We start from the raw sequence: 57,671 nt of genomic DNA on the forward strand, positions 1-57,671 counted from the left end.
GAATAGTGAGGTACTCGTCGGTAATCCTCATGCGAGTTCGATGGTAAAAATATGAGCTGCGCGCCAGTCGCAACTGAGCAAGCAGATCGGAGAGTTGATAAAGATCTTTTAGGGCGTCAACCAACAGCGTTTTCTCCCGACTCCTAAGAAGTTGCAGATCGACGCCCAGGTCTTTTTTTAGAATTTCATTCGCTTTCTTCAAAAGGTCGTGCTCGAGCTGCAGTTTCAGAATATCGTGCTGCAGTGTTTCGAGCTGGCGCTCTAATTCTTTACGCTCTGGCACTGGCGGTGAGTTGTTCTTGCGTTTCATGATTGCGGGAGCCTTCGGACCAAGTAACTGGTTTTTCCAATTATACAGTGTCGGCCTGCATACGCCGAGCTTTTCGGCCAAAGCCTGTGCACTTTCTTGCCGATTATAAAGTCCGACGACGCCAGCCTTTTTTCAGCGCATCAGGGTATCGTGGACGTCCGGTTCTTCCAGTGACAGCTTTGCTCGCTTCGGGAAACACCTCCCGAACCCATGCTGTCAACGTTGCACGACCGGGATAGCCCAAGGCGCGCATCGTTGCAGAAACACAACCACCATGCATGCGGTAGTGCTCAACAGCCGCTTTCTTCTGCGCCTGTGTGAACTTAGGCGCTCGGGGCGCAAATCCTAAACGCAGATCGAGATGGTGCTCATATTCCAGGTACCAGCCCTTCAAAGCGTTCTTGCTTGGATAGCCCAACTGGCGAATAGTCGCTTTCGGGCGCTTGCCCAGCTTGATATAAAGCGTAACGGCTCGCATTCGGTCTTCGTAGGAATACATGAACTATCTCCATGATAGTCCAAGTTTTCGTCCGCACCCCCAGGTCCACCAACGATTATTGCGCTTTACACTGCCTCCTGATCTGACGACGGTTCCCCCGATTGTGCCAGCCAGCCAAGGTCGAATGAGTGCATTCAGAATGACACAGGCTATAAGCGGAACCAGAACTGCAAGTGAGCTATAGGATGGTCGATATTTTTAAAAAGCTGGTGGTGGCATAATCTCGGAGTTTTGCGGAAACGTGAAAGCTGGATTCTGATTAGCGTTTGGTATCTGCCCATGGAGTAAAACATTCGAGGACTTTGCCCGGACCATCAACGGTTCGGATTGAGTCGCCCAGATTATAACAATCGGAGTATGGCCAGAGATGCCCCGGATAAACGGGGCCAATCAGCCAACCCGCGATAAAACTAAAAATGAATAGTGAAATACATTTTATCCTATCAATATATTACATGGCTGGTGGTAGCGTTGCACCATTTAATTAATTTGCTTCGTTGGGGCCAGTTGCCAACTGAAACCCGAGTAGTTTGGTTACACATATATTCTTAGATGAAAACGCAAAGTTCCATAATTTAAATTATCTGATTTTAACTTGTAGCCGGGGTGGGTTCTAGTTTGAAGTGCGACTTGCAAATGATAACAATGAGTTATCCAATGCAAGGAACCTGTCATGGACCGCACCTATTCGCATACTGATTTGGATGAACGCCGCAGAATAGCGCGCTGGCGCACTGCAAAGCTTTCCGTCAACGTTATTGCTGAGAAGCTTGGAAGGCACCGCTCGACCATTTTTCGTGAACTCCAACGCAATCAGTTTACCGATGATGAGATCAAGGATTTAGACGGCTATTACTGTACGATTGCTGACCAGAAATGCCGCGAGCGTCGCTCGAAGCAACGCAAGCTCATCCGGTATGATGAGCTACGGCAGTCCGTCATCCAGCACATCAGCGATGGATGGTCACCGCAACAGATTGCCGGGAGAATGCGGCTGGAGCGGCATCCCATCTCTGTCAGTCATGAAACAATCTATCAGTTTGTGTATTCCACCGACGGTCGAAAAGAAGAGCTTTGGAAATATCTGCCGGAACGTCATGCCAAACGACGCCCACGTCATGCCCGACGCCGGCACGGGCGTCGATTTCCGCTAGAACTGAGCATCTTACATCGCCCGGACGTGATTGCCCGACGTAAGCAGTTTGGCCATTGGGAATGCGATCTTATTCAGTTTCGTAAGAAGTTCGGTAAGGCCAATGTGACGTCTCTGGTTGAGCGGGTGAGCCGCTTTACGGTTTTGTTGCGCAACAATGATCGTCAGTCTCGGCCGGTGATGGATGGGGTGATTAGGGTACTCCAACCCCTGCCCCAATTGGCCCGCAGATCGATTACGTTTGATCGTGGCATTCAGTTTACACAATGGTCCTATCTGCAGAATGGGATAGGGTCGCAAACCTGGTTCTGAGACCCCCAGCCTCCCTAGCAGAAAGGCACTGTTGAGAACACCAACAGACACACAAGACGCTGGCTTCCCCGAGACCTTGATCCGCTCACCCTCAATGATCAAGACCTCGCATTCATCTGTCATCGCCTCAACAATACGCCGCGCAAATGTTTAGGATACAAAACGCCTGCAGAAGTCTTTCGGCAGAAACTCTTTGCAAACAGACATCGTTTTGCGTAAACTCAAACCGAAAAGTCGCGCTTCAGCATGACCTCACAACTACACTCGAGCAGTTTATCAAAGAAGCCGATGACTACATTCGGTGGTACAACGAAAAGCGGATCAAGATATCACTTTGCGCACGAAGCCCAATCGAATATCGAAACAGTCTTGGCATTGTGACGTAAAACCAGTCCAACTTTTTATCCGCACCCCCACTGTAGACATGCGTTAGAACATTCAAGATAACCATAGGTGAACTACGTATTTATTTTCGCAGCTTTTTAATGTCCATTAGTGCAGAGTAAAGGCCCGCGGAAACAATTATCAAGCCACCAACTATCATATGGAACGTGGGGACTTCACTGAGAAGAACATATCCAAAGAAAATCGCGAAAACCATGGACGTGTACTCAAACGGCGCGACGGTTGCTGCCTCCGCATAACGGTAAGATTCAGTCATGCAAAGTTGCGCGATACCACCGCATAGCCCGCAGCCGATTAAAAGTAAGAACTGTTGCGTGGTCAGAGCTGTCCACCCAAAAGGAATGGTTGCCATCGAAAGCCCGGTCATCATCAAAGAAAACCATATGATGATCGATGAGCTTTTTTCTGTCCGAACAAGATCACGGACCAGCAGAAGTGCGACCGCTGTGAGAGCCGCACTTGCCAGTGCAGCAGCAACACCCAGCGCTTGCTTCATTTCCAAAGCTTGACCATTGCTCAACATCGTTAGTTTTGGCCAGGAAATAATGACAATTCCCAGAAATCCCACGATAATAGTTATCCATCGATAGCGCTCAACGATCTGATGAAGAAAAAGCGTTGAGAAGATGACGATCAAAAGTGGTTGCGCATATCCAAGTGTAACCGCTTCTGGCAATGGCAAAGCCATAAGAGCATAAAATGCGGTGAATGTTGCCAGAACACCGACAATGCCCCTGATGAGATGTCCCATCGGGCGTCTGGTATAAAGGCTTCCCGTAACCTGTCCTCGCCACGCGAGATAGCATACGATTAGCACGAAAGCGAAGAATGAGCGGAAGAACACCACTTGTCCCAGCGCTACCGTACCTGCCAGCTTGATAAAGCTGGACATGATGACAAGCGACATCACAGAAAAAATCTTAAAAGCGATTGCGATCAACGGTTGATCGCGCCTTAGAGGGACAGCACTTTCAAATGCAGATTTTTGTTGCTGACCGTCCATTTCAATCCGATTTCCGTTTGGTGCTAAATGCATGAAAATTTGAAACATGCTGTTGTGTATGCAAAAGAACAAATCTGCTTATCAAGCAGATTTGTTCTCAAATAATCGAATGACTGATTTCACGCTCTTGTGGCGGGGATCAATTTCATCGTTGAGGCTCATGAACATCCGAATTGGAATTTCGTGGTTCTCTCTTCCCGCGATGAAAATTGAAATCACTGTTTCATACAATGCACCTATGGAGGCGAACAATCCGCCGGTAATGATTGATGGCTCGATATGCAACATTGTCACTATCATGCAAACTGTAAATCTGTTCACGCCAAACTACGTACAACATCTTGTTGCGTCATGTCGTGTGATGGCAGATCGCTAAGATACGAGTTCCGAAGCTTAGCTTCGGGGCTGATTGTGCTCCTTTTTAATCTTTCAGACAGATTCTGCGAACAGGAAGGCGAACGCAATTAATGAAATTTACATGCAGAGTTAAGTTGCGCCTTATAGACCCTTGGTTTTGAGCACAATCCTTTGGACACGCGTTCTTCCCGATTGTTGCCTTAACCGCCCGGCGTGCTAAACATTCGCAACACTTAGCGTAAGGCCGACCTTAATGCTCACATCAGATGACCTGATCTTTTTCTGTAACATTGCGCGCGCGAACTCTCTTGCGGAGGCCGCCAGAAACATGAACGTGACAGCACCGGCGGTCACACAGCGATTGCGGGCGCTGGAAACCAGACTTGGCGTCAGGTTGCTGGAAAGATCATCGAGCGGCATCAATCTCACGGATGAAGGGAGGCTGATCCTTGATGAGGGGCCAAAAATTCTCAGCTCAGTGGAAGCATTGTCTGAACAACTGTCTGATCGAATTAAAACAGTCTCTGGTCACCTTCAGGTAGCAGCGTCCTATGGTTTTGGTAGGCGCTATATAGCACCGATCGTTGATCAGTTTTCACGGGCATTTCCATCGGTGCCTGTCACACTGCATCTCTCAGAAAAGCCAGCGAGAATGCTTGATGATAATTGGGACATTATCATCCACATTGGAGAATTGGGCGCACAGGGACGGTTAATGACAACACTGGCACCGAATAAACGGCTGCTGGTCGCCTCTCCTCAGTATCTCGCAACGGCACCTGCGTTGACCTCTCCGCGTGAATTGTCAGCTCATCGATGTTTGGCGTTGCGTGAGAATGACGAAGACGTAACTTTGTGGCGGTTCTCAAACGCATCGAATGATTATTTAACGATCCGCATAGACCCGTCTATGTGTACAAATGATGGCGAAGTACTGCGTGATTGGGCCTTATACGGACAGGGAATTGCGGTTCGTTCAGAGTGGGATGTCGCGCCGCATCTGGCTGATGGAACGTTGGTGCATGTACTCCCAGAATGGGAGCTGCCCAACACAGATATTGTTGCGTTCCTCAACTCTCGTCAATACCGCTCGCGTAGGGTTGACGAGATGCTTAAAATGCTTCGCAGGGGCCTCAAGCCAACGCCGTGGAGCAGCCGGGAATCCTCAGTGCCTTAAGACGGTGCGTTTACCGCCATGTCGCATAATGATGAGCAGCGTGACGCAGCAGATCAGCGGCTCATTTCAGATACTATTTCCATCAGGCTGATGGGTCTTCGCCTCGTCAGAAGATCCGTAGCCAAGGATAGCCTTCGTCTCAAGATATTCTTCCAGGCCAAAAATACCGTATTCGCGACCGTTTCCGGATTGCTTGTAGCCACCAAACGGAGCCATACCATCCCACTGTGGATAATTGATATGTACCTGCCCTGCCCGGATCCTTCTCGCGACGGAGCGTGCCCGCTCAAGCGACGATGACTGGACCTGAGCACCGAGACCATAGATCGTATCATTCGCAATCTCTACGGCTTCTTCTTCAGTATCATATGGAATTATACATAAGACCGGCCCAAAAATTTCCTCCTGAGCAATGGTCATAGTGTTACGGACATTCGAGAAAACAGTCGGACGGATATAAAATCCCTTACCGACGTTATCCGGCCGTCCCGGCCCACCCGTCAATAATTCGGCACCTTCGCTAATGCCAATCTCGATATAGCGCTGTACATTTTCAAACTGGTTCTTGTTGGCAACAGGTCCAAGATCTGTCTGTGGGTTTGAGGGATCGCCAACCTTGAGCTTTTCCACTGTTTGCAGAGCAAGTTGCTCGACTTCCTTTAAGCGGTTGCGGGGTACGAGCATGCGGGTAGGTGCGCTGCATGACTGTCCGACATTGCGGAAGCCTGCCAGCAATCCTGCTGGTACGGCTTTTTCAAAATCGGCGTCTTCCAGCAGCACATTAGGGGATTTCCCGCCCAGTTCCTGTGTCACACGCTTGACAGTTGTAGCAGCCGCCCTCGCCACAGCCGCACCGGCTCTGGTGGACCCTGTAATCGAGATCAGATCAATATCAGGGTGTGAGGAAAGAGCTTCGCCGACGATCTCACCTTTGCCAAATATCATATTGAACACGCCAGCCGGAACACCTGCGTCATGCAGAATATCGGCAAAGAGTTTGGCACTATACGGCGAAAACTCGCTGGGCTTGAGGATCATCGTGCAGCCTGCGGCCAGCGCCGGCCCAACCTTTGCGGTAATTTGATAGAGAGGCCAGTTCCAGGGCGTAATCAGAGCACAGACACCGATAGCTTCGCGCTGAATTGCAGTGGAATCTTTGCTGCTCAAAAAGACGTAAGCTTTCAAAGCTTCAGCCGCACAACGAATATGTGCCAGACCTGCGGGGAGCTGACGCTGATGTGCGAAGGTCCGAGCACAACCCATTTCTCGTGTAATCGCATCTGCAAGCTCACCAGATCTTTCCTCGATAAGGTCACCTATTCGGGTCAGGAGCTCAGCACGGTATTCAACGCTGGTCTGTGAAAATGATGCAAAGGCGCCTCGCGCTGCGGAAACGGCCTGATCGACATCCGTTGTATTCCCCAACGGGATCGACCCGATCGCTTGTTCATTTGCCGGGTTTATGACCGAAACCTTTTCCCGCGATGTCGCATCACACCATTTGCCGTTGATATAAAAGCTCGTCAGGTTAAGGTCGGTCATTGCTATTGCCTACTGCCTAAATGTTAATTGCCGCTCGGGAAACACCAGTATGCTGGTGCACAGCCATGATCGCAATTAAAGCTGACTACACGTCGAATTAAGTTTCAACTTATCGAAAAAAACAACATTTCCGATCTGTAATCGGATTCAAAAGGGGCAGTTCATGCCGCCTGCCATGTTCTGTAACCTGAAAGATCCTGTCTGAACATGAGATATTAAGGTTCAAGTTAATTAACGCTGTAACATTCATTAATTGTACTGCGATCTATCTCTGATGATGATGATACAACTCATTATCAGGATTTTAGCATGCTTACTCTGAACACCGACGCAAAGGTCTCTGACGCGCCAGCGACAACAACCCTTAACCAATTGCCGACGCCCAGCCTCGTTCTGGATGCTCTGAAGGTGGACCGCAATTTGAAGCGCCTGAAAGATCGGGCAGAGCAGCTCGGCGTTACGTTGCGTCCGCATCTCAAGACAGCCAAAAGCATCGAAATTGCGCGTAAAGCGATGCCGGCCCCGAGCGGCCCCGCCACCGTATCAACACTGAAAGAAGCGCGCCTTTTTGCAGAGGGTGGCGTCAAAGATATTGTTTACGCAGTTGGGATCACCCCAGCGAAACTTGAAGAAGTCGTTGCACTGTCACGTGATAACACAGTCATCACTGTCATCCTTGACAATATGGATCAGGCCCGCGCCGTGGCTGAAGCATCGCGGAAAGCTGGATTTCCTATTCCGGCACTGATTGAGGTTGACTGCGACGGCCACAGAAGCGGCGTTTTGCCCGAAGATTCGGACACTCTGATTGCCATTGGTCGGGCTCTCGTGGACGGCGGCGCGGCGTTGCGCGGCGTTATTACCCATGCCGGAGAGAGCTACAGCGCCCGCAGCGCCGAGGCACTTGAACAAGCTGCTGAAGTAGAACGGCGGGCTGTTGTTAACGCGGCCGCTATCCTTCGCTCGGAAGGTCTGCCGTGCCCGATTGTCAGTGTCGGTTCCACGCCAACAGCTCATTTTGCAAAAGACCTTACCGGCGTCACTGAACTACGCGCTGGCGTCTATATGTTCTTTGATCTCGTCATGCGCGGTATCGGCGTTTGCGAGACGGATGACATTGCCTTGTCTGTTTTGACCACCGTAATTGGCCACCAGAAAGAAAAGAACTGGTTGCTGGTTGATGCGGGATGGATGGCAATGTCACGGGATCGTGGCACCGCAAAACAACCTGTAGATTGTGGCTATGGCCTTGTATGCGACCTTGAAGGAAATCTCATCCCTGACCTTGTTCTGATCGATGCCAATCAGGAACACGGAATTATTTCCATACGACCGGGAAGCGATGCAAAACTCCCTGACCTGAAACTAGGGGACCGGCTTCGTATTCTGCCAAATCATGCCTGTGCCACGGGAGCTCAGCACGACAAGTATTACGTCGTTGAAGGTCGCAGCGAGGAGGTCACTGCCATTATTCCTCGCTTCTCAGGCTGGTGATAGACATGTCAGTTATTATTGAAACCAAGAATGCGCCTGCTCCTGCCGGTCATTACGCGCAGGCAATCAGCAATAACGGAACAGTCTGGATCTCCGGGCAATTGCCAATTCGTCCCGATGGATCGCATTGCGAAAGTGCGGACTTCGAAGTGCAGGCACATCAGGCCGTGTCCAATCTTCTCGCCATTCTGGAAGCTGCTGGCGGATCGCCATCTCATCTCGTGAAAGTCACTGCTTATATCACCGGAGTGGAGAACTGGCCTGTTTTCAATCGCGTTTACGCGGGGCTTATGGGAAGCGCATGTCCGGCGAGAGCAATTGTACCGGTGCCTGAACTGCACTATGGCTTCAAGGTGGAAGTTGAGGGATGCGCGGTTATTCCAGAAAACCAGCAGAACGCGCAATTGCCTTAGGCCGGGAATCCATCGAATGAGTGGATCCTGAACCTGATTGATAAAGCCGTTGCGGCTTTATTGAGAAAATTCGGTAAAAGAGGCTTTGAATGTCACTGTTAATTAGGATTGACCCGGATCCGAAAACCGAACCGGTCCTCAGAGATCCCCTGCCCGAGCGTCTGATTTCGGGGTCGCCAAAGCTCAAATCATGGGAACAGGACATATCCCGTGAAGACATCAGTACGGGGGTATTTGAGGCAACGCCCGGCGTTACCCACTCCATCAAAGGTGAAGCGTTCGAATTCTGCCATATCATTTCGGGAAAAATTGAACTCACCCCCGATGGTGGCCAACCTGTGCGCTTTAAGGCCGGCGACTCTTTCGTAATGAAGCCGGGCTTCACGGGCGTATGGAACACGATCGAAACTGTCCGTAAGATCTACGTCGCAGTAAAATGAATTGCCGATACGACCCGGGTGAATTGGTTTCCTCTGGGTTGGCAGTTTTAGGTGAGCGATCACAGCTCTCCCCAGAAAGAAAATTTTATGCCAGCTCCACTTTGGACTATTAACTCCTGCGAAACACTCCCTGAAGAAGCTGATGTCGTCGTGATTGGCGCTGGCATTGTTGGCACTTCTGCTGCTTACTTTCTCGCCAAGCGCGGTTTGAAGGTGGCTCTTGTCGAAAAAGGCCGTGTCGGTTCAGAACAGTCCAGTCGCAACTGGGGCTGGTGCCGTCAACAAAATCGCGACATGAGAGAACTCCCCTTATCAACAAAAAGCCTTGAATTATGGGAGGCAATCTCTCAGGATCTCAACATCGATCTGGGCTTCAAGCGAAGCGGTCTCCTGTATCTCTCCAATAACGAAGAAGAAATCGCAGGCTGGGCTCGCTGGCGCGACCTTGCGAAAGAGCAGGGTGTTACCACTCAGGTTTTAAGTAGCCGAGAAGCGACGCAGCACGGTATAAAGACGGGCAGGCGCTGGAAAGGTGGGGTGTTCTCTCAGTCTGATGGGATTGCTGACCCTGCCCGCGCCGCACCGCTTATCGCCAGCGGCATAAGAAAATATGGCGGCACGATCCATCAATTCTGTGCTGCAAGAGGGCTCGAAATAGAGAGCAATCGCGTCACTGGTGTTGTAACCGAGCTGGGCACCATCAAAACCAAACGAGTTGTTCTGGCAGCGGGCGCCTGGGCTTCAGTTTTCTGCAAGCAGATTGGCATCAATTTTCCACAGGTTGCTGTCAGATCTTCAGTATTATCACTGATGCCATCTCAGCAGGACATGCCGGATGCTATTCATACCTCGGAAATATCGATTACTCTGAGAGGTGACGGCGGCAGAACACTGGCTATCTCAGGATCAGGCAATGTTGATCCCACCATGGCAATGCTCCGCTATGCGATTAACTTCGTACCGATGTTTACAAAACGCTGGCATGTCTTATCTCCGGGCAATCTCAGCGCATGGAGACTCGGTCACGAGTATCGCAGAAAATGGGCGCTTGATAAGCCTACACCGATGGAACACACCCGCGTTCTGGATCCCAAACCATCCGCTGCGAGTATCGAAGAAACACTGATGCGTGCACGTCGATTGTTCCCCGCACTAACAACTGTACCCGTGCAAACGGCATGGGCAGGATTTATCGACAGCACACCAGACGGCATTCCGGTTATCGATTCAACAGTCGGCCCCGAGGGCTTTGTGCTCGCTGCCGGTTTCTCAGGTCACGGCTTTGGTATCGGACCAGGAGCAGGACATCTCATTGCCGAGATCGTCGGCGGCGATGAACCGAGTCTCGAGTACAAGCAATATAGATTAGCCCGACTTCAGCGCAGCGTATGGGGTAAAGTTTCTGACTTCTGAAAAACTTACTTCACTCGTGGCGGTTAATCACTTCATATATTGATGCTGAAACTTTCAAGCAAACAAGGAACAGACTTTAGAGCCTGTTCCAAAAAGGCACGAGCAATCTCAAGTACTTATGATTTGATGAGTTTTCTCGCGGGCGTTTTCTTGTAACTATATTCAAATGCTGCCGATAGCTGCACATACATATCTCAAACATACACGAACTTATCCGACGTGTAGCAATTACGGATATGGTTATGTTCGTTATGATTCAGGCCCTAGAATTCGGCGACTTTGCCCCATACGCTTCGGTTAAGCCGGTCTGGATTATAAGGTTTCGGATCTACAATTGGCTCGCGGCCCAGAATAACGTCGGCAATCATGTGTCCTGCGCCCGGACCAATCCCAAAACCATGCCCGCTGAAGCCTGCGGCCAGAATGAACCCCGGAACTGTTTCAATCTCACCAATAGCAGGTACACCGTCCGGCGTGCTGTCAATATAACCGGCCCAGCGATTGGCAATCGGTATTCCGGTAAGCTCTGGCAGCAGATCGCGCGCTCTTTTATATGTAAGGCTGATCTGCCCCTCATCCGGTTTCGGATTGAGGATGCGATTTCGTTCCATCGGCGTGATCTTATCGAGCGACCATTTGCTCAGCGTTTCGTGGCCAGAACACCAACCCTGAATACCACCCGGTGCAAGGCTTCTCCAGCGACGCGTGAACATTGGGATGAATTCGCGGCTGAAACGCAATTGCTGCGGTGTCACATCCACACGCGCCTTACCGCTGATCGCAAGCGTATAACCGCCATCATGGCGTCGCGTCAGCGATACCTGCGAGGTATGCAATGCATCTGGCAACCCAACAGCACCCGGCGCGACGGATAAGATTGATGCCCGGACCGCAGCCTGCGGAAAACGAATGCCCAGCTGATTACAGAAGGACGATGCCCAGGCACCGCCCGCCATCACGACTGTTTTTGCCTGAATAGTACCTGCTTCAGTCACAACGCCGCTGACACGTCCGCCGCTGAGTTCAATGCCGCGTGCAGCACAATTCTGATGCACAGTCCCGCCAGCGGCCATAATGCCACGCGCCACAACAGGAACGGCTCGAGATGGATCAGCGATACCGTCGGTCGGCGAGAAAACGCCGCCTTCCCATGTCCGGCCAGTGGCTTTGCCGCGCTCGGCAGCTTCTGAGGCGCTGAGCATGTGTGTGGTGACACCAACAGATTTTGCAAAATCACGCCAGCGCGTCCAGCCCGCTATCTCTGCCTCGTCTTGTGACAGATAAAGCAAACCGCAGCGCCTGAAACCCGGATCTTCTCCGGTCTGTTCTGCGATCTTATCCCAGAGATCGAGGCTTTTGGTTGCCATAGGAAGTTCGCGCGCATCGCGGTTCTGCTGGCGGCACCAGCCCCAGTTGCGGCTTGATTGTTCGGCAGCAATACGACCTTTTTCAACGAGCGCAACTTTCGCACCACTGCGCGCCAAATAATAGGCGGTAAATACACCGACTACGCCGCCGCCAATAACAACGACGTCAGCCTCTTTCGGCAAAGTCGGGCTGGTTTCGATGTGCAATAGCGGTGCAGACATATGCAAGACTCCAGTGTTTCGTATATCCTAATCCTGTCACCGCCAAGGCGTGCGTCGGAGTTTGCATTTACACAGAATTTCGTATGGTTTGCCCCAGCATCGGCAGGTGATTATTTCGTGTAAACGAAGTCTGCTTCGCACGATAACTGAATATGGAAAACGGCAGGCCGAACGATTGCGACAAGAAGCGAAAAGGATAATAATCCGAATTCAGAATACCGAATGAATGGTTTTACCTATGAAGCTCGACAAAATTGACATCAGAATTTTATCCGAAATGCAGAAGAACGGGCGGATAACCAATGTCGAACTTGCTGAACTCGTGAATCTCTCCCCCAGCCCCTGCCTGATGCGGGTTAAAAAACTGCAGTCGGAAGGTTATATCACTGGATATTCGGCGCAGATCAATGTTTCTAAATTGGGGCAGACGCTGACCGTATTTACGGAAGTTACACTAAAAAACCATAGACAGATCGACTTTGCGCGTTTTCTCGCCACTGTTGAAAAGATTGATTCCGTTATTGAATGCCACCTCGTATCAGGCGGTTACGATTATTTGATGAAATTCGTTACCGCTGGAATCGTCGAGTATCAAACGATCATGGAACGTCTGATTGATATGGATGTAGGCATTGATAAATATTTCAGCTTTGTTGTGCTCAAATCACCGATTGTAAAAGCACATCTGCCACTCGACGTGATGTTCACGGAACAACAGAGCTAGAGCAGATAGCGGAAAAGTGGGAGGCAACTCCCACTTTTCGGGCTGCATTATAGAAACTCAGCTTCTGGTGAACTCGCGAACCAGTTTAGGGTCCTGTTTCAGACCATCAAGCCAGCCGGTATCGAGCTTTGGCACGGAAGAGAACAAAAGTCGCGAGTAAGGGTGGCTAGCGGCGGCGCCCATCATATCAGGACTGAGCTGCTCAACCTTCTTCCCCGCATACATAACAACAACTTCATCACAGATCGCGCGAACCGTAGAGAGATCGTGACTGATGAAGAGATACGATAGCGATAACTCGCGTTGCAGTTCTTTCAACAGGTCGATAATAGCCGCTGCGACAACTGTATCCAGTGCCGATGTAATCTCATCACAGATAATCATCTTAGGGTCAGCAGCCAAAGCCCGCGCTAAATTGATGCGCTGTTTCTGCCCGCCGGAAAGCTCGCCCGGTCTGCGGTAGCGCATGTTGCGCGGTATCCGCACCATATCGAGCAGTTGATCGACTCTCGTTTCGCGGCTCTTTTTGTCCATGCCATGATAGAATGAAAGCGGACGTGCCAGAATTTCGGCAATTGATTTGGTTGGATTGAGAGCCGTATCGGCGAATTGGAATACAATTTGCAATTCACGCAATTGATCACGACTGCGACGACGCAAATCGCTTGGCATCTCCTTGCCTTCAAACACGATCTTACCACTTGCAGCAGGTAGAATCCCGGCAATGACACGCGCAAGCGTGGACTTGCCACAGCCAGACTCTCCGATGATCCCGAGATTCTGCCCGCGCGCGAGTTCGAGGCTAACATGATCGACCGCGATCATAGTCGGCACGCCGGATTTACCGACCATACCATACCCAGCCATAACCTCATCCACGACTAGCAAGGGGGTAGGCTTTTCTGCCAATGCGGTTTCAGGTCTTGCATGAAGCACAGGCTCGAAGGCCGCTAAAAGTTCTTTGGTGTAGGGATGCTGTGGTTTATGCAGTATCTCTTCCGTAAAACCGACTTCCTGAACTTCGCCGCCCTTGAGAACGACAATCCGATCCGCAATCTGGGCAACGACAGCCAGATCATGCGAAACATAAACACCAGCGATATGCTTCTTTTTCATCACCGATTTGAAAGCGCGAAGCACTTCAATCTGGGTCGTTACATCAAGCGCAGTTGTCGGCTCATCAAAGATGACAAGCTTTGGATCACCAATAAGAGCCATCGCCGCCGACAGACGTTGCAACTGCCCCCCAGACACCTGATGCGGATACCGATCACCGATTGTTTCAGCGTTTGGCAAAGCCAGTGCTTTGAACAGCTCAACCGCCTTCTTGCGGGCGTCGTCTTTCGACATCAGCTTATGGATCTTGGTTACTTCAATAACCTGATCCATAATGCGATGCGCTGGATTAAAGGATGCTGCTGCACTTTGCGGAACATAAGATACTTCAGTGCCGCGCTTCTTTGAGCGTTTACGCTCAGAAAGCGTGACAATATCCTGGCCACCAACAGCAATGCTGCCACCCACGATCCGGCAACCCGGACGCGTGTAGCCCATAAGCGTCAATGCGATTGTCGTCTTGCCGGAGCCGCTTTCGCCAATGAGCGCTACGATTTCACCCTCAGCAATTTCAAAACTGACATCACGAATGATCTCAACTTTGCGGCCTGAATCGGTTTTGGCATCGACAAGCAGATTTTTGATCTCAACAAGATTACTCATTCATTCACTCCTGTCGCGGATCTTCTGCGGGAGATTGTCGATCAGCAGATTGACGCTGATGGTGAGGCTGGCAATGGCAATCGATGGAAACACAACCGCAGGTGCGGCAAATGACAGCCCACCAATATTTTCTTTAACTAGTGCGCCCCAATCAGCATAGGGCGGCTGAACGCCGAGACCAAGAAACGACATGCTCGATAACAACAACACGATAAACACAAAACGCAGACCAAAATCAGCCAGTACAGGACCGATAATTCCCGGCAGAACTTCTGAACGGATGAGATAACCGATCTTTTCGCCACGCGCACGCGCAACTGTTACATAATCCATTGTGTTGATATTAATCGCCAGTGCACGCGCGAAGCGATAGCTTCCGGGCGTATAGATCACTGCAAGCGTAATGATTAAAACCGGGATCGATGAGCCAACCCCGGCGACGATGACCAAGGCGAGAATCTTGCTCGGAATGGATGTTAAGGCGTCCAGAAAGCGGCTGAGTGCAGAGTCAAACCAGCCACCGATCACAGCCGCCGTCATTCCAAGCGTCACCCCCAAAAAGCAGGCAAGGAAAACGGCTGCAAGCGCGATACCGACGGTAAAGCGCGCACCAAAAATAATGCGCGAAAGCATATCGCGGCCCAGATAGTCTGTCCCCAGTGGAAACTGGGCACTCATCGGGCCAAAGAAATCAAAGTCAACAATCTCGCCAATCGGATGGGGTGCAATCCATGGTGCGAATACCGCAACAAACGCCCAGCCACAGATGATCAGAAAGGAAACCGTACCGACCAAATTAATCCGATAACCGAAGCGCGGAGATTTTGCTTTTCGCTGATTTGAAACGGAAGCAGTCATGATTATCGCAACCTCGGGTTAGAAACGATAGCAATCAGATCGGCTATCGTGATAAGCAGAAGATAGCCAAAACAGAAGATCATCGCACAGGTCTGGATAAGGGGTAGATCGCGCGTAGCAACTGCATCAAGCATCAATTTGGCGATGCCCGGATAATTGAAGATCGTTTCGACAATAATCACGCCACCCAGAAGATAAGACAGCGATAAAGCAACCGCATTGACGATGGGCCCAAGCGCATTGGGAAGTGCATGAACCACCACCATGCGCCTGCGCGATGCGCCTTTGAGTAGAGCCATTTCGACATAGGGCGTGTTGAGTGTCTCGAGTACAGCTGCACGCGTCATGCGGATCATCTGTGCCGAGATCACAAAGCTCAGCGTGATAACCGGCATGGCAAACGCCTTAAGAAGGCCCCAGAACGATGTCACCTCACTCGACATCGAAAGCGCCGGCAACCAGCCGAGATAGACCGCAAATACGATCACGGCGATGGTTGCGACCATGAATTCGGGCACAGAAATTACCGAAATCGTAATGATAGATACAATGCGATCATATAGCGTTCCGCGCATAATTGCGGCGGTAATCCCGAGAAACAAGGCAATCGGCACCGATATCGCCGCGGTAACACCCGCAAGTTTAAGCGAGTTAACAAGCCTGCCACCTATCAGCTCTGCGATAGGCACACTGTTAACATAGGATACGCCGGGATCGCCGCGCAAGAGATTTCCCAACCAGTATATAAAGCGCATAAATGCTGGCTGGTCGAGATTCATCGCATGACGAAGACCGGCAACCGCCTCCGGTGTCGCCGCCTGTCCCAGAAGAATTTCAGCCACATCACCAGGAAGCATCGCTGTCGCGAAGAAAATCGTGAACGCAACAATCAGAAGCGTAACAAAAGCAACAACAAGGCGTTTGGCGATGAGATTCAGCAGAGGCGACTTCATGGTCATGCGCAACCCAATATTTGGGGGAACGATCCGTTCGGGCAAAACAATTTTTCGCCCGAACCCGAAAAGCGAAGTTTCCCGACGAAAGGTCAGGCCTCCAGCCAGACATACTCGGCAAAAGCAAATCCCATCAATCCACCCAGCGGATTTGGCTCAAAGCCATTGAGCTTCGGTGAAATCGCATCAACATTGGACATGAAAACCGGAATAACCGTTCCCGCCTCGTTGGAAACCATGGCCTGCATTTCCCCATAAATTTCTTTGCGCTTAGCTTCATCAAGTGATCCACGGGCCTCTAGCAACAGTGAATCAAATTTATCTGACTTGTAGCGACTTTCGTTCCACGGAGCATCGGACTTGTAGAGCAACGAAAACAGGATATCCGGTGTCGGACGAGCATTGATGTTGCCGTAATGAACTGGATCTTTCAGCCAGTGGTTGGACCAGTAGCCATCGGACGGCATACGATCAACAGTAATCTTTTGACCGATAGTCGAGGCGGCTTGCTGGAGAACCATTGCATAATCGAGCGATGACGATGCGACTTCCGACGCAGTGATGCGGATTTCCTGACCAAGCATGCCAGCTTTATCTAGCAGCGATTTTGCGCGTTCAGGATCGAACTCTCTTTGCTTGAGTTCAGCATGGTAATATTTGCTAGTGCTCGGAATCGGATGGTCATTCGCAATCTCCGCCAGTCCACGCAGCACAGACTTCTGGATGACTTCACGGTTGGTGAGATACTTCAATGCCTCAGCAACGCCTGCCTTGTCACCCGGATTTAAATCAAGGCGAACATTCAGGTTGGTGTAGGTTCCGAGCTGCGATGTGAAAAGCTTTGCAGCTGGATTGTTTTCAAGCATGCGAATCGAGCGTGGATTTAGGTTTGCTGCCGCATGGATATCGCCGGAAAGCAAAGCATTCGTACGAGCGCTTTCGTCTGAAATCGCAAAATACTCAAACGAATCGAGATGTGGCCCGTTGCTTCTCCAGTAATTCTCGTTTCGTGCGGCCATAGAACGAACGCCTGGTTGGAATTCCTTGCAAACGAATGGGCCTGTGCCATTGCCTTTAGAAAAATCTGTCGTTCCATCGGCAACGATCATAAAATGATGCATGGCCAGAATGGTGGGCAAGTCCGCATTAGGGCTTTCCAACGTAATTTCTGCCGTTGTGTCGTCAATTTTCGTCACGCCAGTAATCTGCTTCGCGAGCGCATTGACCTTCGAGCCAACGGCTGGGTCAAGGTGACGATTAATCGAGAACACAACGTCATCCGCCGTCAGCGACTTACCGTCATGGAAGGTCACACCCTTGCGCAATTTGACGGTCCAGACCTTCGCATCCGCACTTTCAATGCTTTCAGCCAATTCCATCTGTGTCTCACCGTGACCGTCAAGGAAGGTCAGACGATTATAGAATGAACAGCAGCGCACGTAATCGGTTGCGTTTGAGGCCTTGGCCGGATCAAGCGTATCGGCAGTCGATGCACTGTAACCAGCAACCTTAATGAATCCGCCCTTGATTGGGGTCGCTGCATGCGCGGATGCAGCGCGACCAATGATTGTCGACCCGGCTGCAACTGCTACACCACCCATAAGCATCATCTGCAACAATTCGCGCCGGGTTGCCCCGCGACGAATTGCATTTTCAATCATCCGGTCATCAGAAGCAGTCCAATTCGTTATCTTCTCGCTCATGGCAGTTCCCCTTTATTGACGGTTGCATGGGGTGCACCGATTTATGCCCACCGGTTACACCAAGTTCAGAAATTCAGTCGCAACAACGCTGAACTAATGTGCGAGCGAAACAGCTTGTTGAGTTAGGAGGTGCTCTGCGCCTATACGCATAATTCAAGCACCTAAATTCAATCCAGCAGATTACCCTTCGTCTTCAACTATTCCAGCTTTGTTAGTGTGTTATGAAGATGCGCATCAATTGCGCTGAATTGGTGAAGAGCAGCAGCATAAAATTGCGAATCTCATAAATTAACGAAATTCCTGCCCGCAACTGAGCTGCTGCCCGTCAGATTTATCCCTCCATCGCCGAACGCACATCTTCATCAGCCAAAGTCTGATCAAGCGTGATGCGCGTGCGCTCAATGATGGCGTCAACATCGTCGTCAGTGCAGCAAAGCGGCGGCGCATAACCGAGAACACCATTCGCAAAGGCTCGGATAACGAGACCATTATCCCAGGCTCGGTCGAAAATGCGGCGTGCCGGATCAGCAGCAGCCGGAAGCGGCGTCTTGTTTTCCTTGTCCGTCACAAGCTCGATTGCCGCCAGCATACCGCGCCCTCGCACATCGCCAACCAGAGGGTGATCAGCAAGCGATTGCAGCCCGGACATCAGGCGCTGACCAGCCTTACGGCCATTTTCTAGCAGTCCACCTTCATAAAGACGCAAGCATTCCAGGCCCACTGCCGCACTGACCGGATGCGCAGAATAGGTATAGCCGTGTCCGACTGCGGCCTTGCCTGCACCATCTGCGATGGTGTTGTAAACATGCTCAGACATGAACACAGCGCCCATCGGCACATAACCCGATGTCAGGCCTTTGGCAGTCGTGATAAAGTCTGGCACAACATCATCTTCTGAACAGGCAAAGAGCGGACCTGTGCGCCCAAAGCCAGTGATCACTTCATCTGCGATGAACAGAACATCATATTCCTTACAAAGCGCATGCATCGCCTTGAGCCAGCCGGTTGGCGGCACGAGCACACCGCCCGAACCCTGAATGGGTTCAACATAAAATGCTGCAACGCGTTCTGCGCCTAGTTCTTCGATCTTGGCGCGAAGCTCTGCAACGGATGCATCGATGATTGCCTGCGGATCAGTGCCGACTGGATTGCGATAAGCGTAATGCGATGGAATTTTATGCTGCCAGTCATATGGCACACCAAAGCCCGCATGAAATGCTGGAAGTGCAGTCAGACCGGAACCAGCGGTCGAAGAGCCATGATAGCCATATTCGACCGAGATAAACTGGTCTTTCTGCGGTGTTCCCTTTGCATGATAATAATAGCGAATGAAGCGGATCGTGCTATCGATCGCATCCGAACCGCCAAGCGTGAAATAGACGTGATTGAGATCACCGGGGGCACGGTCAGCAAGTTCGGCAGCCAGACGAATGGCAGGCTCTGAACCAAGACCGAAATAGCCGGTTGCATAGGGAAGCTCCTGCAACTGCTTTGTTGCCGCTTCAACAATGCTGTTCTGACCATAGCCAACATTCACGCACCAAAGACCGGCAAAGCCGTCAAGCAGTGTATGGCCGGATGCATCGGTCACAGTTGCACCTTTGCCCGACTTGAGCACACGGACACCTGCAGCTTCGTGGCTGCGGAATGATGAGACCGGATGCACCAGATGTGCGCGATCCAGTTCGATCAGCGAATTGCTCAGCATAATATTCTCCAAATCAACCTAAAGCCTGACTTACAAGCGCATATGTTCGGTATTCAGTATCGTGATGGTCTTCGAGCGGTCGCGCGGCTCGACACATCGTAATCCCGCCTCCAACATTGACGAGACCGCGTTCGGTCAGCCATCCGCCCAGATTTGTTGAGATATTGGTATCGATGCGGACAAACTTGCCAGCATTCTGCGCAAGCAGAAAATCGATCAGCGCGCGTGCATCGTCAGCATTCTTCGCCACAACCGGCCCGATCACCTGACCGCGGCCAAATTCACGAATTGCTGCGAATGCTTCAACCTGATCAGCTTTGCGGATAACCACAAACTTCGCGCAGGTATTCAGAAGCTGCATCAGTGCTGAGCGATGATGCCCGGTCGCAATATGATCCATAGAGACAAAAAGTGGAAACTCGTCAGCACTTGCCCAAACAACACCGTCTGGCGCATCAACTTCTACAGTCAAACCCTGATGCTGAATGATTTCACCGTTCACCACGAAGCCGAGCTTTTCATAAAGCGGCAAACCATCCTGTGTTGCAACAAGCTTGCAGGTACGTCCACTGGTGGCGTCGAGCGCCGCCTGCATCAGCTTACGACCAAGCCCGCGCCCGCGCATCGCTTCATCGACAATAACCATGTTAATTGTCGCAACTTCATCGTCCAGCGGCGTCGTCATAGCCGTTCCGACGACGCGCCCATCTTCCAGAGCAACAATACCATTGCTCTGAGCCAGTACGAATGCCCAGTCGTCACGACGATGCGGCCATCCGGCCTGCTTCGACAAAACAACGGCGCCATCGATATGGTCCGGTGTCATTGCTTCAAGAGTGATCTGCGATGCGGTCATAGTTTTATTTCCGGCAAAGTTCTTCTTGCCTTCAAATTAGAATGTCGCACACAGCAGTTCATCCCGACCAGCACCCAAATGCGATGCGTTTCCACTGTCCTTATATGCCCTCGCCGCATCTTATGCCGCGACACACTGTCCAATGCGCCGCTTCTGGAAAAATCGGGGTGGCTTCGCCGGTCAATCAGCACGCTCCACGAAACTCTCTGCCAAAGCTCTACTGAGATACGAAACAATCTGCTTCGCACGGATAGGAATGCAGTGATTAGTCTATTTGCGGCTCATTATGATGTATGACAACGGCACAGCAGTGCCTGCACGCCTTGGAAGGATCAAATCATGGCCCAGTTCAGACCAAAATACATTACCTTCGATTGTTACGGCACACTGACCAATTTTCAGATGGCGGAAGCCGCGCGCGATCTTTACGGCGAACAACTCAATGAAGATCAGATGCAGCAATTCATCAAGAATTTTGCTGCTTATCGCCTTGATGAAATCCTCGGCGACTGGAAGCCATATAATGAAGTCGTTCACAACGCGATTGAACGCACCTGCAAGAAGAACAATGTAACCTTCAAGGCAGAAGATGCACGAACCGTCTATGAACGCGTTCCAACCTGGGGCCCTCATGCAGATGTGCCAGCCGGTCTTTCCAAGGTTGCAAAGGAAATCCCGCTCGTCATTCTTTCAAATGCCATGAACGAGCAGATTCATCACAATGTCGAGAAGCTCGGCGCGCCATTTCATGCCGTTTACACAGCGCAGCAGGCACAGGCATACAAGCCGCGCTTCAAGGCATTTGAATACATGCTCGACCAGCTCAACGCCAATCCGGAAGACATTCTGCATGTCTCTTCATCGTTCCGCTATGACCTGATGTCGGCCCATGATCTTGGTATCAAGAACAAGGTCTGGGTCAATCGCGGTCACGAGCCTGCAAATCCTTATTACGGCTATACCGAAATCAAGGATATTTCCGGTCTGGCCGGTGTCGTTGGACTGTAAATAAGGCTTAGCAAGATGCAATTTAAACCCTACTGGCACGATACCACACCGCCTTTCACTGCTGGCGAAAAGAACTCGCCGGAAGGGCATTATGATGTTGCCATTATCGGTGGTGGCTTCACAGGCCTTTCGGCTGCATTGCATCTTGCCAAAGCAGGTAATCGCGTCGCAGTGTTTGAAACAGGACTTGTCGGGTGCGGTGCTTCAGGGCGCAATGGCGGGCATCTCAACAATGGCCTCGCGCACAGCTTTATTGCAGCAAAACAGCACCTTGGCGCGGAACGCGCCAAGGCTCTCTATAAGGCTTTTGACGATTCCGTCGATACAATCGAACGCATCGTTGCCGAAGAAAATATCGATTGCTCGTTCCGCCGCGCTGGCAAATTGAAGCTTGCTTCAAAGCCTGCACATTTTGACGGTCTTGCGCGGAATTTTGAAGCCATCCATGCGGAGGTCGATCCTGACACAGCGTTGCTACGCGCTGATCAACTCTCAGGCGAAGTCGGGTCCAATGATTTTCATGGCGCCATGCTTTCAAAGAAAAGCGCTATGATGCATATGGGGCGCTATGTGACCGGTTTGGCTGCGGCAGCGGCACGTCACGGTGCTTTCATTTTTGAAAACACAACTGTTCAGCAGCGCAAGAAGCTCGGCAGCCAGCACCAGATTGTTACCTCTCGCGGCACCGTGACTGCCGACAATGTTATCTTGGCAACCGGCGCTTACACGACCGACAACTTCTCTTATTTCCGCAAGCGTATCATTCCGGTTGGCAGTTTTATCATTGCTACCCGACCGCTGACTGAAAGCCAAATCGCCGCCACCATGCCCGGCAATCGCACCTATGTCACGTCGATGAATATCGGCAATTACTTCCGCCTCTCACCGGACAATCGCATGATTTTCGGCGGCCGTGCACGCTTCTCAACGACCTCAGATCAGCGCTCCGACGGCAAAAGCGGTGCAATTTTACGTGCAAATCTCGTTAAAATGTTCCCGCATCTTGCCAATGTCGAAATCGATTATTGCTGGGGTGGACTCGTCGATATGACTCAAGACCGCTATCCGCGTGCAGGTTTTGCCGACGGTGTCTGGTATGCGATGGGTTATTCCGGTCATGGCGCACAAATGTCCACGCAGATGGGCATTTATCTGGCTGATGCTATCCTTGGACGTGGCGACCACAATCCGATCTCTGGTCTCGAATGGCCAACTATTCCCGGCTATTCCGGTAAGCCTTGGTTTCTGCCGATGGTGGGCTTTTATTATAAAATGCTCGATAAATTTCAGTAATTAAAAAGGGCGGTTTAACCGCCCTTTTTCTTTCTCATAATCCACCGACATGCAGCGTTTTAATTTCCAGATATTCATCAATACCCAGTTTTGAACCTTCACGGCCAAGCCCGGACTGCTTGACGCCCCCAAACGGTGCAACTTCAGTCGAGATCGCACCTGTGTTCAAGCCAACCATGCCGAACTCCAGCGCTTCAGCCACACGCCACGACCGCTTGAGGTTCTCGGTAAAGAAATATGCCGCCAGACCAAATGGGGTTCCATTCGCAATCTCAATCGCTTCCTCTTCTGTCTCAAAACGGAATAGCGGCGCGACAGGGCCAAAGGTTTCTTCGGAAGCAAGCAACATATCGGTTGTCGCATCACCCAACACAATTGGGCGTGCATATTGACGACCTTCCGGCATGCTTTCGCTCTGTGCAAGAATTTTTGCCCCACGACCCAGAGCATCACTCACATGGCGTTCAATCTTTTCAATCGCCGCATGATTGATCATTGGACCAATCGCAACGCCGTCTTCTGTGCCAACACCGACTTTCATTTTTGCGACGCGGGCCGAAAGCTTAACTGCGAAAGCATCGTAAATGCCTGCTTGCACCAAAATACGGTTTGAACAAACGCAGGTCTGGCCACCATTGCGGAATTTGGAGGCAATAGCACCTTCTACCGCCTGATCGAGATCAGCATCGTCAAACACGATAAACGGCGCATTACCGCCCAATTCGAGGCTCAGGCGCTTGATGCTATCGGCAGCGCCCTTCATCAGCAGCGAACCAACCCGCGTGGAACCTGTGAACGAAATTTTGCGTACGGTTTCATTGGCCATCAGTTCATTGCCAATTTGCGTTGGCATGCCGGTGACGATATTAATAACACCAGCCGGTATCCCTGCCCTTTCGGCCAAGACGCCGAGTGCAAGGGCCGAAAACGGCGTAAACTCCGATGGCTTGATGACAACTGTACAACCGGCAGCCAGTGCCGGAGCAACCTTACGGGTGATCATCGCATTGGGGAAATTCCACGGTGTAATGATCGCGCAAACGCCGACCGCTTCTTTCAGCACCAGAATACGTCGATCTGCCGTTGGTGAAGGAATGCTACCACCATCAATGCGGCGCGCTTCTTCGGCGAACCATTTGACGAAAGATGCGCCGTAGCGAATTTCGCCGAGTGCTTCGTTAAGCGGCTTGCCCTGCTCCAGTGTCAGCAGAAGAGCGAGATCCTGCTCGTGCTCGATCATCAGCGCAAACCAGCGTTCGAGCAGAGCTGCACGTTCGGCGTGAGTTTTCTTTTTCCAAAGTTGGAAAGCTTCAGTCGCAGCATCAATCGCCGCGCGGGTTTCCTTGCCGCTCATGTCCGGGACTGTGCCCAAGGTGCTGAGGCTTGCAGGATTGGCAACATCGACCGTCGCGCCAGAGGCTGCATCCTGCCAGACGCCACCAATAAGACCTTGTTGGCGAAAAAGCGCCTGATCGTTCAACATGTGCATGACTACCTCTTTATGCCAGAGCTGTGAGCACGGCCTGCATGATCGCATCCGTCTTGTCTTTACCAGCGACAGTTCCGACACCCTGAGCCGTCGCCGTTTCAATTGCCGTTATCACATCTTTTGCAGCCTGATGCTCGCCAAGATGCTCCAGCATCATCGCGCCAGACCAGATCGCTGCAATTGGATTGGCAATACCGAGATGCGCAATGTCAGGCGCAGAGCCATGAACCGGCTCAAACATGGAAGGCGCTGAACGATCAGGGTTTATATTAGCAGACGCTGCATAGCCAAGACCGCCCTGAATGGCTGCACCCAGATCAGTCAGAATATCGCCAAAAAGATTTGAGGCCACGATCACGTCAAGGCTTTCCGGCGCCATGACCATACGTGCTGCCATAGCATCGATATGGTAATATGAGACCTCGACATCGGGATATTCCTTGGCAACATCCTTTGTCACTTCATCCCAGAAAACCATGGAATATTTCTGAGCATTCGATTTTGTCACAGAAGCCAGTTTCTTGCGTCTCGCGCGCGCCTGCTCAAAACCAAAGCGGATAATGCGCTCAACGCCAGTGCGGGTGAAAATTGCAGTTTCCACTGCAACTTCATCTTTCGTACCCGAATGGACGCGTCCACCAGCACCAGAATACTCACCCTCGGTATTCTCGCGAATACAAAGAATATCAAAGCCTTCAGAGCGGAGCGGCCCGGTTACACCAGGCAACAGGCGATGCGGGCGGATATTGGCATATTGCACAAAGGCTTTTCGGATCGGTAACAACAAACCGTGCAGCGAGACAGAATCCGGCACTTCCATAGGCCAGCCAACGGCACCAAGATAAATTGCATCGAACTTACGCAGAGTCTCGATACCATCTGCTGGCATCATGACGCCGGTCTCATGATAATATTCGCAAGACCATGGAAAGCTGGTACCTTCCAATACAAATCCATTACGCCTCGCCGCACGTTGTAGCACCTGCCACGTTGCATTAGTTACACTTTTGCCGATGCCGTCACCCGGGATCAGTGCAATAGAATAGGCTGTCATTGTTCGTTCCCCTAAAAGATCACCAGAAAGTCCGAAACGGCTTTCGGGTCGAATGCGCGTTAAAACAAAGATTTCGAGGTCAATGAGATCAACTTTTCATCTAAGGTTTGCCAGATAACCACTGCGCTCGAGATGGCTGCCGATGCAAGAATTTCGATGATGAAAAAGTAGCTCTGCGCGCATCGCATTTTTGATTTAGAATAAACCCACCTGAGGGATTTGAACCTCGTCAGGCGGGCTTTAAGCGTAGGAACTATCTATTCGTAAACGCAAAGATAAATCTTCCGAACCGTTTCAATTGTGCGCCATACGCCAACAAAGCCCGGCTTCATGACGAAGCTGTCGCCAGCGCGATAGGTCTTGGTTTCGCCGCCCTTTTCTTCGATCTCGACGAGACCTGACAGGATATGGCAAAATTCAAACGTCGTCCCTTTGATAGAATGAGTTTCACCCGGCGTTGCTTCCCACACACCCGTCAGAATTTTTTCGTCTTTCGAAGCATCCTGCGCCCATGTCTTGAACGACGGGTTACCGGAAATCAGACGATCTGGAATTGGAAGAGAGTCTTTTGGTGTAAAATCCGGATTTGGATCAATGGTAATCAGAAATGACATGGCTTTCCCTTGAAGTTAATAGCCGAGTTTTCGATCGATCTGGCCGACCAGTTTTTCTCCAGCAAGATGACGCTGGATATTTTCAATGACGAATTTTGCCGCCGTATGCGGTTGCGTGACCGATGCAATATGCGGCGTGATCTGCACTTTCGGATGCGACCAAAGCGGGTGCCCGGATGGCAGCGGCTCCGGGTCGGTCACATCGAGCATAGCTGCTGCAAGATGACCGCTACCAAGCGCATCAATCAGTGCATTTTGATCAAGCTGCGGTCCGCGCCCCGTATGCAACAAGCTTGCGCCTTTCGGCAGCAAAGCAAACAATTCAGCATTCAAAATACCGCGTGTTTCATCGGTTAGCGGCAGCAGACAAATCAAAATATCTGTTTGGCTCAGGAAGCTCGCAAACTGGTCTGCGCCGTAAAAACAGGCGACGTCTTCAATGTCTTTTCTGCTGCGGCTCCAGCCAGAAAGTGGAAACTGAAATGGCTTGAGACGTTCGATTGCGGCTTGCGCCAGCATACCCAGCCCTAAAAAGCCAATTCGTCGTTCTGTTGCCTGCGGCGTAGAAATGGCTCGCCATGTTTCCACCTGCTGTTGTTGGCGATAGGCAATCGCTTCACGATGCAAGGTAAGCACACCAAGCGTTACATATTCCTGCATCATGCGAATGATGCCATCTTCAACCATGCGAACGAGCTTTACATGCTCAGGCACACTGCCGGGCTTAAACTGATCGACGCCCGCGCCAATCGAAAACAAAATTTCAAGATTGCGATAGCGAGCAATATCATCTGGTGCGACCCAGCTAATCAGATAGCGAATTTTATCAGGATCGATCTCATCACCAGCCTGAAAAAACGCGATGTCCGGCAGCACTTTCGAAAACGCTTCTCGGAAAACGGCACCACGGGCTGCATCGGAATTGAAAAGAAACGCCATGATTATTTCCGATTAAGAGGTAAGGCGCGAGGCGAGATTCTCGATCATCTTCTGGCACGCATGCAGCTCGTTGATTTCGATATATTCGTTCGGGCGATGGGCGCGGCTGATATCGCCGGGGCCGCAGATGATTGCATCAATGCCTGCTCGCTGGAACAATCCCGCTTCCGTGCCATAGCTCACGGCGGCAAGTGTATCCTGCCCCGTCAGCTCGACCATCAACTGAGAAAGTGCGCTATCATCTAAAAGAGAGAGTGCAGGATAAGCGCTCAATTCATGCCAAAGCACTTCATAGCCGCGATCCCGCAGAGCAAATAGTTCTGCTTTCACTGGCTCCAGCAATTCGGTTGATGATATGCCGGAAATTGCACGTACTTCAATATCGGCGGTGCAACGATCAGGAATGATATTAACCGCCTGTCCGCCAGAGATGACGCCAAATTGCAACGATGAATAAGGCGGCTCAAAATTCTCGTCGAACGGCCCTTTCTCCAGCGACTGCCCATATGCAACCGACTTCGCAATAACATTTGCCATCGCATGAACCGCATTCAACCCAAGATCTGGCCGCGATGAATGGCCCGGACGTCCAATGACCTCAAGTCGCGCAGCTGCCTTGCCCTTGTGCGCACGGACAGCCTGCATGCGGCTTGGCTCACCGATAATGGCACCAAGAGGTTTGGCGCAGAGATCGGGAAGCGCCGCAAGCAGATGCGGCACGCCACGACAACCTGCTTCTTCATCATAGGAAAATGCCAGATGAACCGGGCGCCGGAGATCGGCTGATACAAATTCTGGCAGCACCGCCAGAGCACATGCCAGAAAGCCCTTCATGTCCGTTGTGCCACGACCGTAGAGCTTGTTGTCAACCTTATGAAGTGTGAATGGCTCCGTGGACCACTCAGCCTCACCGGCGGGCACAACATCCGTGTGACCGGACAGAATATAGCCGGGAACATCGCGTGGGCCGACGGTTATAAAGAGATTGGCCCTATCGCCTTCCGATCCGGTCAGCACGTCAACTTCAGCCCCGACCGATTTTGCATAATCACTGATCCATCCAACAATCGCGCTGTTAGGCGTACCGACAACAGATGGAAAACCAACCAATGCTGCGAGAATTTCTTCGACGTTCATGTGCACCACACTCAAAGAGAGACTTCTGGATTGCTAGAAGCATATGGTGTTGAGACAGTGTTCCGTGCCGAATATGATGCCGCGTCAAACAAAGATTGCGAAAACAGGTAATCAAGAAGCAAATCCTGCGGAAGCATTTATGACATGATGTGGCAAGATACTCCTGCCAAACCGATTGCATTTGGTGGCAGGATCAAAAAAAGATTATTACGTGCTGGTGGAGTGTCCACAAGTTGAGCTGGGGCAGCGGGTAGGAAGCGGATTGGCTGATATGCAAAAATCAGTGCGGCTGAAATCTTTTGAATTAATCGCGCATGACATAGCAGATGTGGATATCAGTCTGCTTCACGGTCTCTCGATGGGTGTTCGCTGGCCGCATCGCCCAAATGACTGGGAGCTGATGCTGAAAACAGGACAAGGACTGGTCGCCGTAGACGGGATCGGTCGGGTCTTTGGCAGCGCCATGTGGTTTCCTTATGGAGACGATTTTGCTACCATCGGCATGGTGATTACCTCGCCACGCACGCAGGCGCAGGGCAATGGTCGCTGGCTCATGGATCAGGTACTGGAGCGGTGCAAGGGCCGGAACCTCAGCCTCAATGCGACACAGGCAGCTTATAATCTGTACCAGTCTCTTGGCTTTGCAGATGAGGCAATAGTTTATCAGTGTCAGGGAGAAGTGGGTCTTGATCTTCCCGAAATTACGAAATCAAATGGCGAGCTTGTGGCACTGTCGTCGGATCAGTTACAGAACATTACAGCGCTTGATTGCAAAGCTTTCGGGATCAACCGAGCGAATTTGCTTCAGCTGATTTCCGAGAAGGCGGACATTTACGGTCTGAAGCGAAACGACCAAATCGTCGGCTACTCATTTTGCCGCGAATTTGGCCGTGGAAAGGTCATTGGCCCTATCGTCGCAAACAATGACGAGGATGCCATCCAGCTGACCGCAGTGCACCTCCAAAACCTGAAAGGCAAGTTCGCCCGCATCGATACCCGTGAGAAAGAGGGTACTTTCGCCAGTTTTATTGAGCAGTGCCGTCTGAGCATCGTAAGCACAGTGACCACTATGTCTAAAGGCAAGCCGTTTTTGTGCCGGGAACCAAATAAGCCATGGATCTATGGACTATCTGCCCATGGCTGGGGATGAATTCCAACTTCAATAAGCTGATTGGTGCGTTTAAATTCATCAAAAGTTTTTATCCGCTCCAACTCTTTGATCTTAACGCTCGGTGCTTCACTAATCGCACGTTTCAACCGTCATTGGTCAAACGATACAATGCAATGGCACTGTGTTGTCACGTTAAGTTTCTCTGGCCGGAAAGGTCAGAGGCTCGTTGATCTTCAGGCGACACAGGCGGCAATTTTCCATGCATCGAAAGCTTCGAGGCGATGGTATCGAATTGTTTGTGCGGCACCCCGGCTGGATGGAACTGAAAAGCAATTGCGGGTAGCTGAGTGCATGGAGACGAACCGTTGCAACACGCCTGGTGATCGGTGGCCTTGCATGGTTCGTTCCCTTTTCGAAACGGCAGATGGCTATTCTCGGCCCTATTATTGAGGCCCTTGTGCGACCAATGATCGAGGCTGGGTGCCATGTCCGCCTTTGCTGCACCGTACGAGCAAAGCTTATCGGTGATGATCCGTTTGGGAGCAAAGCCTTAGCGCTTCATCAACGCCACGAGCAGTCGCTTTGCCGCCCCTTTATCACGCCGCTTCTGCAAGATTTCTTCGAGCACGGTGCCGTTCTGATCCACCGCACGCCAGAGCCAGAACCTCTCTCCAGCGCATTTAACGGCCACTTCGTCCAGATACCAAATATCGCCGGGGCGCGCCTGACGCCGTCGCAAGTTGCGTGCGATCCGGGGGTCGAACTTGGCGATCCAACGACGACCTGTCTCGTATAACACGTCGATTCCACGTTCGAGCAGAATTTCCTCAACTTCACGCAGACTAAGGTTGAACCGCAGATAAAGCCACACCGCATGAGCAACGATCTGTGGCGGAAAACGGTGACGCTTGAAGCTGATATCTGATGTCTGCACCGCCAAAATTTACGCCAACCCGTCAGGCAAGCAACTGCAGCCCAGTGAACGTGACAACACCCTAGCCGGTTACTAAGGGCAGAAATGCTATCCATATATGGTCAGGAAACAGCAACGTTCGAGGGGGAAGCTAGAATCTTTGTTAAAGTTTCCAGCATCCCCCAATCAACGATGGGTTAAAGTACTTCTAGCTCGCTTCTTACACAGCTCGTTCGCTGGCATTGGGACGCCACTTGATCAACCGTGTCTCAACCACATCCAGAATGCTGTCGATAATCAGAACGAATATCGCCAAAATCAGAATGCCTGCAAATACGCCGACGGCATCGAAGTTACCTTCAGCTTGAGCGATAAGGTAGCCTAGACCCGCTGAAGAGCCAAGATACTCACCGATGATTGCGCCAACCACCGCAAAGCCGACCGACGTACGCAAGGATGAAAGAATCCAGCTTGCCGCTGCCGGGAAGTAAACGTGACGCAACAGGTCGGACCGTTTTGCACCGAGAATGCGCGCATTTGAGAGCACGACCGGGTTCACCTCACGTACACCTTGCATGGCGTTGAAGAAGGTAACGAAAAACACCAGAGTAACCGCGAGGGCAACCTTGGACCAGAGACCAAGACCCAGCCAAAGCACAAAGATCGGTGCAAGAACAACACGCGGAATTGCATTCAAACCCTTGATGAACGGATCCAGAATGCGTGCAGAACTGCGGCTGAGGCCTAGCCAGACACCTGCGGCAACGCCGAGAGCGGTACCAATGAGGTATCCAAGGACGGTTTCAGTCAACGTGATTGATACATGGCGATAGAAACTTGTATCGGTTACCCATTCCACGACCTGTTTGAAAATATTGACCGGTGCCGGGAAGAAGAACACGTCAATGATGCCCAGCGATGTTCCCAGTTGCCAGCCGCCAAGAATGACAACCAGCAAGCCAACCTGAATAAGACGTTCAGTCGTGGCGTTCATAGCTTTTCTCCACTTCGCCGCGTAGCGACGCCCAGATATTGCGGTAAAGATCCATAAAGCGCGGATCAAGCTTGATTTCCGCGACATCGCGCGGGCGGTCGAGATCGACAGGAAAGCTGTCGATTACGCGGCTGCGGGGGCCAGCGGCGAGAACGACAACGCGGTCGCCGAGGGCTATGGCTTCTTCGAGATCATGCGTAATCATAACAACCGCACGGCGCTCTTCCTGCCAGAGCCGCAGAAGCTCGTTTTGCATCAGGTGACGCGTGTGGATATCGAGAGCGGAAAAAGGCTCATCCATCAGGATGACTTTTGGACCCGTGATGAGCGCCTGTGCCATTTGAACGCGCTTACGCTGTCCCCCGGAAAGCTGATGAGGATAGCGCTGTTCAAAACCTTTCAAGCCAACCTTGGCGAGCCAGTTGAGCGCGCTCTTGCGTCGTTCAGAGGCGCTGACACCTTTAAACATCGGACCAAGTTCGACGTTTTCAAGGGCTGTTTTCCACGGCAGAAGCGCATCCTGCTGAAACAGATATCCAATGTCGTTGTGAACGCCAGTGACGGCCTTCCCGTCGATTGAAACTTTGCCGTGCGAGGGTCTCAGCAATCCGGCTATGGCGTTAAGAATGGTGCTTTTTCCACAGCCAGTCGGGCCGACGATGGCGAGAAACTCGCCATCTGCAACAGTTAGGTTGACATTTTCGACGGCAACAAAGTTACCGAACGACATGGTCACGGCATCAATTGATACCATTGCTTTCGGGCTGGGACTTGCTGCGACTTCAGGCGCAGATTTGACGACGGCCAATGACATTGCCTCCTCCTTTTAATTTGTAGTCGCGTGCGGCGCTTTTTCTACAAAGCTGTTTGTGTATGTTTTTGAGAGATCGATATCGGTTGCAGCAACCTTCTTGTTGAAGCTGTTGAGAACGACGAGTGGAGTTTTGATATCTTCCTCGTTGAATTTTCCATCGGTGGAGAAAATTGCCTTGGCGTTCTGCACAGCCTGAATATAGGTTTCACGATCGCCTGAGATAAACTCCTTTGGAAGCTTATCAACGATCTCTTCCGCCGAATGTGTATTCATCCATTCCAGCGCTTTAACGGTAGCGTTGGTGACTTTTTGAACGGTTTCAGGATTCTTATCGATGTAATTTTGCGTGGCATAAAGGACCGATGTCGGATAGATGCCGCCATAGATTTCCTTGGCACCATCGTCGCTGCGACCATCAATGAGGATCTTGCCAACACCTTTAGCTTCGATGAACGTTGCGGCCGGATCGTAATTAACCAGCAAATCGATTTTGCCCTGTTCAAGGGCGGCGACAGCAGCGGAACCTGAACCAACTCCGATCAGGGCGACATCATCTGCCGACAAGTTGTGGCGTTGCAAATAGTAGCGCACAAAGAAATCTGAAGATGAACCAGGCGATGTGATGCCGATCTTTGCGCCCTTGATGGTTTCCGGCTTGGCCGGGTCAAATTTTGAGTTGTTCCCGCCAGCGAGAACCAATCCGGAATTGCGTGCAAGAACGATGAAGCCAACGACATCTTTGTTTTGAGATTGCATCTGGATCGTATGGTCGTAGAAGCCAACAGCGATATCTGTTGATCCCGCCACGAGTGCCTGCAATGTTTTGGAGCCGCCGGACGCAAAATTTTCGACGGTGACGTCTAATCCTTCTTTCTCATAAAGGCCCAGTCCCTGCGCGACAGGAAACGGCAGATTATTGAGGTTATAAGAGCCGACGCTGATGCGAACAGGCTCAGCCATCGCTGTTCCTGCAAAAGCGACAGTTGCTGCCAGGGCGAGCATAAATTTACGCATGATTTTCCTCCGGTTGAAAATGGTGCCCTCCCGGCATCCATTGGAATTATGCCGCGCAGACGGCATTTTTTACAGGTTTTGCAAACACGTGACCGTCAAAAAGCCGGCGAGCTGTGCGCAGGATTCCAGCAATCACTTTTCCGTCTCGCTCCTGGAGTTTGACGTCAAGGTGACCGCTGGGATGTTCGATCGACAACACAAGCGGCGGTGTACGAAGACCGATGAGTTTTGACGCAATCGTATCAGCGCTGATACACGCTGTTGCGATGCCAACCGCGCCAGTGGTCGCAAGCGACGGATGGCATTCGTGCGGCATGAAATACCGAACATTGATGTCGCCGCCGTTCTTTGCATTGCTAATAAGGACAGGCTTCGGCGTGACCTGATCGGTCACATCACCCATGCCCATGCGCCGGCCAGCCTCGATACGCACTTTTTCGAGCCGTGCCAGCAATGCGGTATTGATGTTGAGTTCAGCCGCACTCTCATAACCGCTGACACCGAGATCGCTGGCTTCAATCAGAACCATTGGCATTGCGCAGTCAATACAGGTAACGGCCACGTCTTCAATTATTTCCTGCGGCACACCGGTGGGAAACAGCTTCCCCGTTCTGGCTCCGGCCGCATCAAGAAACGTCAGCGCAATTGGTGCAGCCTTTCCAGGCACACCATCAATGCTCGCATCGCCGAGGTATGAAACTTTTCCGCCAGGCGTTGGTACTTCCGCTTCGATAAGCTTGCCGGTATTGACGTTATGAATGCGAACAAGTGTCGTTGCGCCCTGTGCTTTCATCAGACCCGCTTCTATTGCGAAGGGGCCGACGGCTGCAAGCATGTTGCCGCAATTGGGCGCAGTATCGACCAACTGCTGATCAATACGAACCTGTGCAAAAAGATAGTCGATATCTGCTCCAGGAATGCTGGCTGGACCAATGATGGCAACTTTGCTGGTCACAGGGTTTCCGCCGCCAATACCATCGATTTGAAGTGGATGCCCCGATCCCATGATTGAAAGCAGAATCTGATCGCGCTCGTTGCGATCTGTTGGCAGATCAGACGCCAGAAAGAATGGGCCTTTTGATGTGCCGCCTCTCATCAATACGCAGGGTATAGACATTAGATCGTTCATGCTTGCACTTTCGCCTCCACTCATGTCTAGTGGGCATCAATCAATGGATTTGTTACATTTTGTGGAAAAGTCATTGATATGTAAAATGCGAAGAATTGGGGAATTGATGCAAAATGAGCATAAATTGTGAAATTTTAGACTTAAGAGCATTTCTCGCAATCGTCGAGCTTGAGAGTTTTCACAGGGCAGCCGATTCACTCAATATGTCGCAGCCCGCCTTGAGCAGGCGGATTCAGAAGCTGGAACTGGCCATTGGCGCACCGATTCTCGAAAGAACAACGCGTCATGTATCGCTCACCGCTTTGGGGTCTGAATTAATACCCTTGGTGCGACGCATGCTAGAAGAGTTTGACGGATCACTTTTTGCAATGCGTGATCCTGCCGTGCAGCGCGGCGGGCTAGTGACAATCGCTTGTCTGCCTACGGCTGCATTCTACTTCCTGCCGAAAGTGATACGGCAGTTCAACATTGAATATCCCAATATTCGCTTCAGAATTCTGGATCTTCCTGCAACAGACGGACTACAGGCTGTTGCCCGGGGTGAAGTCGAGTTTGGAATCAACATCATGGGGACGGCAGACCCTGATTTGATATTTGACCGGCTTGTGGAAGACCCGTTCGTTCTGGCCGCCAGCAAACATCACCCACTTGCGGAGAAATCCGAAGTTGGCTGGGAGGATTTGACACCCTATCACCTTATCACGGTACATCGCTCAAGTGGTAACCGCACATTGTTGGATGGTGCATTGGCAAAGTCCAACATCAAACTTCGCTGGTTTTATGAAGTGACTCACTTGTCGACTTCTCTTGGTCTGGTCGAGGCTGGATTGGGTATTTCAGTATTGCCACAAATGGCAACGCCTCAGGCAGAGCACCCTCTTTTGATTACAAGGCCTATCCGAAACCCCGAAATTTCGAGAACGATCGGCGTTGTGCGGCGCAGAGGTGGTACTCTGTCTCCAGCAGCGGAGCGCTTCCTTAACATGCTAATGGGCGCATGGGGAAGCTTCTGAAGTACCGTCGGTAGGGCATTGGATTATGCTAACTTCCACGATCTATAGGACTTTTAAGGTGGACCGAACACAGAGACGTAGTCGCACGTTGAATTGCTCATCCCCTATCTTTTTAAATCATTCCCTGTACGAATATTCACGTTAGAGTTTCAGAAAATGGACAAGGGTGCCATGCAGCGGTTTCAATTGGGATCGGTCGATCTCAATCTTTTAAAAGTCATTTATGCGCTCGTCGTAAAAGGCAATATGACGACTGCAGGTGAGTATATCGGTCTTTCTCAACCCGCGATGAGCCACGCCTTGAAGCGGGCACGCGCAATAACAGGCGATGAACTGTTCAAGAAGACTTCCGGGGGCTTTGTGATGACACGCTTCTGCACCGAAATTTTTCCAGTGGTGCGGCGTATTATCGAAGAAACGGAATCTGTTATGCTCCAACGGCGGGCATTCGAACCCTCAACATCCCATCGCACTTTCAGAATTGGCATGAACGACTATTTCTCTGTCGTCCTGATGCCACGCCTTCTGGAAAACGTCCGCTCTGAGGCCGAACACTGCGTTCTGGAAGTCATCCATATGCCGCGCACCGGCTCAAACCAAAACAGAAACTTTCTTCCTGTTGTGCAGGAACATCTCGATGAGGGGGCAATTGATGTCGCCGTCATGACTGCAGACAACTTTCCGGCTCGGTATCGTTGTTCTTCACTTTTTACCGAGAGAAGAGTCTGCATCATGTCGGCAAACAACCCGGTAGCGAGAGATCCCTTGACACTCGATGCCTTGCTTTCACTCGGTCATGTTAAAGTGACGTCTTCGCCGGGTCGTCGCGGATGGATTGACGAGCGTCTTGATGCGTTGGGGCTACAGCGCCGCATCGTTGCGGTCGTTCCGCATTTTTCCGCAGCAGTCGCTATCGTTTCCCGCAGCGATCTCGTTGCCATGATGCCGGAGAGTGTTGCAAAGCTGTTCGAACATTCTCACGATTTACTATTGCTGGAATCGCCTTTCGCAGAGGAAAAACAATCCACCAGCATGATCTGGCTTGCCGAAAAGGAGCGTGATCCGGCAAGCCTCTGGTTGCGTGAGCAAATTTCCGCGTGCTTTACGGAAGATCTGCACTAACGACTGTGCATTATTTGCCGCTTACCTTTGCTGCAATAAACTGGTCGGCAACACTCAAGAACTGCTCCATCGTCACCGCAGGTAGCTCTTCCTTGAAGCTTCCGTCATTGCGAGCAATGGCCAGTTCGTCGGGAATTGCGCGGCGGTTGACGAAGACCATATCCAACGCAGGCATGCCCAGAATGAACTGCCCAAAATGGCCCGCGGCCACGAAGGCTCCTTCCCATTCCGGGGTATCCTTGGTCACCACAGGAATCCACCACAGGTAGCTGTAGCCAGCAACACGGGATTTTTCGCTCTCATTCATTTTTTCGGCGGGAACGCGAATGCGTGTGCTTTCCGCAACCCAGTCCGCGGGGATGATTTGCTCGTCACCCCAGCGACCATTGCGCACCATCGAGAGCCCCAGTCGCGCCATATCCCTGCCCGACAGAAAGAAATGGTAGGCGAGATAGCGGGACGCGCCCTCATAGCCCATCATACGCTGACGCGACGGATCGAAATCCTGCAGGCCCATCGGACCTGCAAAATCCTCTTCGAAGGCTTTGAAGACACTGCGACCCGTCAATTTTTCGAAAGCTGCACCCAGAACATTGAAATCCCAGTTGTTGTAATGGAAATAATCGCCAGGCTTTTTCGAGCCGCGCTCCGGAATGTTCTTTGTATTGCTGCCGGGGCTGCCGGGCTGATGATAGACGCCCGAACTGCTGATCAGCAGGTCACGCAACGTTGCTGTCTTTTCGATGGGAAGAAGGCCATGATCTTCATCGATGTCCAAATCCGCCATCGTCAAATCGAGATCGATCTTCCCGTCTGCAACCGCTTTACCAAAGAGCATCGAAAGAATGCTTTTTCTGGTCGACGCGAGATAGCTGACTTCCGATACGTCTCCGTAAGTGTAGAGCGTTTTTCCGCCGGCGACTGCCATGAAAGATGTGGTCGACAGGCCGTCGAGCATGGTGTCCACTTTTTCTTTAACGGTGGTGGAGAGACCATAATCTTCAGGAGTGGTGATCTTCGCCCATTCCCGAGCGGGAAATTCCTGACGAACCGCTTGTGGCAGGTGTTCCAGAGGCGCTGAAACAGACATGTTTGATCCTTTTGACATTGTCGATTGTGGGAGGTTCAATCGTTGAGATGGCAGGCACTTTTGTGCCCTGAGGCGATGGTCCGCAGTTCCGGTCTTTCGACGCGGCACCGCTCCATCGCAAACGGACAGCGAGGATGAAAATGACATCCAGACGGCGGCGATAGCGGGCTTGGAATCTCTCCTTCGATAGCCGAAAAGCGCCGTTGAACGGGGTCGAGGCTCGGTCTTTCCTGAAGAAGTGCGCGCGTGTAGGGGTGGTTCGGGTGCGAAAACAATTCATCAACCCGCGCTTCTTCGACAACGCGTCCCAGATACATAACCACAACGCGATCGGATATATGCTCCACCACGGAGAGATCGTGGCTGATGAAAAGATAGGTGAGATCCAGCTGCTCTCTAAGATCAAGGAACAGATTGAGGATCTGCGCTTGGATCGAAACATCGAGCGCCGCAACGGATTCGTCACAGATCAGCATATCGGGCTGAACAGCCAGAGCCCGCGCAATGCCGATGCGCTGGCGCTGACCACCACTGAACTGATGCGGGAAACGGCTCGCCATCGATGGGTCGAGCCCCGACCGCTCCATTTGCTGACTGACATAATCGTCGAGTTCACGCGCATTCGTCATTTTGTGGTATAGCGGCGCTGCCCCAATGATTTCATGCACACGCTGGCGTGGATTGAGCGACGACGACGGATCCTGAAAGATCATCTGGACCTTCAGTCGCGCCTCTTCTGCCTGCCTGCTGTTCATCTCTGTCAGCTCTTTACCGCGAAACAGGACTGTCCCTTCAGAGGCTTGCAATAGTCCCGCCACCACGCGGCCAAGTGTGGATTTTCCGCAACCGGATTCTCCGACGATGCCGACGACTTCCCGTTCTTCCACAGTGAGGCTGACATCGTCCAGCGCCCGCACGACGGGATTTGCAGCTTTCAGGCCTATCAGCTCAGCACCGCGTTCCACCACGCCGGATTTACGACTGAAGCGCTTACTGACGTTGCGCACTTCCAAACGTGGGCTCATGACGACGCTCCTTGCATCACAGGGTGAAAACAGCGAAGCAGGCGCCCTTCCACCGGTTCAAGCAGAGGTTGGTTGAAACAGATTTCACTGCCATAAGAGCAACGCGGGCGAAACGCACAACCCTCTGGCATATTGGCAACGGAGGGAGTAGCGCCCGATATCTGCCTTAGTCGTTCGCCGCGTTTGTTATGCGCAGGCAGGCTTGCAATCAGGCCATTGGTATAAGGATGCAACGGCCGTGTCAGCAGATCGGCCGTTAAACCTTGTTCAACGATACGACCCGCATACATGACTGAAAGCCTCTCAGCCAGACCGGCAACGACCGAAAGGTCATGTGTAACCCATATCAGAGCCGTCCCTTTCTCCCGAGCGAGCTTCTGCACGATTGAGAGAATTTGTGCCTGAATGGTGACGTCAAGAGCCGTTGTGGGCTCATCTGCAATGATCAGGTCAGGTGACATGAGGAGCGAAATGGCGATGGCTACGCGCTGCCGCATGCCACCGGAAAATTGATGCGGATACGCATTCAACCGCTCCTCCGGGCTTGGAATGCCGACCATGCCCAAGGCATCACGCGCACGTTCGCGCGCAACCTTTTTGCTGACGTTTTCGTGCGCAAGCACGACTTCCATCATTTGTGTATCGACTCGAAGTACCGGATTGAGCGTCGACATCGGATCCTGAAAGATCATCGCAATGCGGTTGCCCCGGATGGATTGCAACTCTTTCTGCGAGGCTTTGCGCAAGTCCTGACCTTTGAACAGGATTTGCCCGCTTGTTACCTGTACGGGCTTATCGAGCAGGCCCATAATTGAAAGACCTGTCACAGATTTGCCGGAGCCGGATTCTCCTACAAGGCCCATCACTTCACCCGCAGCCAGGCTGAGATTGATATCATCAATAAGGGTCAAATTGCCCTCTTCAGTCACAACCTCTGTTTTCAAACCTTTGATTTCAAGCATGGCACTCATCTCCGTGCAGCCTTCGGATCAAGTAGCTGGCGTAGACGATCGCCAACAAGATTGATGGCAAAGATCGTGACCAGAAGCGCAATACCGGGGAAAAGGGCGATCCAGTAGGTTCCTGACAACATGAATTCGTATCCGCTGGCGATCAAAAGTCCGAGCGACGGTTCCGTTATTGGAACACCTAGGCCCAGAAAGCTGAGTGTCGCTTCCAGCGTAATGGCACGTGCGACCTGCATGGTCAGCAGCACGACAAGCGGCGACAAACAATTTGGAAGCAATTGACGAAACAGAATGTTCCGGTGCGGGAGGCGAAGGGACCGCGCAGCCTCCACATATTCCCGTCGAAGCTCCGTCAAAGCTGCACCACGTGCTGTACGGGCATAGGCAGCCCATTCCACCAGAACGATGGCAAAGACGACATTGCCAACACTCTTGCCCAGAAGCGCGAGGATCAACAGCGCGGACAGGATGGTGGGGAAAGAAAGCTGAAGATCGACAAGCCGCATCATCCCGGTTTCAAATCTTCCGCCAACATAGGCTGCCGTCAAGCCGAACGCCGTGCCGATGATAAAAGCGATTGTTGCAGAACCCAACCCGACGATGAGGCTTATCCGCAAGCCATAGAGAATGGCGGACAGCATGTCGCGTCCCTGGTCGTCCGACCCGAAAAGGAAAGTAAAGCCCGCCGACGATTGCGTCCCCGGAGCCATACGCCCATCCATGATATCCAGCTGCAAGAGGTCGTATGGATTCTGCGGCGACAGATAGGGTGCAAAAACAGCCATGAGAACGATCAGGACCATCAGCACAAGTCCGAGCACCGCAATGGGCGAGCGAGCAAACTGCCGCATGAATTGCAGGCCGATGCGAAGTTTGGAAGAATTCATTACCGTTCGCACATCATTCTCCCTGAAGCCTGATCCGTGGATCAAGCAACCTATAGGTCACGTCCACGACGAGGTTGATAATGACGAACATGATGACTACGAGCATAAGATAAGCGACAATGACGGGACGATCGAGTGCGGCAATGCTGTCAATGATAATCTTGCCTACACCCGGCCAGGCAAAGATGGTTTCGGTCACAACGGAAAACGCAATCGTCTGGCCAATATCCAGACCCACAACAGTCACGACGGGGATCATCACGTTTTTCAGCACATGCACACCGAGGATGCGGCGAGGTGAGAGACCCTTCGCCCGTGCAAATCGCACATACTCGCTCGACATCGCCTCACGCACACCCGCTTCAGTCAAACGCGTCACCATTGAAATATTGAACAGCGAGAGGCTGACCGCGGGCAGCAGGATATGCCGCAAGCCGTCCAGCGTCAGAAAAGACCATGGTATTCCGAAAACGACTTCGGTTGCGCCACGTCCCGAGCTTGGAAGCCAGCCAAGCTGAACACTGAAAATCATGATAAGAAGGATCGCGATCCAGAAAATCGGCAGGCTGAAGCCGAAGATCGATCCGATCATGATAAAGCGAGCGAATGGACTTTCGGGTTTCCAGCCGGCAACGAGACCGAGCGGTACGCCAAAGATGACCGATAGCAGGACAGCGGCGAAAGCAAGCTCAAGGGTTGCAGGAAGGCGAGATAGAATTAGCTCGACTGCCGGTTCCTTATAGACATAACTCACACCAAGATTGCCCTGAAGGAGCCCTTTTAAGAAAAGAAAGAACTGTTCATAAAGAGGCCGATCGAGCCCGAGATCTGCAATCAAACGCAGACGGTCTTCATGAGTCGCTTCTGGTGGAAGCAATGTCTCAATCGGGCTGCCGATAAGATGAAGGCCGACGAATACGATCAGAGCCATTGCAAGCGCGACCAGAACCGCTTGAATCAGGCGCTGGATAATCCATAGGGTCATGATACCCTCTTATTATTTGTAAGATACCGAACCCCCGCTTTGGGGGTCGTTTTGTATGTGCATGATCGCCGACATTTCGACAGGCGGCTGCCCTCCGTTCACGGAGAGGTAGGGCTGGCGCAGCGGCACCAGCCTTTTGTTTCACGCCTTATTCCGAAATGTCTTTTGCAAGTGTTCGCTCATCGATACGTGGAGCGTAGTCGAGCCCCTTGCGAAGCACCCAGGCATTGCTCTGCTGGTAGAGCGGGATAATGCCGCCATCCGTGATTGCAACCTTGACTGCTTCAATAAGAGCGCCTTCACGCGCCTTTTCGTCGTAGATTGTCATCGCCTTGGAGACCAGCTCATCAAGTGCTGGGTTGGAGTAGCCGCTATCATTGGCAGCACCCAGGCCACGCTTGGGATCGACTGTGCCCAACACATTGACAAGCATGGAGCTCGCGTCATACGTCGCGTTGCCAAGGCCGAGAAGTTTCATCGCGAATTCAGACTTGCGTGACGAGAAGGTGGTCCACGGAAGAGCCTCCACACTCGTCTTTACACCAATTCTCGTCCACATCTGAGCGATAGCCTGAACGACCGCAGGTGCATTGGGATAGCGATCATTCGGCACGTGAACCGTCAGCTGAAAACCATCCGGATATCCCGCATCGGCCAGTAGCTTCTTTGCGCCCGCAGCATCTGGTTTGGGAGGCTGAATGTCAGGCGTATAAGAAAATGCACCCTTGGGCAGCCACTGACCGGACGCCGTTGCAGTACCTTCCATGATCTTGTCAACGATGCCTTGGCGATTGATCGCTTTGGAAAGAGCATTCCTTACGCGAGGATCTGCCAAAGGATTCTTGTCCAGCACTTCTCCGTTAGGCCCCTTCACAAAAGCCTTCCAGGCATCACCCGATGTCGATGGTGCGAGATAGATAACCCGTAGACCTGGAGTGCTGACGAAAGAAAGATTGGCCGTTGTCTTGAAACGTGCGATATCCGTCGCAGCGGGCGCGTCGATGACATCGACATCACCAGCCAGAGCAGCGGTCGTGCGTGCGCTCGCGCTGGAAATCATGCGATACGTGGCATGATCCCAGGCGACTTTCTTGCCCCACCAATCTGGATTACGCTCCAGACCAACCTCAATGCCCTGCTTGAACGTCTTCAAGCGAAACGCGCCTGTGCCAATTGCAGCCTTGCCTGAATTATAGTCGGCGGTGTCGGCGCCCTCACCCACATGGCGCGACACAATTGCGATATTGGCGAGATCGCCTGGAAGAGTCGGCGCTGGCGTCTTGGTATTGATGATAACGGCGTTGTCGCCGTCGGCCTCGACACTTGCGATATTACGCATGAAACCGCCAAACCCGCCGGGGCTATTTGGCACACTTCCGGCGCGACCGAGCGTGAAAACCACGTCGTCAGAGGTGAAAGGCTTGCCGTCATGCCACTTTACGCCTTCTCGCAACGTAAAGCGCCATTTCATTTCAGAAACAGATTCCCATTTCGTCGCCAGGCCCTCGACCAGCTGGCCGTCAGCTGTTCGCTCAGTTAAGCGATCAAAAATCTGCATCGCAATCGAGTTGTTAGGCGAGGCATTGTAGAAGTGTGGATCAATCGACGTCACCGTCCCACTAAGACCGATCGTCAGGTCTTTGGCTAGAACGGGAGTTGCGACCAAACCAATCACGCCAGCCAAGAGAATCAAACTTGTTTTCATTTTTACGTTCCCTCATTTTGCGAACATGCAACTGTCACATTCGTTTTGCTGGATTTATCTACAGAACGTAAAATTAAACAAATGAATGTTTTTACATTTGTTATTCGTCCAAGGAATAACGGGGAATTAAGGGTATCTGTTAGACTCAGAACTCGTTTTGGACTTCCCCTTCAAAAGAGGAGGGCTTCTGTTAGATAAAACTGACAGGAGACCTAGAATTGAAGCAGCGAGAATTTACAGAAGATTTCAAGCGCGAAGCTGTTCGTATTTTAACGACGAGTGGTCGCAGCATTTCATCGGTCGCGGCCGACCTAGGCATTGGCAAGTCAACGCTTGACCGCTGGCGTCGCAATTTTGCTGAGAAGGATCTGCTTTCTGGTCCGCATGAGGATATCAGCCAGAAACTTGCTCGCCTTCGCAAAGAAAACGAACTCCTGCGCCAGGAACGAGATTTGTTAAAAAACAATCACGGGCCTTGGTCCGCCTGTGCGCGGAGGAAACAGACTGTGCTATCTTGTTAATCGGAGGGGAGTTGCCGTTAGCTTATTGGAGGCATTTGACCCCGTTAAAAAACGTGGCACATGGGCTGTTGCGGACTTGAGAGTGGTGACGCCGTTTCGGCGGTGATCCCGGTTAGGAAATTGAATAATTTGCACGGCCCAGCCCCTCCTTGATTCAGAGGAGGAGAGGTCATGTCCAAGACTATACCATCTAACACGCAGAATCTAAGGCGCATGAACCCGAGAGCCGCCGCCATCGATATTGGCGAAACTATGCATATGGCAGCCGTCAATCCTGACGCTGATGATATGCCAATCCGCGCTTTCGGGACTTTTACCCATGATCTGAACAATCTTGCTCACTGGTTCAAATCCTGCGGGGTCACCAGTGTCGCCATGGAATCGACAGGCGTCTATTGGATACCGGCTTACGAGATTTTGGAGCAGTATGGGTTTGAGGTAATTCTCGTCAATGCGCGTTATGCAAAGAATGTTCCTGGTCGAAAGACCGATGTCAGCGATGCGGCATGGCTGCGCCAACTGCACTCCTATGGTCTGCTTCGAGGAAGCTTTCGGCCGAATGCGCAAATTGCCACTCTGCGTGCATATTTGCGGCAACGAGAACGACTGGTCGAATACGCGGCCGCTCATATCCAGCATATGCAAAAGGCGTTGATGGAGGTGAATCTTCAGCTTCACCATGTCGTGTCAGACATCACCGGCGTCACAGGCATGAGGATCATCCGGGCAATCGTTGCCGGCGAACGAGACCCGGATGTGCTGGCATCCTTGCGCGATATCCGTTGTCACTCCTCGGTCGAAACGATACGCGCATCCCTGGTTGGGAATGATCGGGATGAACACATCTTTGCGCTTTCCCAATCGTTGGACCTGTCCGACTTTTATCAGCAAAAGATGCTCGAATGCGATCACAAGCTCGAGCAGGCGATCGCCACAATGACGCATAATGTCGAAAAGCCACAATGGCCGTTGCCTAAGATCAGAATAAGGACGAAGCAGCCGAATACGCCATCGTTTGATGTCCGGGCCGCATTATATGGCCTTGTAGGAACGGACTTGACGCAAATTCATGGCTTCGGTGCATTACTTGCTCTGAAGTTGATTGGTGAGTGCGGCACAGATTTGCGGGCATGGCCAACCGCCAAACACTTTACATCGTGGCTTTGCCTGGCTCTTGGCAACAAGATATCTGGCGGGAGACTTCTTTTGTCCAGAACGCGCCGATCATCGAGTCGGGCGGCCGCACTCTTGCGGTTGGCAGCTACCACGATTGGCCGAAGCGACACAGTGCTGGGTGCGTTTTACCGACGTTTGGCAGGGCGTATCGGCAAGCAGAAAGCAGTGACAGCGACTGCACGCAAGATCGCTGTGCTCTTCTTCAACGCTCTTCGCTTCGGTATGGCTTATCGTGATCCTGGTGCAGAGGCATATGATGAGCAACATCGCGGCCGGGTTCTGGCAAGCCTACAACGCCGTGCTCGAGCTTTGGGATATCAGCTTGATCCAATCCCCGATGCAGAGAGTGTTTCTTAGGAAAGCGACGGCCTTCTTCGCTCGGGAGACAAGTCGATGAAGTTTGCTTTCATCGATACGGAGAAGGCCCACATGTCTCTGTCACGGCTGTGCGCTTTCGCAGGCGTCAGCATCAGCGGTTATTATGCATGGAAGCATCGGCGCCCCAGTCGCCGTCAGCTTGATGACATGATTATCCTGGCCCATATTCGCAATCAGTTTGCGCTATCACGTGAAATCTATGGCAGCCCTCGTATGCATGTCGAACTGAGCGAAGAAGGTATTCGGGTAGGACGTCACCGCACGGCGCGACTGATGCGTGAAAACGGCCTTAAAGCCTGGCAGAAAACGCGCTTCAAACGCACGACCGACAGCAATCATGGTGAGCCTGTCGCTCCCAATCTTCTGGATCAGGACTTCACTTGCGACGAACCCAATCAGAAATGGGGTGTCGACATCAGTTACATATGGACTGCTGAAGGCTGGCTATATCTGGCAATCGTTGTCGATCTTTATTCGCGTCGCATCATCGGCTGGGAAGCGCGCGATCGGATGAAGAAGGATCTGGCGATCAGTGCTTTGAAGAAAGCCATTGCAATCCGGCAACCAAAGCCGGGGTTGATCCAGCACTCGGACAAGGGGAGCCAATATGCCAGTTATGAGTATCGCAAAATCCTCAAAGCTCACGAGATACTTTCATCCATGAGCGGAAAAGGAAATTGTTACGATAATGCAATGGTGGAAACCGTCTTAAAGACGATCAAGTCAGAAATGATCTGCGCACTGTATTCCAGACCAGAAATGACGCGATCAACGCCATTGGCGAATACATTGACGGCGTCTCAAATCCTGTGCGCAGACATTCTGCACTCGGGTATAAATCACCGATCCAGTTCGAGATGATAAACCGTCAATTAGTGACAAAATCTCTCCTCTAAATAAGGGCAAGTCCACTTCGCCGGAGCGCAGCGGTTTTAATCACTAAACCCGCGGCATCCACCGTATGGACGTGAAAGTTATGCTTGGCAGATCAAGGCCGATTGTGCTGGCAATCATATCAATGGCTCCTGTTTGAGTTGGCTATTCATCATACGACGAACCGGGTTAGAGCGGTACCGTCTTCCCCATCAATGGAAAGCGGAGATACAACCATACCGCCTCTGCAATAATCTCAGCGGGATAACGATGCCGATGGTAAAGCGAAGAACGAGGTTCGATCATAGCCAGTTATCGCCACTAATGTTTACACGTAGGTTAGGTAACAGTGCCTTCAACAGGCATACACTAGAATTTCAATACAGCATTTGTGGCGTATGTTGTTGAGTCTGTTTCGTTTCCGAAAACTCCCGTATATGTAAGATTCATTGAGAACCGCTCTAAATTAACCAGACCAATCTGCAATCTCATAAGCAAATATTCATCGTTGGAAGAAGTTCCAAAAACATAGAAAGGATATTCCGGCGCAAATGAAAGTTCGCGGCGGGTATTGCGATCACCCCACTCCTTATTCCAGGCAGCATTTAGCCGTGCATTTAGACTATATCTCTGATTGATAGAATAAGAGGCGTTGGTCTGGATGCCCAGCGTTCCCGTAGTATTGTTTATAGACAATGATGATCCGGAAAGGGCTGCATCCAAAAGGCCACTTTCCCGAAAACCATCAATTTCCGTCGATGAATAACTCAAAGCCAGATACGGCTGGACATCCATAATCCCCGCGTCGAATGTATAACCAGCTTTGGTAAAATACTGAGTGGTATATGCGTTATAATCAGCACTCAATGTACCCGTCAATGCATTCAGGTTTAACAATCGTTGCGTTTGGATTGAATGATATTGATATGCTGCACCAACGCCGACATTGAAGCCGTTCTGCTGCCACTGCAAGAATAAACCCGCCCCCCATGTGTTAATATCTGCGGCACTTGCGCGGTCGGAAATCTTTAGCGAAGTATCTTGATAATCACCTACGATACCGGCGGATAAATGATCTGTAAAATCATAGGCAATACCAGCGTTGATACCGTAGCCATTTGATTTGGCGCCTGCAATTGCTTCTGAACCGTTCGTTTTGGCATTCACGCCTCTGGCAGACAGCCAAAACTGAAGCTGTTCTGAACGCGTTTCAGTTCCTCTAAAGCCATGCAAAGCGCGGTTAAATACTTCATCGCGAAAATACAAACTGCTGTCAGATAAAGCTGTTATAATGCTTGAATGCACTTCGCCTGAAAGAAAGTCAAAACTCCGACTCGCATCGGTTTCAGAACCGCTGATAATTGAGCGATATACCAAATTGTCTGGGTTAAGATATTCGATCGCGCCTGCCACCGCGGTTTGATTGGGTGTATTTGAAACGCTATCAAAACGAATATCGTTACGCGTAAGAATAACCGTATTTGAATCCACCAACGGCGTGACAAACACAAAATCGTGGCTTAACACCTCGCTGAACGCGGACCCGCTATATGTCGGAGCGTAAAAGATGCCGTATGTCTTGTTAATTTCATAAAGCAAATCATCGGCACGTTTTAAGTCGAGAGTGCCACCTTGGAGTTCCAAGTCTTCAGCGATCAATCGTCCATAACCGAGAACGAGACTAATATGCGACGTATCATTGAGTGCGATCTTTTGATCTGCTGTTAGCGTAGTTCTCCCTAAATTGACATTACCTGCACTGACGAGAGAGTCGATAGATAGTTGCTGATTATCAAGCTGGGAAACATCCAAAGCCCCATTTTGATCAATGTGAATGTCTGAGGTTCCGCCTGTGGACTGGCCAATAAAGCGCGCTGTTCCGCCTCCACTTATAAGGATCGAGGAACTCCCCGCTGATGATGTGCCCGAAAACGCAAGGTCGCCAGCATTAATAATAAAACTGCTTCCAGCGTTTGATTTGTTATCGAAACTTATGGAAGATTTCTCGTTATTAAACAGACGTACACTACCAGCGCTGCTTTCATCGCTAAATGCGATTGTGCCACTATTGTTTATATTCGCGCTGCCGGCTGTTGCACTGCCATCTAAGCGAATAGTCCCCGTCTCATTGTTCACAATAGAGGATTGGCTTGCTGACGAATGATCGCTGAGAACAAGTGAGCCACTATTGTTGAGATCGGATGAATTCGTTGTAGACGACCCATAGAAATTTATATTGCCAGACTCGTTATTGACAATAAGACCCTGACCAGCAGAGCTCTGGTCATAAAAATCAATCTGGCCATTATTTGTTATGTTGCGACGCCCCGCATCAGCGTTATCGCGAAACGCCATATCACCAGAAGAGTTATTGGTAATCAGAGAATTGTCTGCAGACGAACTGCCATTAAAATTAACTGTTCCATTGTTCGTTATTACAGAATCACCGGCTGAGGTCTCATCGGAAAACGTAACCAGCCCCGCCTCATTATTGGTTATTCGAGAATCTGCCGCGGAACTCTGTTGGTCAAACGATAATTTTGCATCCGTGTTCACAGTAATAAATGCGTTTGAAGCCGTGGACTGGTCCGAAAACCACGTTTCGCCTCCAGAATTATTGATAATAGTCGCCTCGCCGCCAGAACTTTGGTCGAGAAATGTCGTCCTATCAGCAACATTATTTGTAATTTCGAGCTGACCTGCTGTTTCCCCATTTTTGAATACGAGATCACGGCCGTTTTGAACATCGCTCGAGAGCATTTGAAACCCCTTAATCCCTGGTTCATCGACGGGAGAAAGAGGAATATTGTCGGTTTCCAGCAGCTGAAATGGCTCTGCGGAGGAAGCGGCATTAGTATGGAGTGCAATTGAATTAAAACAGAAAAAGCTAAGGATTAAGCTCTTAGCACATGCCGAATTTAATCGCTTTCGTTTTTCCGCCGCCATCAAACACAATCCAAAAAAACAACTTCAACCTCAAGTTGAGCGGACTATGAATCACCCGCCTATTCGAATAGTGCTCAACATGGTTAATAGCTAACCAATTACTGCAATATTAGCAATTCGTTTACACTTATTAACAAAGTTATAATTTGTCGAAAGAAGAAGATTCGACAAATTATCTTCCCTGAATATCTCTGATTGCAGCCATTCCTCTTATTCCCTCGCGATCACCGGTGGCAGCCAATGCCTCATAAATTACCCTCGCATCATCATAACGACGAAGTTTCAAATAGGCCGCGGCTTGAAGACCCATCAGATCCTTTCGAGGCGCTGCCAATTGAGCGCGTTGCTCGAGTATAAAAAGGACATCACGAAAGTTGCCAGCTTGATAAGCAGCAACGGCTTTATCTGATAATATTGAAACGCGCAGTTCCTTCTGACGTTGAGGGCTTAACGGTGCCTTAGTGGCTGATACGGCGGCTTTATCAACCAGACCTGCACGCAAATAAGCCAGCGCCTGGCCATAGGCCGCGTCCGAACGTTGGGAAGCAGATCCAGTCATCAGCGCAGATTCAAAGCTTCTTACAGCATCGAGTGGACGATTGAGTTCCATCAGACACCAGCCATGAGAAACTGCATTCCCGCCAGTGGGCATCGGCCCTTCCAGAGCGTGAGTACAGGATCGCGCATTTCCTGATCCCGCTGATCTCGGCTGCGCTGCACGATCCGCCGGGTTGTATGAATTACTCCTGACAGTTCGAGGAGCGGTCGCGTTACTTGGCCTTGAGCTCTGCCCCCGAGAAGAACGGCTGCTATTCTGTCTGCTATCACCAACCTCCCGAATGCGGGCGGACTTGGAGTCCCAGTTTTGTTTTACTTGCCGCAACTGATTTTCGTCATCTATCGACAGCAGACCTAAAGCCAATCCATAGGCAGCGGGTTCATTTGACGGATCCCACGAAAGAGCAGTCTGGAACCATTGAACTGCGGTCAAATCTTGTTGCATTGCCCGCGCATACCAACCAAGTTGTTCTGCTGTCGTAATATTTTTTTCCGCAACCGTAGCATTTGCAATACGCGTCAATACTTGTGGACTAATAGTCTCAGGCATTCGATTGGGTGGATCACTTGAGAGCAAGTTCGCCGCTGAATCAAAATAAACCAGCGTTGCATCGGGCGACTTATCATGCCACGGATACATCAAATCCTCTGCCGCCGAATAATCTTTGCGCGCATTTAAGACAAGCGCCATTCCTTGGGCAGATGTAACCGTCGCTTGCTTCTTATTGGCCAAATCAAACCATTTTTCAGCCTTTGTCGGCTCATCACGGCGCATATAATACCAACCGAGCATCTCTGCATCAGAGCCCAGAGTTTCACTGTCCGGGATGTTTTCGAGTGCTGAAATATTGGAAGGATCTATTACCAGATCTTTATCGAGAGCAGCCAAACCAACGAAATGACGCGCTATATCTTTCTCGAGCCCGGCAAATTCACGCTGTCCATCTGGTGAGCGCCTTTCAACCTCCAAAAGCTTTTGCATTTCATCATAAGAGAGATTTGTCAGTGCCTTTTGTATCGTACCAGTACGAACATTGGGATCAGAGCAATTATTTATAATGTAGAGATAACCGTCGAGCGCTCGATTACCTTTGTCAACCTTGGCAAAGGCTTCGGATAATCTCCAAAGGACGTCCACCTCATTGCAAGTAAGCATTTCTGGCGAACCCGCCGCAAGATTGATGACCATCTCATACTGAGCATTGTTCGATGCATTGATAAGACGTTCTCTATTCTCACTTTGGTCGAGAGCCTTTAAAAGATCATCTGGCACAACCCAATCAGGTTCACTACTCTTTCGCGAAGCAATCGCTTTGCGCAGCGCGCTGTATTCGCCTTTGGAATACAACAACCAAAGTTCATCAAGTTTGTTGTCAGAGACTTTCGCTGGTGCTGTAGGATCCTCTGGCGGAACCCAGTCTGGATGCAAGGACTTCAATCGGGTGATCTCGGCTTGCATGCGAACTTTATCACCTCGCGTTGCAAAATAACGCAGCGCGCTTTCATCGACATCGGAAGTAGTGTCAACTTGAGTAGCTGTTTGGCTTGCACGAATTGAAACTGGAGAAGGTGAAGTTGCTTGATTGGCAATGCCTAACTGCAAATCAGACATAGGATCATTGTTTTTAAAAAATAAATAATAACTGCCGACGGCAACCGACCCTAGCAAAACACTGATAAGAATATTTTTCATAGGCATCGCGGGTAAACTTCTTTGATATAAGCGAGTGAAAGAAGGTGTAGAGTTGACGGATAGTAATGTGTGGGCTGAAATTCTTTAAGTGCTGCCGATATTTTTTGTCCGGATTTTGCACATGAAACCAGTTCGTTCAAAATCCTATAGCCCGGTTCACTTAACGAGGTTACGGTCGCACCTGTTTGAACATTGACCAAACGGACATCACCATTTTTTTGAGTCATCGCTGCGTTTAAATCGACCGTAAGCTGGTCAGCTCCATTGCCGGCACGTGCGAGATAAAGTGGTATCCGAACATTATTGTAACTAAATTCTGGCGGAAATCCATTTGCAGGCATCGGCTTCTCCCCAAGACTAATCCAGTCAGAAGGGAGTTTAACAGAGCCGAAACGGCTTAGCGACAGCAGTTTAAGGCCACTCAATACTAGAGCATTCCATTTCGGCGAAGGCGCAACTTCGTTTAGCACCGGAAACGCTTCAAACACCCAATAAGAAAGATTGATGATCGGTCCATCTTTCCTGTCATCCTGTGAAAATCCCCGAATGGCGGGCAGAAGTATCGTTTCACCATTGTAAACAACGATTTGCTTCGCCAACAATGTATTGGCGATGGTGTGCGCATAAGTAAGATATTCAGTATTTGGCCATTTTCTGCCAGCCAAGGTGAGCGCATAGGCTATCAAGATATCTCCGTCCGATGCGTTGTTCGTATCAACAATATGCGGACGGACACCAGGATCCCATTTCCAAGCGGACAGACCGTCATTTCGTATCAACAGCTCTGTTTTAGTGAATGTCCAGATGAGTTCAAAATCATCCTGTCGCCCAGCCAGAACAGCCAGAAGCAAGCCATAACCCTGTCCTTCGCTGTGGCTTATGTTGCCATTCGCATCATCAATGATACGACCTTCAGGGCTTAGGAACTTTTCAGTGTAAAGTTTCCACTCGTTTGCGTTGATGGTCATAGGGGCTTTGGTAACATCTTGGGCGTGAGAATTCCAAACAGGAATACCGAATAACAATATTACGGCCACCGTAGCAGTAATGTACTTCCATTGACTAACAATCATCGAAAACCGGCTGCCATTACTCATCATCACGTCTCCCCGAACGTGAAACCAAAGCAGATGTTGTCAGACCGAGTGCCACAAAAATCGCTATCATTAACAGAACATAGGATAATGCGTTGCTTGATAGCCAGTTGGTGGCGATGAGGCGCCAGTTCGATATTGAAAAAGGCTGCGTGGGAATGAAAGAAAAATTCTGAACCGGCATGGTTTCAACGGCAGTATTCACCCTGTTATAGACCGTAATTCTGCCCTGACTTTCGGTCCAATTTTCCTGTTGCGTAAGCGTTTGTGCAGTTGTTCTTAGCATGGCGCTATCAGGTGCCGTAAATACGGTCCATGCTCCATTTGAAGACGGGCTTGGACCTTGTGCCATAACGCCCGAAATTTCTCTCGACGGCGTATATTGCGTTGTTTCTCCCGGAAACAAACGCAGTTCATTCGAAATATTAAACGTTGTGCGCAGACTGGAATAAATATTTTGCAGATTACTCACCCAACTAGATTGATGCAATCGCTGCCAATCATTGAGAGTCAAGTTCTTACTGTCGGGTAATAGAACCTCTGAATCGTCATCGCTCCACGAGCTTTTTGCCTCAGGATTAAGCCCAACGCTTGATAATACTGTGTCAGGAAAGCTATTGATATTACCAACAAAAAGCGCGTTGTTTGATAAAAGTCGATCATCCGTGATGCTTGTGGTAATATCGAATGGCCTACCTGCTGCGCTGGCAAGATTGCCCAAAATTGTGGCGGACGCCGCCATGACGTTAAAATCGTTAAAGTTTGCGACTAACGGAAGCGTCTCACGTGAGTAACTATAAGGATAAGCCATTCCAGCCATTGCAGCGAGATTTGGGGTTTGACCGATCCGGGCGAATGTCGGGACGCTAAATGTCGATGAATCAAAAAGTGCAAAGCGTGGTGAACTCTGTGATGTTGTCACACCAGGCGCGCACACTTTATCCTGATTGGTTAAGAGAGCAGCTTCTACGACGACTGTATTTACGCCAGGGCGGAAATTGCGCATCGAGATATTGATTGGCAATTGCCGCATGACGCCACCGCCAGTGGTCGTAATCGGTATCGTCGTCGCAATATTATCATTGACGTAAATATCAATCCGGCTGCCTGGCAACACTTCCGATGAATATGCTGCGTCCATGTGAATGGTCGCATTGCCGTAAGAGTTTGCATAGAAATCCGCAGGAATAGCAAAAATAAATTCGTTACTAAACCTGCGACCATCAAATTGTTGAGTAGGTATCCCAAGCTCTGAAAATGTCAGAGTTGTCTTATCTCTGACCATTGGCGCTTCAGGCAAATGCCAGTTTTGCGTGTTCAATTCAGTTCTTAACTCATCAGCCGGACGATCTGTTAACTCGGCAATCCGATCTATGCTCTGCTTTACCCGTTGCCAGTTGCCACCCGCAATTAATAAAACTCTGCGCCCGGAAGGATCAGTTAAAAACTCAACACTTTCCGGGACTTTGGTATCAAACTGAATACCCAGGGTTTGCGCCGCAGTTTTGAGCTCGTCATAGGTTCCCAACAAAACTGTTAGTTCTCCAGAACGATGAAGACTTGCATCTTGAACGTCTGAAAAAAGAAACTTTTCCACGGAAAAGCTCTGATTGGGCATACCCCCCAATATAGCTAAGGCTTGTGAGAGCCGCATGAGGCTATTGCCATTTTCGCTATTATTTGAACCCGGAGCGATAATGTTGAAGTGTGTTTCACCTTTCGCGTTAACGCCTATGGTTGAAATATGATCATTAATGTCACGCAAGCTGCCAGAAATATTGTCAGACTCAGCACTCAAGTCGAACGTCAAAAATGTCCGGGTGGAATCGATATTGGTCCAAAGCTCGTATGTTGACTGAACAGAACAATCCGTCCGATGCCTCTGATGAGCGCTTAAGGTTATCGTATTATTGCCGGCTCTGAGTAATTTGGCCGGAACGGCAATAGTTACATCGGCAACTTGATCAGATGATCGAATGGCCTGCTTCAATACTTCTGTATTGTTCAGCGTGACAGTGAAGAATGAGTTCTCTGGTGCAACCAGGATCGCATTTTGATAGCCAATGCTTAATGTCGCTGCCGAACTGGCTTCCGCCTCGGAGAGGGATATGTTCCAACTACGTGCGAACTGCTCACCCCTTAAGGATAATTGGTTCGTTGGTATGAGGTATCGTTGCCATTTACGCAAATTGGCTGCCGACGGAACTGCTGAAGGAGGCGCTACTGTTGGTTGCTGGATGACAGGAATGCTTTCCTGTGCGCCTTCCGGCGTCATACTGAAAGGCGCTTGTCCATACGAACAGGTTGAAGCAAGTGATACGACCGCCCCACTGACAATCACCGCGCCCAATCTAAATTTGCTAATAACCGGCTTTTTTTGGAGTAGAAAGACTGTCATGCCTTACCTACCTTTTTTGCCTGTGCTTTCGCTCTGCTGCTTTTAGAGTACTGGTTCAGCCCTAGGAAATAAGCAAGTCCTCTGCCCGTTTGATAAATTGAAAGGCTGAGAAACCATAGTGTCGCACGCAACACACCCGGATTGGTTCTCCGTTCTTGTTGTATTTCTTTCCAGCGCTCCGAATTTGCAAAAATCAGGTCGGCTACCAATCTGTGATGATCAGCGGTAGTGGGTTTAAAAAGGCAACCCACAGACAAAAGGTCTCCCTCCAGTTTCACATTTCTGACTTCAATTGGGAGTTCGTCGCTGTTCATAGTTGCAAGCGTCTGGAAGCGGGCCGACGTGCGTTGTCCAACGCTGAGCGCTTTTGCGTCTGTCGCATAAACAGTCAAATGCATTCCGTTTACAGAAACATCATCAATCGTGGCTGTATTCCATTCTCCATTGATCAGGACGGAACTTCGTCGTGTCACCTTTACGCGCACGGTAGATGACCACTCACCCCGCTCTGAAACAACGCCCAATGCACATCCGGCCATGATCAGATTAAGCAGCGTCCATCCGCCCACAACAATCAAAACATCGGCTTTGTAGGGTTCTGTATATACGCGATATGCCGCGTAAAGCAACGCGATCACCAAAACGATGAATATTATAAAAAATGGTCGTGATATTTCAGACAGTCGGCTGACTGTTATGGATTCATCTTTGGCCGTCACATTAAATGTAGGCTTTTTAGGATTAAGCAGAACCGATATGATCGCCGGAAACAAATGTACGGACTGCACATATTCATAAAGCTCGGAGATCCACGGCCAGCGATAATTTCCATAAAGATAGTTTTGAAGCAACAAATTGATAAATAGATAGATCAACGTGTAGGCAAGAAACTCGCCTCCTGAGGCAACAAAAATCTGGAGATCAAAAAACAGATAAAACAGTGGGGCAACAAGAAATGTCATTCGAGCAAATGGGAAGAGCCAGAATAGCGTCGATGACATATAACAAAGCCGCTGAGGTAATGCTAATCCAGGCAGAAATGGCGGGAAGCGGTATCGAAGAATTTGCATCATTCCTTGAGCCCAACGGCTTCTCTGCCCGATAAAGCTCGCGAAGGTTGCTGGTTGCAGGCCAGCGATCAGCGGGCGATCAATATAGACACTTTCCCAGCCTTGAGCATGCAAGTTAACGGCAGTCTCACAATCCTCGGTAATACTAACACCGCTAAATCCATCTGTTGTGGAAAGTGCTTCACGGCTTAACAACGCAGCGGAGCCACAGAAAAACGCCGCATTCCACTTATCGAGGCCACGTTGAATCATGCCATAAAACATCTCATTTTCACTTGGCATCTGATTAAAAGTACGAAGATTTCGTTCAACAGGATCAGGATTGATGAAGAAATGAGGGGTCTGCACGAGAAACAATTTACGGTTTTGTACAAAGTAACCCACGGTTTGCGTCAAAAAATTCCGAGCTGGTGCATGATCCGCATCAAAAACGGCTATGAGTTCGCCTTTTGAATGCGCAAGGCCATTATTCAGGTTACCCGCTTTTGCATGTTCGTTTCGTGCGCGTGTCAAATAATTAATACCGAAGTCCGCGCATAGCGCTTTTAACGTTGCGCGACGTTCTGTTGCGCGACGGCTCTCTAACAAATCTGATGACCCACATTTTTGATCTGTGCCACCATCATCCAGCAGCCAGATTGCGAGCTTGTCCGCTGGGTAATCCATATTAACGGCTGCGGCGATTGTGTTGGCAAGAAGGTTTGCATCTTCGTTATAAGAAGGGATGAACACATCAACCGACGGCATGTCTTCTTCAGCCAGATCGATACTATCAGGCGATGTACGGGGAAGTGAAACGACAAAGACGGAAAGGGCCAGCATCATCACGCTGTAGAGTTCCGCCATATAAAGCAAAATCCCCGGTATAAAATTCTGTAACTGACTTACAGGAGGAATGGTTTGCGTGGTTCTCCAATAAACATATCGCAACACTACAGCACTACAAAGACCGACAACAACAAGCCGCCATGGTCCGCCAATCCTGAAATGCTTCAGAACTGCAACGAGGACCAGAACACTAATACCAAGAGAAAGCTGCGTTGCAAGATTTATAGGTATGAAGCAAAAAAACAGCACGCCGACGGCTGAAAGAATCCAACAAATTAAAATCCCCAAATTCGGCATAGTGTATTCTTTCTTTAACCTATTATTCGAATAGTGAGGGACCGCTAATTGCAGAAATTATTTGCTTCACTTTCCTTACCGTTTGATCTCGGAGACTTTATCAAAGAGCAGGGAGATGGAACTTGTATTGCTTCATTTTTTGCTCCTCCATTACTCGACGACTGCCGTCTCAAGACGTCAGAGCTCTGACTAGAGGCGGGCGGAGGCGGCACAATAACCGTATTTGAACTGGTCGCTTTAACGGGTGCTGGCAGCGCACGAGGCGGCACCACACTCTCCTGGCTTGCACTACTCGATGTTGGATTTTTGAGGCGGCGCTCTTGCTGATTATTTTGTGCAGCATTTTCGAACGTCGTCTCAGCTTTATTCAAAAGACTGCTGTTAAGATCTGATGCTGGAAACGGTCCGGCAAGCTCGCTTTTCACAGCCGGCGGAAAAACCGGATTGCCGGGTCGTCCGAGATTTGGCGATGGAGAAGCGGGCTCACCATAAGGGTTCCAGGAATTAGCCTGGTTCGTTGCGTTGATGGTGAAGCCATACATCGCCGACAATAGCTTATCGACATCTGAACCCGTCTCACAAAGACGCAAGCGCAAATTGATACGCCCTCTGTTCTGGAAAAAGTTTTGATTATGCTCCGGCGATTGAATTTGTTGCCACGCATAAATGCAATTGTCGCCACCCGGCGCCTTTCCTGTTGCATAGCTAAACGAGCCGTAATTATTTTGAACATAGAATGGGGAGCGAGACATTACGATACCACCCATCTCAGTGCGCAACTCTCTTGCTATCCGGCCGTCTGTAATCGCAGCATATGAAATCGTATTTTCCGTGCGCGCACCTGTCGGACCCAAAAACTGAACGTAGAAGTAGTTTTCGCCCGCCAGCTTGGAGTTCGTACTCAGTG

The 57,671-nt window shown here is 50.6% G+C and carries 44 protein-coding genes and 6 pseudogenes (2 of these 50 cut by a window edge); 16 read left to right on the top strand and 34 right to left on the bottom strand.

The window, feature by feature from the left end; genetic code table 11:
• Positions 1-809 (bottom strand): IS3 family transposase gene (locus U2P60_RS19140; protein WP_413573928.1). Its coding sequence is split into 2 segments (ribosomal slippage): positions 1-442 and positions 444-809, totalling 1,539 coding nucleotides; it reaches 731 nt to the left of the window's first position; the frame shifts between segments, so codons are not numbered across the junction.
• 673 nt (positions 810-1,482) lie between these two features.
• Here U2P60_RS19140 and U2P60_RS19145 point away from each other — a divergent pair.
• Both U2P60_RS19145 and U2P60_RS19150 read left to right on the top strand, forming a co-directional pair.
• Positions 1,483-2,493, top strand: a pseudogene (locus U2P60_RS19145) (IS30 family transposase).
• 41 nt (positions 2,494-2,534) lie between these two features.
• Positions 2,535-2,660: pseudogene (locus U2P60_RS19150) on the top strand (IS3 family transposase); the annotation flags it as partial.
• 80 nt (positions 2,661-2,740) lie between these two features.
• On the opposite strand, the gene U2P60_RS19155 reads toward U2P60_RS19150, so the two are convergent.
• A complete protein-coding gene (locus tag U2P60_RS19155; protein WP_413573930.1) occupies positions 2,741-3,682 on the bottom strand; it encodes a DMT family transporter in 942 nt (313 codons plus the stop codon).
• Between the two features lie 81 nt (positions 3,683-3,763).
• On the bottom strand, positions 3,764-3,970 hold the full coding sequence (locus tag U2P60_RS19160) for a hypothetical protein (RefSeq protein WP_413573931.1): 207 nt from the start codon (positions 3,968-3,970) through the stop codon (positions 3,764-3,766).
• Between the two features lie 322 nt (positions 3,971-4,292).
• Between U2P60_RS19160 and U2P60_RS19165 the strand changes: the two genes are divergently transcribed.
• Positions 4,293-5,216: a LysR family transcriptional regulator gene (locus tag U2P60_RS19165; RefSeq protein WP_413573933.1), complete on the top strand. Its 924-nt coding sequence runs from the start codon at positions 4,293-4,295 to the stop codon at positions 5,214-5,216.
• Between the two features lie 66 nt (positions 5,217-5,282).
• Here U2P60_RS19165 and U2P60_RS19170 read toward each other — a convergent pair whose 3' ends face one another.
• Positions 5,283-6,758, bottom strand: coding sequence for an aldehyde dehydrogenase family protein (locus tag U2P60_RS19170; protein ID WP_413573934.1), 1,476 nt, complete (start codon positions 6,756-6,758; stop codon positions 5,283-5,285).
• A gap of 309 nt (positions 6,759-7,067) precedes the next feature.
• Between U2P60_RS19170 and U2P60_RS19175 the strand changes: the two genes are divergently transcribed.
• The 4 genes from U2P60_RS19175 (at position 7,068) to U2P60_RS19190 (ending at position 10,518) form a co-directional block, all read left to right on the top strand.
• Positions 7,068-8,252 carry a DSD1 family PLP-dependent enzyme gene (locus U2P60_RS19175; protein ID WP_413573936.1) on the top strand — a complete coding sequence of 395 codons (1,185 nt, stop codon included), beginning with the start codon at positions 7,068-7,070 and terminating at the stop codon, positions 8,250-8,252.
• A gap of 5 nt (positions 8,253-8,257) precedes the next feature.
• Complete coding sequence (locus U2P60_RS19180; RefSeq protein WP_313830283.1) at positions 8,258-8,665, top strand: RidA family protein; 408 nt, start codon at positions 8,258-8,260, stop codon at positions 8,663-8,665.
• Between the two features lie 89 nt (positions 8,666-8,754).
• Positions 8,755-9,105, top strand: coding sequence for a cupin domain-containing protein (locus U2P60_RS19185; protein ID WP_413573938.1), 351 nt, complete (start codon positions 8,755-8,757; stop codon positions 9,103-9,105).
• Positions 9,106-9,192: 87 nt separating this feature from the next.
• A complete protein-coding gene (locus tag U2P60_RS19190) occupies positions 9,193-10,518 on the top strand; it encodes an NAD(P)/FAD-dependent oxidoreductase (protein ID WP_413573939.1) in 1,326 nt (441 codons plus the stop codon).
• A gap of 263 nt (positions 10,519-10,781) precedes the next feature.
• On the opposite strand, the gene U2P60_RS19195 is transcribed toward U2P60_RS19190, so the two are convergent.
• Positions 10,782-12,107 (bottom strand): NAD(P)/FAD-dependent oxidoreductase, encoded by a 1,326-nt coding sequence (locus U2P60_RS19195; RefSeq protein WP_413573941.1) that lies wholly within the window; start codon positions 12,105-12,107, stop codon positions 10,782-10,784.
• 238 nt (positions 12,108-12,345) lie between these two features.
• Here U2P60_RS19195 and U2P60_RS19200 point away from each other — a divergent pair, with 238 nt between their 5' ends.
• On the top strand, positions 12,346-12,831 hold the full coding sequence (locus U2P60_RS19200) for an Lrp/AsnC family transcriptional regulator (protein ID WP_413573942.1): 486 nt from the start codon (positions 12,346-12,348) through the stop codon (positions 12,829-12,831).
• Positions 12,832-12,888: 57 nt separating this feature from the next.
• Here U2P60_RS19200 and U2P60_RS19205 read toward each other — a convergent pair whose 3' ends face one another.
• From U2P60_RS19205 to U2P60_RS19230, 6 genes are all read right to left on the bottom strand, one after another.
• The gene (locus U2P60_RS19205) at positions 12,889-14,550 is read right to left on the bottom strand and encodes an ABC transporter ATP-binding protein (protein WP_413573943.1); all 1,662 of its coding nucleotides are present in this window, start codon (positions 14,548-14,550) and stop codon (positions 12,889-12,891) included.
• On the bottom strand, positions 14,551-15,408 hold the full coding sequence (locus tag U2P60_RS19210) for an ABC transporter permease (protein WP_413573944.1): 858 nt from the start codon (positions 15,406-15,408) through the stop codon (positions 14,551-14,553).
• A 2-nt stretch (positions 15,409-15,410) separates the two neighbouring features.
• Positions 15,411-16,361 (bottom strand): ABC transporter permease, encoded by a 951-nt coding sequence (locus U2P60_RS19215; protein ID WP_413574344.1) that lies wholly within the window; start codon positions 16,359-16,361, stop codon positions 15,411-15,413.
• Positions 16,362-16,453: 92 nt separating this feature from the next.
• Positions 16,454-18,064 (bottom strand): ABC transporter substrate-binding protein, encoded by a 1,611-nt coding sequence (locus U2P60_RS19220; protein ID WP_413573946.1) that lies wholly within the window; start codon positions 18,062-18,064, stop codon positions 16,454-16,456.
• Positions 18,065-18,395: 331 nt separating this feature from the next.
• Positions 18,396-19,772: an aspartate aminotransferase family protein gene (locus tag U2P60_RS19225; protein WP_413573947.1), complete on the bottom strand. Its 1,377-nt coding sequence runs from the start codon at positions 19,770-19,772 to the stop codon at positions 18,396-18,398.
• A 13-nt stretch (positions 19,773-19,785) separates the two neighbouring features.
• Positions 19,786-20,628, bottom strand: a complete 843-nt coding sequence (locus U2P60_RS19230) for a GNAT family N-acetyltransferase (protein ID WP_413573948.1) — start codon at positions 20,626-20,628, stop codon at positions 19,786-19,788.
• A 339-nt stretch (positions 20,629-20,967) separates the two neighbouring features.
• Between U2P60_RS19230 and U2P60_RS19235 the strand changes: the two genes are divergently transcribed.
• Positions 20,968-21,636, top strand: a complete 669-nt coding sequence (locus U2P60_RS19235) for a haloacid dehalogenase type II (RefSeq protein WP_413573950.1) — start codon at positions 20,968-20,970, stop codon at positions 21,634-21,636.
• A gap of 15 nt (positions 21,637-21,651) precedes the next feature.
• Entirely contained in the window at positions 21,652-22,929 is a 1,278-nt protein-coding gene (locus tag U2P60_RS19240; protein ID WP_413573951.1) for an NAD(P)/FAD-dependent oxidoreductase, read from the top strand.
• Between the two features lie 34 nt (positions 22,930-22,963).
• On the opposite strand, the gene U2P60_RS19245 is transcribed toward U2P60_RS19240, so the two are convergent.
• The 5 genes from U2P60_RS19245 to argE form a co-directional block, all read right to left on the bottom strand.
• Positions 22,964-24,418 carry an NAD-dependent succinate-semialdehyde dehydrogenase gene (locus U2P60_RS19245; RefSeq protein ID WP_413573953.1) on the bottom strand — a complete coding sequence of 485 codons (1,455 nt, stop codon included), beginning with the start codon at positions 24,416-24,418 and terminating at the stop codon, positions 22,964-22,966.
• Positions 24,419-24,428: 10 nt separating this feature from the next.
• Positions 24,429-25,472 carry a tartrate dehydrogenase gene (locus tag U2P60_RS19250; protein WP_413573955.1) on the bottom strand — a complete coding sequence of 348 codons (1,044 nt, stop codon included), beginning with the start codon at positions 25,470-25,472 and terminating at the stop codon, positions 24,429-24,431.
• A gap of 257 nt (positions 25,473-25,729) precedes the next feature.
• Positions 25,730-26,086 (bottom strand): cupin domain-containing protein, encoded by a 357-nt coding sequence (locus U2P60_RS19255; protein WP_413573956.1) that lies wholly within the window; start codon positions 26,084-26,086, stop codon positions 25,730-25,732.
• A 15-nt stretch (positions 26,087-26,101) separates the two neighbouring features.
• Positions 26,102-27,025: a 2-hydroxyacid dehydrogenase gene (locus U2P60_RS19260; protein ID WP_413573957.1), complete on the bottom strand. Its 924-nt coding sequence runs from the start codon at positions 27,023-27,025 to the stop codon at positions 26,102-26,104.
• A 12-nt stretch (positions 27,026-27,037) separates the two neighbouring features.
• Positions 27,038-28,162, bottom strand: coding sequence for an acetylornithine deacetylase (gene argE / locus U2P60_RS19265; protein WP_413573958.1), 1,125 nt, complete (start codon positions 28,160-28,162; stop codon positions 27,038-27,040).
• A gap of 271 nt (positions 28,163-28,433) precedes the next feature.
• On the opposite strand from argE, the gene U2P60_RS19270 reads away from it, so the two are divergent.
• Positions 28,434-29,312, top strand: coding sequence for a GNAT family N-acetyltransferase (locus U2P60_RS19270; protein WP_413574345.1), 879 nt, complete (start codon positions 28,434-28,436; stop codon positions 29,310-29,312).
• Between the two features lie 194 nt (positions 29,313-29,506).
• On the opposite strand, the pseudogene U2P60_RS19275 reads toward U2P60_RS19270, so the two are convergent.
• From U2P60_RS19275 to U2P60_RS19295, 5 genes and pseudogenes are all read right to left on the bottom strand, one after another.
• A pseudogene (locus U2P60_RS19275) lies at positions 29,507-30,207 on the bottom strand (IS6 family transposase).
• Between the two features lie 199 nt (positions 30,208-30,406).
• Positions 30,407-31,180: an ABC transporter permease gene (locus U2P60_RS19280; protein ID WP_413573960.1), complete on the bottom strand. Its 774-nt coding sequence runs from the start codon at positions 31,178-31,180 to the stop codon at positions 30,407-30,409.
• A complete protein-coding gene (locus U2P60_RS19285; RefSeq protein ID WP_413573962.1) occupies positions 31,164-31,994 on the bottom strand; it encodes an ABC transporter ATP-binding protein in 831 nt (276 codons plus the stop codon). The genes U2P60_RS19280 and U2P60_RS19285 overlap by 17 nt, the downstream gene beginning before the upstream one ends.
• 12 nt (positions 31,995-32,006) lie before the next feature.
• Positions 32,007-33,008 (bottom strand): ABC transporter substrate-binding protein, encoded by a 1,002-nt coding sequence (locus tag U2P60_RS19290; protein ID WP_413573964.1) that lies wholly within the window; start codon positions 33,006-33,008, stop codon positions 32,007-32,009.
• 46 nt (positions 33,009-33,054) lie between these two features.
• Complete coding sequence (locus tag U2P60_RS19295; protein ID WP_413573966.1) at positions 33,055-34,137, bottom strand: 4-oxalomesaconate tautomerase; 1,083 nt, start codon at positions 34,135-34,137, stop codon at positions 33,055-33,057.
• A gap of 113 nt (positions 34,138-34,250) precedes the next feature.
• Between U2P60_RS19295 and U2P60_RS19300 the strand changes: the two genes are divergently transcribed.
• Complete coding sequence (locus U2P60_RS19300; protein ID WP_413573968.1) at positions 34,251-35,150, top strand: LysR family transcriptional regulator; 900 nt, start codon at positions 34,251-34,253, stop codon at positions 35,148-35,150.
• 171 nt (positions 35,151-35,321) lie between these two features.
• Positions 35,322-36,272, top strand: coding sequence for a LysR family transcriptional regulator (locus tag U2P60_RS19305; protein WP_413573969.1), 951 nt, complete (start codon positions 35,322-35,324; stop codon positions 36,270-36,272).
• Between the two features lie 10 nt (positions 36,273-36,282).
• Here U2P60_RS19305 and U2P60_RS19310 read toward each other — a convergent pair whose 3' ends face one another.
• The 6 genes from U2P60_RS19310 to U2P60_RS19335 all read right to left on the bottom strand — a co-directional run bounded on the left by U2P60_RS19310 (position 36,283) and on the right by U2P60_RS19335 (position 42,932).
• Positions 36,283-37,362, bottom strand: a complete 1,080-nt coding sequence (locus U2P60_RS19310; protein ID WP_413573970.1) for a serine hydrolase domain-containing protein — start codon at positions 37,360-37,362, stop codon at positions 36,283-36,285.
• 35 nt (positions 37,363-37,397) lie between these two features.
• Positions 37,398-38,387, bottom strand: a complete 990-nt coding sequence (locus U2P60_RS19315) for an ABC transporter ATP-binding protein (RefSeq protein ID WP_413573972.1) — start codon at positions 38,385-38,387, stop codon at positions 37,398-37,400.
• Positions 38,384-39,358 carry an ABC transporter ATP-binding protein gene (locus U2P60_RS19320; protein ID WP_413573974.1) on the bottom strand — a complete coding sequence of 325 codons (975 nt, stop codon included), beginning with the start codon at positions 39,356-39,358 and terminating at the stop codon, positions 38,384-38,386. Before U2P60_RS19320 ends, U2P60_RS19315 begins: the two co-directional genes overlap by 4 nt.
• Entirely contained in the window at positions 39,355-40,242 is an 888-nt protein-coding gene (locus tag U2P60_RS19325; RefSeq protein ID WP_413573976.1) for an ABC transporter permease, read from the bottom strand. The genes U2P60_RS19320 and U2P60_RS19325 overlap by 4 nt, the downstream gene beginning before the upstream one ends.
• Positions 40,243-40,255: 13 nt before the next feature.
• Positions 40,256-41,227 carry an ABC transporter permease gene (locus tag U2P60_RS19330; RefSeq protein WP_413573977.1) on the bottom strand — a complete coding sequence of 324 codons (972 nt, stop codon included), beginning with the start codon at positions 41,225-41,227 and terminating at the stop codon, positions 40,256-40,258.
• A 148-nt stretch (positions 41,228-41,375) separates the two neighbouring features.
• Complete coding sequence (locus U2P60_RS19335) at positions 41,376-42,932, bottom strand: ABC transporter substrate-binding protein (protein ID WP_413573979.1); 1,557 nt, start codon at positions 42,930-42,932, stop codon at positions 41,376-41,378.
• A 200-nt stretch (positions 42,933-43,132) separates the two neighbouring features.
• Between U2P60_RS19335 and U2P60_RS19340 the strand changes: the two are divergent.
• The 3 genes and pseudogenes from U2P60_RS19340 to U2P60_RS19350 all read left to right on the top strand — a co-directional run.
• Positions 43,133-43,393 (top strand): annotated as a pseudogene (locus U2P60_RS19340) (transposase); the annotation flags it as partial.
• Positions 43,394-43,624: 231 nt separating this feature from the next.
• Positions 43,625-44,986: an IS110 family transposase gene (locus tag U2P60_RS19345; protein WP_413573980.1), complete on the top strand. Its 1,362-nt coding sequence runs from the start codon at positions 43,625-43,627 to the stop codon at positions 44,984-44,986.
• 4 nt (positions 44,987-44,990) lie between these two features.
• Positions 44,991-45,903: pseudogene (locus U2P60_RS19350) on the top strand (IS3 family transposase); the annotation flags it as partial.
• 190 nt (positions 45,904-46,093) lie between these two features.
• Here U2P60_RS19350 and U2P60_RS19355 read toward each other — a convergent pair.
• From U2P60_RS19355 to bcsN, 7 genes and pseudogenes are all read right to left on the bottom strand, one after another.
• A pseudogene (locus U2P60_RS19355) lies at positions 46,094-46,186 on the bottom strand (IS6 family transposase); the annotation flags it as partial.
• A gap of 63 nt (positions 46,187-46,249) precedes the next feature.
• Entirely contained in the window at positions 46,250-48,826 is a 2,577-nt protein-coding gene (locus tag U2P60_RS19360) for an autotransporter domain-containing protein (RefSeq protein ID WP_413573981.1), read from the bottom strand.
• 172 nt (positions 48,827-48,998) lie between these two features.
• Entirely contained in the window at positions 48,999-51,077 is a 2,079-nt protein-coding gene (locus tag U2P60_RS19365; protein ID WP_413573982.1) for a tetratricopeptide repeat protein, read from the bottom strand.
• On the bottom strand, positions 51,074-52,177 hold the full coding sequence (locus U2P60_RS19370; protein WP_313830246.1) for a glycosyl hydrolase family 8: 1,104 nt from the start codon (positions 52,175-52,177) through the stop codon (positions 51,074-51,076). Before U2P60_RS19370 ends, U2P60_RS19365 begins: the two co-directional genes overlap by 4 nt.
• Positions 52,167-54,569 carry a cellulose biosynthesis cyclic di-GMP-binding regulatory protein BcsB gene (locus U2P60_RS19375; RefSeq protein ID WP_413573984.1) on the bottom strand — a complete coding sequence of 801 codons (2,403 nt, stop codon included), beginning with the start codon at positions 54,567-54,569 and terminating at the stop codon, positions 52,167-52,169. The genes U2P60_RS19370 and U2P60_RS19375 overlap by 11 nt, the downstream gene beginning before the upstream one ends.
• Positions 54,566-56,764: a UDP-forming cellulose synthase catalytic subunit gene (bcsA, locus tag U2P60_RS19380; protein ID WP_413573985.1), complete on the bottom strand. Its 2,199-nt coding sequence runs from the start codon at positions 56,762-56,764 to the stop codon at positions 54,566-54,568. Before bcsA ends, U2P60_RS19375 begins: the two co-directional genes overlap by 4 nt.
• Positions 56,765-56,808: 44 nt before the next feature.
• Positions 56,809-57,671, bottom strand: partial view of a cellulose biosynthesis protein BcsN gene (gene bcsN / locus U2P60_RS19385; protein ID WP_413573986.1) — the 3' portion only. Its footprint extends 208 nt past the window's final position; 863 of the gene's 1,071 nt are visible here — the last part of the coding sequence; its start codon lies beyond the right edge, outside the window; the stop codon is at positions 56,809-56,811.

Source organism: Brucella sp. H1_1004, from assembly GCF_047308065.1.
Classification (GTDB): domain Bacteria; phylum Pseudomonadota; class Alphaproteobacteria; order Rhizobiales; family Rhizobiaceae; genus Brucella; species Brucella pseudogrignonensis_B.

Excerpts from the sequence above, each read along its gene's own strand:
- U2P60_RS19165 (WP_413573933.1), top strand. The coding sequence starts at position 4,293 with ATGCTCACATCAGATGACCTGATCTTTTTCTGTAACATTGCGCGCGCG.
- U2P60_RS19160 (WP_413573931.1), bottom strand. The coding sequence starts at position 3,970 with ATGTTGCATATCGAGCCATCAATCATTACCGGCGGATTGTTCGCCTCC.
- U2P60_RS19325 (WP_413573976.1), bottom strand. The coding sequence starts at position 40,242 with ATGAATTCTTCCAAACTTCGCATCGGCCTGCAATTCATGCGGCAGTTT.
- U2P60_RS19335 (WP_413573979.1), bottom strand. The coding sequence starts at position 42,932 with ATGAAAACAAGTTTGATTCTCTTGGCTGGCGTGATTGGTTTGGTCGCA.
- U2P60_RS19155 (WP_413573930.1), bottom strand. The coding sequence starts at position 3,682 with ATGGACGGTCAGCAACAAAAATCTGCATTTGAAAGTGCTGTCCCTCTA.
- U2P60_RS19240 (WP_413573951.1), top strand. The coding sequence starts at position 21,652 with ATGCAATTTAAACCCTACTGGCACGATACCACACCGCCTTTCACTGCT.
- U2P60_RS19300 (WP_413573968.1), top strand. The coding sequence starts at position 34,251 with ATGAGCATAAATTGTGAAATTTTAGACTTAAGAGCATTTCTCGCAATC.
- U2P60_RS19255 (WP_413573956.1), bottom strand. The coding sequence starts at position 26,086 with ATGTCATTTCTGATTACCATTGATCCAAATCCGGATTTTACACCAAAA.
- U2P60_RS19310 (WP_413573970.1), bottom strand. The coding sequence starts at position 37,362 with ATGTCTGTTTCAGCGCCTCTGGAACACCTGCCACAAGCGGTTCGTCAG.
- U2P60_RS19200 (WP_413573942.1), top strand. The coding sequence starts at position 12,346 with ATGAAGCTCGACAAAATTGACATCAGAATTTTATCCGAAATGCAGAAG.
- U2P60_RS19250 (WP_413573955.1), bottom strand. The coding sequence starts at position 25,472 with ATGACAGCCTATTCTATTGCACTGATCCCGGGTGACGGCATCGGCAAA.
- U2P60_RS19225 (WP_413573947.1), bottom strand. The coding sequence starts at position 19,772 with ATGCTGAGCAATTCGCTGATCGAACTGGATCGCGCACATCTGGTGCAT.
- U2P60_RS19280 (WP_413573960.1), bottom strand. The coding sequence starts at position 31,180 with ATGAACGCCACGACTGAACGTCTTATTCAGGTTGGCTTGCTGGTTGTC.
- argE (WP_413573958.1), bottom strand. The coding sequence starts at position 28,162 with ATGAACGTCGAAGAAATTCTCGCAGCATTGGTTGGTTTTCCATCTGTT.
- U2P60_RS19375 (WP_413573984.1), bottom strand. The coding sequence starts at position 54,569 with ATGACAGTCTTTCTACTCCAAAAAAAGCCGGTTATTAGCAAATTTAGA.
- U2P60_RS19180 (WP_313830283.1), top strand. The coding sequence starts at position 8,258 with ATGTCAGTTATTATTGAAACCAAGAATGCGCCTGCTCCTGCCGGTCAT.
- U2P60_RS19305 (WP_413573969.1), top strand. The coding sequence starts at position 35,322 with ATGCAGCGGTTTCAATTGGGATCGGTCGATCTCAATCTTTTAAAAGTC.
- U2P60_RS19295 (WP_413573966.1), bottom strand. The coding sequence starts at position 34,137 with ATGAACGATCTAATGTCTATACCCTGCGTATTGATGAGAGGCGGCACA.
- U2P60_RS19215 (WP_413574344.1), bottom strand. The coding sequence starts at position 16,361 with ATGAAGTCGCCTCTGCTGAATCTCATCGCCAAACGCCTTGTTGTTGCT.
- U2P60_RS19360 (WP_413573981.1), bottom strand. The coding sequence starts at position 48,826 with ATGGCGGCGGAAAAACGAAAGCGATTAAATTCGGCATGTGCTAAGAGC.
- U2P60_RS19245 (WP_413573953.1), bottom strand. The coding sequence starts at position 24,418 with ATGCACATGTTGAACGATCAGGCGCTTTTTCGCCAACAAGGTCTTATT.
- U2P60_RS19175 (WP_413573936.1), top strand. The coding sequence starts at position 7,068 with ATGCTTACTCTGAACACCGACGCAAAGGTCTCTGACGCGCCAGCGACA.
- U2P60_RS19370 (WP_313830246.1), bottom strand. The coding sequence starts at position 52,177 with ATGATGAGTAATGGCAGCCGGTTTTCGATGATTGTTAGTCAATGGAAG.
- U2P60_RS19210 (WP_413573944.1), bottom strand. The coding sequence starts at position 15,408 with ATGACTGCTTCCGTTTCAAATCAGCGAAAAGCAAAATCTCCGCGCTTC.
- U2P60_RS19330 (WP_413573977.1), bottom strand. The coding sequence starts at position 41,227 with ATGACCCTATGGATTATCCAGCGCCTGATTCAAGCGGTTCTGGTCGCG.
- U2P60_RS19230 (WP_413573948.1), bottom strand. The coding sequence starts at position 20,628 with ATGACCGCATCGCAGATCACTCTTGAAGCAATGACACCGGACCATATC.
- bcsA (WP_413573985.1), bottom strand. The coding sequence starts at position 56,764 with ATGCCGAATTTGGGGATTTTAATTTGTTGGATTCTTTCAGCCGTCGGC.
- U2P60_RS19365 (WP_413573982.1), bottom strand. The coding sequence starts at position 51,077 with ATGAAAAATATTCTTATCAGTGTTTTGCTAGGGTCGGTTGCCGTCGGC.
- U2P60_RS19190 (WP_413573939.1), top strand. The coding sequence starts at position 9,193 with ATGCCAGCTCCACTTTGGACTATTAACTCCTGCGAAACACTCCCTGAA.
- U2P60_RS19170 (WP_413573934.1), bottom strand. The coding sequence starts at position 6,758 with ATGACCGACCTTAACCTGACGAGCTTTTATATCAACGGCAAATGGTGT.
- U2P60_RS19345 (WP_413573980.1), top strand. The coding sequence starts at position 43,625 with ATGTCCAAGACTATACCATCTAACACGCAGAATCTAAGGCGCATGAAC.
- U2P60_RS19195 (WP_413573941.1), bottom strand. The coding sequence starts at position 12,107 with ATGTCTGCACCGCTATTGCACATCGAAACCAGCCCGACTTTGCCGAAA.
- U2P60_RS19290 (WP_413573964.1), bottom strand. The coding sequence starts at position 33,008 with ATGCGTAAATTTATGCTCGCCCTGGCAGCAACTGTCGCTTTTGCAGGA.
- U2P60_RS19270 (WP_413574345.1), top strand. The coding sequence starts at position 28,434 with ATGCAAAAATCAGTGCGGCTGAAATCTTTTGAATTAATCGCGCATGAC.
- U2P60_RS19260 (WP_413573957.1), bottom strand. The coding sequence starts at position 27,025 with ATGGCGTTTCTTTTCAATTCCGATGCAGCCCGTGGTGCCGTTTTCCGA.
- U2P60_RS19205 (WP_413573943.1), bottom strand. The coding sequence starts at position 14,550 with ATGAGTAATCTTGTTGAGATCAAAAATCTGCTTGTCGATGCCAAAACC.
- U2P60_RS19220 (WP_413573946.1), bottom strand. The coding sequence starts at position 18,064 with ATGAGCGAGAAGATAACGAATTGGACTGCTTCTGATGACCGGATGATT.
- U2P60_RS19235 (WP_413573950.1), top strand. The coding sequence starts at position 20,968 with ATGGCCCAGTTCAGACCAAAATACATTACCTTCGATTGTTACGGCACA.
- U2P60_RS19285 (WP_413573962.1), bottom strand. The coding sequence starts at position 31,994 with ATGTCATTGGCCGTCGTCAAATCTGCGCCTGAAGTCGCAGCAAGTCCC.
- U2P60_RS19315 (WP_413573972.1), bottom strand. The coding sequence starts at position 38,387 with ATGAGCCCACGTTTGGAAGTGCGCAACGTCAGTAAGCGCTTCAGTCGT.
- U2P60_RS19185 (WP_413573938.1), top strand. The coding sequence starts at position 8,755 with ATGTCACTGTTAATTAGGATTGACCCGGATCCGAAAACCGAACCGGTC.
- U2P60_RS19320 (WP_413573974.1), bottom strand. The coding sequence starts at position 39,358 with ATGAGTGCCATGCTTGAAATCAAAGGTTTGAAAACAGAGGTTGTGACT.